We start from the raw sequence: 55,918 nt of genomic DNA, 5'->3' as shown, positions 1-55,918 counted from the left end.
GGCCCGTGACCGTCCGCCTGCGGCCCCACCATCTTCTCTGTATGCTCACCTATGTGGGCAAGGGATATACGTCCGGCTTCATCGAGAATTACGACCGTGTCGCCGCCCGCCTGAACGCCGGTGAGGAAGATATCGAGCTGGTGGATGGTCCGGACGATATTTGCGAGGGCCTGCTGTGTGAAAGCCATGCCCACTGTTTCAACGAAGGCGTGGTGCAGCGGGACGAGACAGCCCGCCTTTCGGTGTCAGCGCTTTTGGGCGAGACATTGACCGCTGGCAAGCGGTTGCAGGCGACGCCCGACTTTCTGGCGAAGATGCGCCAGGCTTTCGCCGCAGGCGAGATCAGGCCTGCCTGTCGAGGCTGTCAGTGGACAAGACTGTGCGACCGTATCGCGGCATCAGGTTTCGCAGGCGTGAAAATCGGCGAACGTCCGGAGCTTCCGGCCGGCCGGACGCCGAGGCCTACTCCGACACATCCGTCTCGGTTCTCTCGGCGGCCTTGACTGTCGCCTTGATCTCCTTCGGCTCGCGGCCGGATTTCTTGTCGTAGCTCACCTTCACCGAATATTCGCCGGGATGCAGGGTTTCCTGATGCTGCGTGCCGTAACGGCCGGAAATCTCTTTCTGCGTGCCCTGAAGATCCTTGGTGGTTTCAACGATGTCGATCCGTTCCGCACCGGGCGCCTTGATGGCGAGAACGCCCGCATCGAGATCGAGGGTGATTTCGGTTCGTTTTCCGGCAGTCACGGTGAATGGCTGTTCCACCGTCACCTTGCCCAGACGCGCGCGCATGACGAAATCGCCGGCGGGCATTTCCATGATCTTGCCGGTGCCGTAAATGCCGTTGATGGTCTCACGCGTGCCATCCAGCGTTTCCTTGGCCGACATCGCTTCGAAGCGGATATCGTCCGTTTCCACCGCCCTGCCGCCCTCCGCATAAACGGCCTTGGCGATCACCACGCCGCTTGGAATGACCAGCTCGTGGCTGATCTTCTCGCCCGCCTTGATGGCAAGCGTCTCCTCAGCCCGCGCCGGGCCGATGCTGCCGGTGAGGACGACGTCTCCGGCCGGCACGAAGACGGTATTCTGGCCATAGACGCTGTCCTTGAAATCGTCCTTGGTGATTTCCGTCTTTGCCTGCGTTTCCACATCGCCGCCGGCGCTGCGTTTCGGCACGACGGTCAATTCCGCAGCGTCGAAGTTCACCTTCGGCCTCGCGACGCTTCCGTCCTTCACCTCGAACGACACTTCGCGGGTCACATTGCCCAGTGCCGCCACCCCGACATATTTGCCCGCCGGCAGTTTCGCCTCGAAGGTGGCGTCATAGGAGCCGCCGGCATTGTCGTCCGTACGCCCGCCGGAACGGTCTGTCTTGTAGAAATCCCACCGCACCCTGTCGCTGTTGCCGAGCGAGGGGCCGCCATCGAACAGGACCGCATCGGTGACGACGTTATACTGCGGAGCCGGTTGCTGCGCCTGCGATGGCGCCGGCAGCGCCGTTGCGAAAAGCGCGGCGCAGACGACATTCATGGAAAAAGAAGCCATTTTCATCACGGACCCCATTGCGGATTACCCCCTGCCATCATGGCTCTTCCCGCCGCGCCGATATGCGAGGACAGGAGAACCCTTTGTGCACAACGTTTTCGCCCGACTTCGGGTTCCCCCGCCGGCCGCCGCAAATCGCGCCTGCGGGCCGCGGCAGCCATTTATTTCGCATTTTCCGTGACTTGTTCAGGCTTTGATAACCATCTTCGGTAACCATAAGCATCAGTAGAGAGTAAGCGTATGGAGCGAGTACCAATGGCAGCAGTTTTTCCGCTGGCCGATTTTCGGCGTGCCGGTTTTGATCGTGCGGGCGAGAGCGACGCCTGGAAAGACAGCATCATCAAAGGTGATTGTGTCGCTGCCTTGGATGCCCTCCCGAGCCAGTCGGTGGATGCGATTTTCGCCGATCCGCCCTATAACCTTCAGCTTGGAGGAACCTTGCACCGTCCCGATCAGTCGCTGGTCGATGCCGTCGATGACGAATGGGACCAGTTCGCCTCCTTCGAGGCCTATGACGCCTTCACCCGCGCCTGGCTGCTTGCCTGCCGCCGCGTGCTGAAGCCGAACGGCACCATCTGGGTCATCGGCTCCTACCACAATATCTTCCGCGTCGGCTCCATGCTCCAGAACCTCGATTTCTGGATCCTGAACGACATCGTCTGGCGCAAGACCAACCCCATGCCAAACTTCAAGGGCCGCCGGTTCCAGAACGCGCATGAGACGATGATCTGGGCCAGCCGCGATCCGAAAGCCAAGAACTACACCTTCAACTACGATGCGCTGAAGGCCTCCAACGACGATGTGCAGATGCGCTCCGACTGGCTGTTCCCGATCTGCAGTGGCAACGAGCGGCTGAAGGGTGACGACGGCAAGAAGGTGCATCCCACCCAGAAGCCGGAAGCGCTGCTGGCGCGCATCATCATGGCCTCCACCAAGCCGGGCGATATCGTGCTCGACCCGTTCTTCGGCTCCGGCACCACGGGTGCCGTTGCAAAACGTCTCGGCCGCCACTTCGTCGGCATCGAGCGCGAACAGGATTATATCGATGCGGCATCCGCCCGCATCGCCGCCGTCGAGCCGCTCGGCAAGGCGGAACTGACCGTGATGACCGGCAAGAAGGCCGAACCGCGCGTTGCCTTCAACACGCTGGTGGAAAGCGGCCTCGTCCGCCCGGGCCAGGTGCTGACGGATGCACGACGCCGTTATAGCGCCATTATTCGTGCCGATGGTACGATTGCATCCGGCGGGACCGCCGGCTCCATTCACCGCCTCGGCGCGAAGGTGCAGGGTCTCGACGCATGCAACGGATGGACGTTCTGGCATTTCGAAGACGGCGACACGCTGAAGCCGATCGACGATCTGAGAGCGATCATCCGCAGTGAACTGGCAAAGGCCGAATAGTCAAAGCCCAAAAGGCTTGGACGCAACGATCCACCGCCCGCCCTTGTCAGCCTATGTCTCCGTCCGGTTTAGTACCTTCAGTCCCGGATGGAGAACGACCAACGCCCGGCACTTCGGTGTCGGGCGTTGGTGTTTCCGAGTATCCTATTTTAGCAAGACAAGTTTCGCGCAAGAGATCGGCAATACTGTCTCAAATCAGAGCAGTGGTTGTGAAAATCCGGTTCGGAAAAATCACAAAAACATTGCGTCCGATGCCGCTTGCGGCAGGACTGGCGCAGGCCGGAGACCGCCATTTCCGCCTGCGCCAATTTCTTTTCCCGATCTGTTTTGACAAACTTTGCCAAATTCTGCACTCTTCCATCAAAGGAGATGAATATGGCGACCATGAACATATCGCTGCCTGCACCCATGAAAGAATGGGTCGAGGCCCAATCCAGGACAGGTCGTTACTCCAATGCGAGTGACTACGTGCGAGACCTGATCCGCAAGGATCAGGAACGAGGCGAAAAAATCGCGGCGATGCAGCGTTTTGTGGATGAGGGATTGCAGAGTGGCGTCGGGCATCGTTCGCAGGAGGCGCTGTTCGCCGAGGCTGAAGCCCGCGCCATGAAACGCAAAATCGGTTGATCATGGGCTTTCGCCTGTCTCTGCTCGCGGAAGAGGACGTCATTCGCATAGTCGAAGAAGGCATAGTCTTATTCGGGCTGGCGCAGGCGCAAAAATATCACCGGGAACTATATGAGATATTTGAGCTGATATCTCTCAACCCACGAATGGCACGAGAACGGCATGAGTTGTTACCCCCGTTGCGTATCCATCGGTTCAGGGTGCATCTGGTTGTTTATGCCGTGGGGACGGACGATGACGTCCTGATCGTCCGCGTCCGCCACGCACATGAAGACTGGGCCAACGAGTCGTAGCCGGGCGTCCACGTCACCGTTTTGCCCGGCAGCCAGCTTACGCTTCCACCCCATAAGCCCGCAAATCCTGCCGCAGCTTTTCCGCGCCGGTGAAGTGCACGGCCTGCCAGCCTGCTTTCTTCGCGCCTTCGACATTGGCGAGCGTATCGTCGATGAAGAGGCTGGTGGCTGGATTGAGGTCGAATTCCTTCGCGTGCAGATCATAGATCGCCACGTCAGGCTTCAACAGCTTCACATCGCCGGAAACGGTGACGCCGCGCGGCAAAGTGAGGAAGGGGAACATTTTCTGGGCCTCGCGGAAGGTGTCGGAGGCGAAGTTGGTCAGCATGGTCACGTCGTAGCCGCTGTCGATCAGCGCAACCATGATGGCGACGCTGTCGTCGTAGGAATGTGAGACCATCTCGTGCCAGAACTTGCGGAAGGAACGGATGTGCTCTTCCCGATCCGGGAACTGCTCCACCAGCATCGCCTCGGCGTCCTCCCAGCGGCGTCCGCGATCCTGTTCCAGGTTCCAGTCATGGGTGCAGACATTCTCGAAGAACCATTTGCGCTCGTCGGCATCGGGGATGAGGCGGCTATAGGGAATATGCGGATCGTAATGGATCAGCACCTTGCCGATGTCGAATACGATATGCTCAATCTTGGTCATCGAAATTTCCTGCTTTCATCGAATGCGGATGGAATAGCCTGCGCGATGACTTTTTTCATCACCGTTGGCAGCGCCTGCGCGTCAAGATTTGTAACCGGCTCCCACCATCCGTCATCCGGACCGGCTTGAAGTCCGTCCGGCACCTGCACGCGATAGACGGTGAGCCGCAATTCGAAATGGGTGAAGACGTGCACGATGACGCCCGCCGCCTGCCAGCCGGCGGCAAAGGGCGCATGGCTCGCCTCCGTGCCGCCGTCCATGCGGGCGGTCCATGCCGTTGTCGGCACCTCGGTCATGCCGCCGAGAAGCCCACTTTCGATGCGCCGGCGAAGCAGGATTTCGCCGCTCGCATTCACCGCCACGAAGGCAGCCCCGAGCCGCACCGGCTTTGCCTTCTTCGCCGCCTTGACCGGAAAACGCTCCGGCTCGTCATGGGCAAGCGCAAGACAGTGGCCGTTGAACGGACAGAGCGCGCAGGCCGGCCGTTTCGGCGTACAGATCGTCGCGCCGAGATCCATCATCGCCTGGGCGAAATCGCCGGGGCGGTCGGAAGGGGTAAGCGCGGCCACCTTCGCTTTCATGGCGGGCTTTGAGCCGGGCAGGGGAGCGTCTATGGAAAAGAGGCGGGAGATGACGCGCTCCACATTGCCGTCCATCACCGCCGCCTGCCGGTTGAATGCGATGGCCGCCACGGCGGCGGCGGTATAATCGCCGATGCCGGGCAGTTGCTTCAGGCCCTCTTCGCTGTCCGGAAAGATGCCGCCATGGTCGCGCGCCACGGCTTCGGCGCATTTTTTAAGGTTGCGGGCGCGGGCGTAATAACCGAGCCCTGCCCAGGCCGCCATGACATCTTCGACCGGCGCCCCGGCCAGATCGCTGACGCTTGGCCAGGCGGCGAGAAACTTCAGGAAATAGGGCTTGACCGCCTGCACCGTCGTCTGCTGCAGCATGACCTCCGACAGCCAGACATGATAGGGATCGGCGCGTTTTCCCCGTGCCGCCATGGCGGGAGACGTGCGCCATGGCAGTTCGCGATGGTGCCGGTCGTACCATGCGAGCAGCATCTGCGCATAAGACGACGAGGCGGTTTTTTGAAGCATGGTTTGCCGTTTCTGTTCGATTTGGCCTATAGTTGGGACATCCGTAGCGGGCGATCAAGAAAATGTGGATCGCCCTCTCCAAAATCGCGAGTGAAACATGCGTTATCCCCAGAGTGATGCCGGCAAGAAGAAGGGCGTCGTGCAGATCGCCGAAGTCGCCAATGGCATCATGGACCCCGTGCTGTCCAAACGGGCGGGCATCAACACGGCGCTGCTCGGCTCCTGGGACGAGATCGCCGGCGAGGACTTCGCCGATTGCACCCGGCCGGAAAAGATCACCTGGCCGCGCCGCGACGAGGGGCCGGATCGCGGCGGTTATCAGCCGGGCGTGCTGACGATTGCCTGCGAAGGCGCGCGCGCCCTGTTTCTCACCCATGCGCAGGGCGAACTGATTGCCCGCATCAACGGCTTTTTCGGCTTTCCGGCGGTGCGTCAGATCAGGATCGTGCAGAAACCGGTGTCCCAAACCGTCAACCGCCGGCGCAAACCGCAGCCCTTACGCGGCGATGCGGCAAAACGTCTCGATGACATGATGGACGGCATCGAGAGCGAGGCGCTGCGCAAGGCGGTGGAGAGGCTGGGCACGGCGGTTTTGCAGAAGAAGCCGCGCGGCAGGACGATTTGATGTGCACAGGCTGTCCTTGACTGGTCACAATTCTTTGACAAGAAGAGTTCAAAACCCCGCTTGTGATGAACAGGCCGTCGCTATATCGGAATCAACGGACAATAGAGTCTATTACCAACAGGTGCTTTCATGCATTTTCCCGAACTGACCATTTCCCGTCGCAGCCTCCTCGGCGGCGTTGCTCTTGCTGCCGTTGCCACGGCCCTGCCGTTCGCCTTCACGCCCGGTGTCGCCGAGGCGCAGGAACTGCCTGAATCCACCGGCGATGTGGACATGGCTGCGGTGATGAAGCCCGGCCCGCTGCCGGAAGCAGCGCTCGGCGATGCCAACGCACCCGTCAAGATCGTCGAATACATGTCGATGACCTGCCCGCACTGCGCCAACTTCCACAACAAGACCTTCGAAGAGATCAAGAAGAAGTACATCGATACCGGCAAGGTCTATTTCGTGCTGCGCGAATTCCCGTTCGATCCGCGCGCCGCTGCCGCCTTCATGCTGGCGCGCTGCGCACCGGAAGGTCAGTATTTCCCCTTCGTTTCCATGCTGTTCAAGCAGCAGCAGAGCTGGGCCGTCGCGCAGGATGCGCGCGCCGCCCTGCTGCAAATGTCGAAAATGGCCGGTTTCTCACAGGAGTCTTTCGAGGCCTGCTTGACGAACCAGAAACTTCTGGATGATGTGAACGCAACGATGCAACGCGGTGCGACGGAATTCGGCATCAACTCCACGCCGACTTTCATCATCAACGGCAAGAAATACGCAGGAGACATGTCGGTTGAAACCATGTCGGCTGTCATCGACAAGCTGCTCTGATCGCCGGACCCTGAAAGAAACGGGCGGCGGATATTTCCGCACGCCCGTTTTTTATTGCCCGTCTTCTTGCCGGGGCGTGACGGCATGAAGTTCAACAAGCTCCGCCTCGTCGGTTTCAAGTCTTTCGTCGAGCCTTCCGAATTCATCATCGAGCCGGGGTTGACCGGTGTGGTCGGGCCGAATGGCTGCGGCAAGTCCAATCTGGTCGAAGCGCTGCGCTGGGTGATGGGCGAGAATTCCTACAAGAACATGCGCGCCTCCGGCATGGATGACGTCATCTTCTCCGGTTCCGGCAATCGCCCGGCCCGCAACACCGCCGAAGTCGGCCTTTATCTCGACAATTCCGACCGCACCGCGCCCGCCGCCTTCAACGATGCCGATGAAATTCAGGTGACGCGCCGCATCGAACGTGAAAACGGCTCCGTCTACCGCATCAACGGCAAGGAAGCGCGCGCCAAGGATGTGCAGCTTCTCTTCGCGGATGCCTCCACCGGCGCGCGCTCTCCCTCCATGGTGGGGCAGGGCCGCATCGGCGAACTCATCAACGCCAAGCCGCAGGCACGCCGCCAGCTGCTGGAAGAGGCGGCCGGCATTTCCGGTCTGCATTCCCGCCGCCACGAAGCCGAGCTTCGCCTGCGCGCCGCCGAAACCAATCTGGAGCGGCTGGAAGATGTGACCGCCCAGCTGGAAAGCCAGATCGAAAGCCTGAAGCGTCAGGCCCGGCAGGCCAACCGCTTCAAGATGCTCTCGGCCGATATCCGCGCCCGCGAGGCGACGCTGTTGCACATTCGCTGGGTGGAGGCGAAGGAAGCCGAAGGCGAGGCGGAAAGCGCGCTCAATCAGGCGACGAATATCGTCGCCGAAAAAGCGCAGGCGCAGATGGAGGCGGCCAAGCAGCAAGGCATTGCCAGCCTGAAGCTGCCGGAGCTGCGCGAGGACGAGGCGCGTGTCGCCGCCGCCCTGCAACGCCTGCAAATTGCCCGCACCCAGCTGGATGACGAGGCCAACCGCTTGCTGCGCCGCCGCGATGAGCTGGCGCGCCGCCTGTCGCAGCTTGGCGAGGATATCATCCGCGAGGAACGGCTTGTCTCCGATAATGCCCAGATACTCGCGCGGCTCGATGAGGAAGAGGCCGAACTTCTGGAAATCCTCTCCGATTCCGGCCGCCATGCGGAAGAGATGCGCGAAGCCTTCGAAGCCGCCGCTGTCAAGCTGGCGGAAAGCGAAGCCATCTTCACCGCGATCACCGCCGAACGGGCCGAAGCCGCAGCCGCGCGCCAGCAACTGGAGCGGGCGATCCGCGATCTTTCCGACCGCAAGCTGAGGCTGGAACGGCAATCGCAGGAGGCATCCGCCGAGATCGATGCCATCGACGAAAAGCTCTCCGGTCTTCCCGATCCTTCCGAGCGGCGAGAAGCGGTCGAGGCGGCGGAGATCGCGGTCGAGGATGCCCTGATCGTGGTGGAGGAAGCCGAAGCCGCCGTCGCGGAGGCGCGTTCCGCCGAAGCGCTGGCGCGCGCGCCGCTGGAAACGGCGCGGAACCGGCTGAACGCGCTGGACACGGAAGCGCGCACCATCACCAAAATCCTTGCCTCCAGCGCTGCCGCCAATGGCAGCTTTACGCCGGTGGCGGAAGAAATGACGGTGGAGCGCGGTTTCGAGGCGGCATTGGGTGCAGCCCTCGGCGATGATCTCGAAAGCCCGCTCGATCCCGCAGCACCCGCCTATTGGGCCGGAAATGGCGACGGGGTGGGCGATCCCGCCTTGCCGCAGGGTGCGAAACCGCTTCTGGATTATGCGCAGGCGCCGGAAGCCCTGCGCCGCGCTTTGGCGCAGATCGGCGTCGTCGCCAACACTGCGGAAGCCCTGCGCCTGCTGCCGCACTTGAAGGCCGGCCAGCGGCTGGTGACGCGCGAAGGCGCGCTGTTGCGCTGGGACGGTCACATTGCCAGTGCCGATGCGCCGGGTGCCGCAGCGCTTCGCCTGTCGCAGAAGAACCGCCTTGCTGAAATCGAGACAGAACTGGATGAGGCCCGCTCCATTCTGGACGAGGCCGAAGACCAGCTTGCCGCGAAAACTGAAGATATCCGCAGCAGCGAATTGCGGCTCTCGGAAGTGCGCGACAGAAGCCGTCTTGCGACCCGCCATCTTGCCGAGGCGCGCGAGGCGCTGACTGCGGCCGAACGGGCCTCGGGCGATCTGCTGCGCCGCCGCGATATCGTGTCCGAAGCACTGAACCAGATCGGCGCGCAGATCGACGAGATCGCTGTTCAGGAGGAAAACGCCCGCATCGAAATGGAAGACGCGCCCGATCTTTCCGTGCTGGATCTGCGGCTGCGCGAAAGCCAGCTTGAAGTCGCGACCGACCGCGGCCTTCTGGCGGAGGCCCGCGCCCGCCATGAGGGTGTGAGCCGCGAGGCGGAAAGTCGCCAGCGCAGAATTCAGGCGATAGGGCAGGAGCGCTCCACCTGGCAATCGCGCGCAGCAAGTGCGGCCGATCACATCGCGACATTGCGTGAACGCGAGGAAGAGGCGCGCGAGGAAATCGCCGAGCTGGACATAGCGCCGGAGGAGTTCGACGAGAAGCGCCGCAACCTCCTCAATGAATTGCAGAAGACCGAAGACGCCCGCCGTGAGGCCGCCGACCGGCTGGCCGAGGCGGAAAACCTGCAGCGCGCCGCCGACCGGGTGGCGGCAACGGCGCTTTCGGAACTGGCCGAAGCCCGCGAAAAACGCGGCCGCGCCGAAGAACGGCTGGTCTCCGCCCGCGAAAAGCGGCAGGAAACCGAACACCGCATCCGCGAAACGCTGAATACCGAGCCGCATATGGCGTTCCGCCTGACAGGACTTGGACCGGACCAGCCTAAGCCCGATATTCGCGATGTCGAGCGTGATCTCGACCGGCTGAAGATCGAGCGCGAAAGGCTTGGCGCGGTCAATCTGCGCGCCGAGGAAGAGCAGGCCGAGCTTTCCGCCAAACTCGAAGCGCTCATCAAGGAGCGCGACGACATCATCGATGCCGTGCGCAAGCTGCGCGCCGGCATCCAGAACCTCAACCGCGAAGGCCGCGAACGGCTGATCGCAGCTTTCGATGTGGTCAATTCGCAGTTCCAGCGGCTGTTCACCCATCTCTTCGGCGGCGGCACGGCGGAATTGCAGCTGATTGAATCCGACGATCCGCTGGAAGCGGGCCTGGAAATCCTCGCTCGCCCGCCCGGCAAGAAACCGCAAACCATGACTCTGCTTTCCGGCGGCGAACAGGCGCTGACGGCCATGGCGCTGATCTTCGCGGTCTTCCTCACCAATCCCGCGCCCATCTGCGTGCTGGACGAGGTGGACGCGCCGCTCGACGACCACAATGTCGAGCGTTACTGCAACCTGATGGATGAGATGGTGGCCTCCACCGAAACGCGTTTCGTCATCATCACCCACAATCCCATCACCATGGCACGCATGAACCGCCTGTTCGGCGTTACGATGGCGGAACAGGGCGTGTCGCAGCTCGTCTCCGTGGATTTGCAGACCGCCGAGCAGCTGCGCGAAGCCGTCTGAGGCTTCTTTTCCCCTTCGCCTCCATTGCGAATTTATCTGGCGGTATCACCCATTCGGGTGAGCGACAATGCGCGGTGTTTTGCTATGTTTTCCGCAAGGGCCAAAGGGCTCGTCACAGACCCCACCATCCGGTTTCCTGTACCGGATGGAATGCCTTGCGAGGCCGCTGCCGTGGCCTCGCAAGGCTTTCTTTTTTCGGGTTCATAGGGTGATGTGGGTGTATGGCTGGTAATCGTTTCCGGGGCGCAAACCTCCTCCGTCATGCCGGCCTTGAGCCGGTATCCAGCCAGCCCAAGTCCTTGGGCTGAAAGGACTCTTCCCGTCGCGCGAGAGCCGCGTCGACTGGATTCCGGCTCAAGGCCGGAATGACGGAAGGAGAGGACACTACAAGTCCCGGTAAACGCCGCGCCTGCCATAACTCTCAATCGTGCAGTGCGGAGCGCTACCGCCTGCTCACCCCGGCACCAGCCGCAGCCGCGTGCCCCAGGGGTCGATTGCCTCCACCACATTGTTTTCCATCTCCACCAGCACGCAACCGGCGGCCCTCAGCCGCGTCTTCTGCGCCTCCAGATCGGCGGGGTTGCGAATGGTGAGGGAAAACCAGTCGAGACCGGTTTCCATGGCGTTGCGTTCCTTCGCGCCACGGCTGTTCCATGTATTCACCGCCAGATGATGATGATACCCGCCGGAAGAGAGAAATGAGGCATCGGAGCGCGCATCCTGCGTCGGTTGCAGGCCGATGGCCGTTTCATAAAAGGCGCGGGCGACGGCGATTTCGCCGACCCGCAGGTGAACATGCCCGATGCGCATTCCCGGCGGGGCAGCCTCATAATCGCTTCTTTTGGTATCGGTCAGCTTCACCAGATCGTCGACATCGAGCGGTTCGGTGCCCATTTTCACCACGCGGCCGCTCCACACCCATGTATCCTTCGGCCGGTCGCTGTAAACCTCGATGCCGTTGCCTTCGGGATCGTTGAGATAGATCGCCTCGCTGACATTGTGGTCGGCAAAACCGGAAAGCGGCACCTGCTTTAGCGCCGCATGCACCAGCCAGCGCGCCAGATCCTTGCGTGAGGGCATCAGGTAGGCGATGTGGAACAGGCCGGCGGAGGTGGGACTTTCGAAATCCGCGGCCGGCTTGTGCACAAGATCGAGCAGCGGCACGGTGCCAACGCCGAGCGTTACGCCTCTGGCCGTGCGCTCCACCTCGTTCATGCCCAGCACTGAACGGTAATACTCGATCATCTGGTCGAGATCGCGCACGCGCAGCGCGGCCTGGCCGATATGCATCGGCGTCGTCAGCGCGAAAGGAAGGGTGGAGGCGGCGCCTGCGACGGGCACTGCGCCTTCGGCTCTGAGCGCCCCGGCAAGCGCGCTGGCGGCACAGGAAATTCCGGCAAATTTAATCGTATGGCGGCGGGTAAATTGCATGAATAATCTCTTTGTCGGCGATTTGAATGGCTTAGGCAACACTCCAGTTCAGCGCATTACACGAATGCGTCAATCATGCCGTTATTCGGTCTTTGCGGCAATTCTTGCGCGCAATTTGCCGCAATTATGCTGCACTGCGATGTAAACTGCACGTTGCGGCGTTTCCAACGTGCCGCCAATGCTGTAGATGATAGAAAAATGACAACGCTTCTGGGTGGAGAGCGTGGAATGAAAAAGTGGGTTTATACCTTCGGCAACGGTGCTGCCGAAGGCAGGGCAGGTGACGTTGCGATATTGGGCGGCAAGGGCGCGAACCTTGCCGAAATGGCAAGTCTCGGCCTTCCCGTTCCCCCCGGCCTCACCATCATAACCGATGCCTGCGCGCTTTATCACAAGAACGGCCGCGATCTTCCCGAAGAGCTGAAGCTGCAGGTCATGGCTGGCCTGCACGGCATGGAAACCGTGACCGGCAAGACCTTCGGCGGCAGCCACTCGCCGCTGCTCATCTCCGTCCGTTCCGGCGCGCGCGCCTCCATGCCCGGCATGATGGATACCGTGCTGAACTTGGGTCTCAACGACCGCACCGTCGAGGCGCTGGGCCACGATGCGGGCGACGCCCGTTTTGCCTGGGACAGCTACCGCCGCTTCATCCAGATGTATGCCGATGTGGTCATGGGCCTCGACCACGAATTGTTCGAGGAAATTCTCGAGGACGAGAAAGGCCGCCTCGGCCACGAATACGATACCGACATGTCGGCGGTCGAATGGCAGCATGTCGTTTCGCTTTATAAAAAGCTGATCGAGGATGAGCTGGACGAAGCCTTCCCGCAGGACTGTCATGTTCAGCTCTGGGGCGCTATCGGAGCCGTCTTCGCCAGCTGGACCAACCACCGCGCCGTGACCTACCGCCATTTGCACAATATTCCAGGGGACTGGGGCACGGCCGTCAACGTTCAGGCCATGGTCTTCGGCAATCTCGGATCGTCCTCGGCAACCGGCGTCGCCTTCACCCGCAATCCTTCGACGGGAGAGGCGGAGCTTTACGGCGAATTCCTCGTCAACGCTCAAGGGGAAGATGTAGTGGCGGGCATCCGCACGCCGCAATCCATCACCGAGGCCGCGCGTCTTGCCTCCGGCTCCGACAAGCCCTCGATGGAAAAGCTGATGCCGGAGGCGTTCAACGAATTTCTGGCGATCTGCAAGCGGCTGGAAAATCATTATCGCGATATGCAGGATCTGGAGTTCACCATCGAGCGCGGCAAGCTCTGGATGCTGCAGACCCGCTCCGGCAAGCGCACCACCCGCGCGGCCATGAAGATCGCCGTCGATATGGTGGAAGAAGGGCTGATCTCGCAGGAGGAGGCCGTCTGCCGCATCGAGCCGTCATCGCTCGACCAGCTGCTGCACCCTACCATCGATCCCGGCACATCGCGACCCATCATCGGCTCAGGCCTGCCGGCTTCGCCGGGAGCGGCGACGGGCGAAATCGTCTTTACCGCCGAAGAGGCGGTTGCGGCGGAAGCCGAAGGCCGCCGTGTCATTCTGGTGCGCATCGAAACCAGCCCGGAAGATATTCATGGCATGCACGCCGCCGAAGGCATTCTGACGACGCGCGGCGGCATGACCAGCCACGCCGCCGTGGTGGCGCGCGGCATGGGCATTCCCTGTGTCACCGGCGCCGGTTCCATGCGCGTCGACATGCGCAACAAGGTGCTGATCGGCGTCGGCTGTATGCTCAAGCGCGGCGATGTCATTACCATCGACGGTTCTTCCGGCCGGGTGCTGAAGGGCGAGGTGCCGATGACGCAGCCGGAACTCTCGGGCGATTTCGGCAAGCTGATGGAGTGGGCCGACAGCCTGCGCCGCATGACTGTGCGCACCAATGCCGACACACCCGCTGACGCCCGCGCCGCCCGCGCCTTCGGCGCGGAAGGCATCGGTCTCTGCCGTACTGAACATATGTTCTTCGAGGGCGACCGCATCCATGTGATGCGTGAGATGATCCTCGCCGAAAGCGAAAAGGGCAGGCGGGCGGCGCTGGATCAGCTTCTGCCGATGCAGCGCTCGGATTTCACCGAGCTTTTCCAGATCATGCACGGCCTGCCGGTGACGATCCGCCTGCTCGATCCGCCACTGCACGAATTCCTGCCGAAGACCGATGGCGAAATCGTCGAGGTGGCGGCCGCCATGGGCATGCCGCAGACCGTATTCCGTCAGCGGCTGGATGCTCTGCACGAATTCAACCCCATGCTCGGCCATCGCGGCTGCCGTCTGGCCATTTCCTATCCCGAAATCGCCGAAATGCAGGCTCGCGCCATTTTTGAAGCGGCTGTGGCTGCGGCGCGCATCACCGGTGCGCCTGTCGTGCCTGAGATCATGGTGCCGCTAGTCGGCCTCCGCTCCGAACTGGATTACGTCAAGGCCGTCATCGACACGGTGGCGGCCGAGGTGGCGGAAGAGACCGGCATGAGCATCGAATATCTGACCGGCACCATGATCGAGCTGCCGCGTGCGGCGCTGCGCGCCCATGTCATTGCGGAAGCGGCGGAATTCTTCTCTTTCGGCACCAACGACCTGACACAGACGACCTTCGGCATTTCGCGTGACGATGCGGCGCGTTTCATCAACACCTATCAGCGCAAGGGCATCATCGAACGCGACCCGTTCATCTCGCTCGATTTCGATGGTGTGGGCGAGTTGATCCGCATCGCCGCCGAACGCGGCCGCCAGACGCGGCCGGAGCTGAAGCTCGGCATCTGTGGCGAACATGGCGGCGACCCGGCCTCGATCCATTTCTGTGAGGATGCCGATCTCGACTACGTGTCCTGCTCGCCCTTCCGTGTGCCCATCGCCCGGCTTGCCGCCGCGCAGGCAACGCTGGCGGCGAAGAGGGATGAGGGCAGGGTGGCGAGCAATGTCGCCTTCATTCCCGTCAGGGGTTCTGTTGGACGATGATCCGCCGCTCCACCACCACGGGGCGGTAGAACATGTCGCGGTTCATCTGCGCCTGCCAGGCACGGTTGTCGGCGCGGCGGTCCATTTCCAGGTCGAGAAGGCAACCGGCCATCGGGTCCGTGCCGGGGCGGAAACCATAACCCCGGCAAGTCGCCTCATCCCGCGCCCGACGCTCTTCCGGCGTCAGCGTCTGGCAGGCGGTGAGCGCCAGCATGGCGGCAAGCGCACCGAAGACGATGGAAACACGCATTTTGTTTCTCCCTTAACATGACAGCCGTACGGCACTTTTATTGCCGCGATTGATACGCCTGTTTTGAGACGGGGAAAAGCCGCGTAGGGGCGGAAAGTTGCGTTTGGTAAGCGAACCTCTTCGCCGTCATGCGAGCCTTGAACCGGCATCCACTTGCCTGAGCCTCGGCATCAGGACTGTCTGGAACGCGCCATTTCAGCGCGCATCCAGCTTGAGTCTCCCCATGTCGAGAGCCAGATCATCAGATCGGTGAGAAAGCCGATAATCGGCAGCAGAAGCATATGGCCCAAACCGCGCGTCGTCTGGTTTTTCTCGGCCTCGTGTAGATGAGCCAATTCCTGTTCCTGAATCGAAGCGATAAGCCTATGCAGCTCGGGATCTCTTGTTTGCAGGAAGGCCAATTGATCTTCCAGATGGCGGTGAACGGTGCTTTCAACGGCCTCGGTGCAAATCCAGACCATGTTGCGTCCGCCGAGCGCCGTCATAAAACCGAGCAGGAGACCTCCAAGGCTCCAAAACGCCATGACGCGACAAGGCCTTGCGTTTCTGGATGGCATGGCGTCCCGAAACCGGCGGCAATGATCGATCTCGTCTTCCCGCATTTCCTGAAGAGCGGGTACGATGTCCGGAAACAGCCGGCGAGCCATCCATATCTGCGCGCCGTAGATCCGGATAGCGCCAAACTCACCGGCGTGATTGACCTTGAGGATACGCCGAACGGTAAGCGCCGGGTCGTATTTGCCGGGACTGCCGGACGTTCGAAACATTACCAAGGCGCGTTCCATTCCAGCAAAATGCAGCAGATGTTACCCGCACTATGACACGCGGCTGTGACCACGATTGATAAGCCTGTTTCGATGCTAGGAGAACCCCATTTGGTGCGGAAAGTTACAGCCGCCGGAGCGGAGATGCAGATATCGCAGCCTCCGTCGGTTTCGAAACCAGGCATCCTGATTCCGCTCAGGGATCAAGCAGGAAAGACGGCGGGAACAAACCCTGTTGAATGAGCCAGTCGCCGAGCAGAACCGTGAGGATGGCGATGAGGACGATGCCGCCGATAAAGGCGAAGAGGCCGAGCGTGGCGCGGGGCCACCGGCGGGTTTGATAAAGGTAGATCGCAAGCCCGATGGGTGCGAGCAGAACGGTGGTGATTTTGGCTGCGGAGCTGCGCCGGAGGTCCCGCTTTTCGGCATCCTCTATCTGCCACCAGGCAAATAGCGTGATGATGCCGATCATCTGCACCAGATCGTTTGCGGTAAAGGATGCTGGAGGCCCGGCGGGCCAGACGGCTGCATCGATCAGAAGCCCGAGGGAGATGAAAGCGAGCAGGCCGACATAAATCCAGTTGCGTTTCGCCATGCACAGTTTCCGCTCTAAATTGCGCTTTTGCCCGTGCCGTTATCGCTATCGATCAAATTGGCACCGTCAACCCCAAACTATCAGGGAAGAAAGGGAGTGGTCCGCATGGGGCGTCTCCCTGTTCCGGAAACGCCCCATGATTGTCGCCGTCAGGCCGGCGCTGCTTCCCGGTCGTCGAGTGCGTCGATATCCTTGGCGTTGTTATAGACGGCCTCATCGAGAATGCCCTCGCGCTTAGCGACGATGGTGGGCACTAGCGCCTGCCCAGCGACGTTGACCGCCGTGCGGCCCATGTCGAGGATCGGGTCGATGGCGAGCAGCAGGCCCACACCTTCCAGCGGCAGGCCGAGCGTGGAGAGCGTCAGCGTCAGCATCACCACGGCACCCGTGAGACCGGCGGTTGCGGCGGAACCGAGCACCGAGACGAAGACGATCAGCACATATTCCTGGATGCCGAGCGGCACCTGGAAGAACTGCGCGATGAAGATCGCCGAAATCGCCGGATAGATCGCAGCGCAGCCGTCCATCTTGGTGGTGGCGCCGAGCGGTACGGAGAAGGCGGCATATTCGCGCGGCACGCCGAGGCTCTTTTCCGTCACGGTTTCGGTGACGGGCAGCGTGCCGATGGAGGAACGCGACACGAAGGCGAGCTGGATGGCCGGCCATGCGCCCGCAAAGAAGCGCGACGGCTTCAGGCCATGGGCGATCAGCAGCGCCGGATAGACCACGAAGAGCACCAGTGCGAGACCAATATAAACGGCCGCCGCGTACCAGCCGAGCTGCGACAGCGTCGTCCAGCCATATTGATCGACCGCGCGACCGAGCAGGCCGATGGTGCCGATGGGGGTGAGGCGGATGACCCACCACAGGATTTTCCGCACGATGGCGAGCAGCGACTGGTTGAAGGCGAGGAACGGTTCCGCCGCCTTGCCTGCTTTCAGCGCCGCGACGCCAAAGGCAATCGACACCACGAGCAGCTGCAGCACGTTGAAGTTCAACGAGGTGCTGGCCGCGCCATTATTGAGCTTGGTAGACGCTTCGAGGCCGAAGACATTGGCCGGGATCAGCCCCTTCAGGAAATCCAGCCAGGAGCCGGTGGAAGAGGGTGCCGCCGCTGCCGTATTGGCAATCGCCGTGTTGACGCCGGGCTGAATGACAAGGCCGAGCACGATGCCGATGACGACGGCGATCAGCGCGGTGATGGCGAACCAGAGAAGTGTCTGCCACACAAGCTTCGCCGCATTGGAGAGGTTCTTGAGATTGGCGATGGAGGCGACGATGGCCGTGAAGATCAGCGGCGGAACCAGCGCGCGCAAAAGCTGCACGAAAATGCTGCCGATGGTTTGCAGCGTCACCGAAAGCCAGTTGGGGCTGCCGGCGGCATCGGGACCGATGTTGCGCGCAACGAGGCCGAGCAGCAGGCCGATGACCATGGCGATCAGAACCTGAAAGCCGAAATTGCGATAAAAGGGTTTAGGCCCGGAGGGGCCGGCGGACGTCGTTGCCTGTGACATGACATGTCTCTTTATTGTGCAAGAAAACGAGAATGTTGCACTTTTTACACGCATTCTCGAGGGAGGTCGCCGAGAATACGCCGATTTCCTCAGCAATTAAGGGATGAACGTGCGTATTTGTTGCGTTGTCGGGGAATAATTCTCTTAAGTAGAGACAATGCGGAAAAATATTCCCGCTTCTTGTTGCCTTCGACGTCAGAGTCCTAAAACCTATAGTTTGGCAGTGTCATAGCCTGATATTCCGTCACCCCGGACCTGATCCGGGGTCCAGCGCGATCAAGTCCTTGATCGTAAAAGACTCATTCCTCACGGCGCAGCATGGCTGGATGCCGGATCCATCCTCGGGCTTGTTCCGGGGACCGGCATGACAGAGAAGTTCGCGCGCTTTAGCGTAGGGATCGCCTCCTCCTTTGTTTTCCTCGCCGCAAATCCGGTCTATGACATCATATGCAGGTGATTCCCTGCCAGAATTCGGGTGCAACGCTTTTTAGCCAATGCGATCTAACGGATATCCGCTTTCATGACTGTGCGTTTCGTCCGGCCTTTTTCGGTTGCAGCCTATCTTTCCCGCTATCTCGGTCTTGCGGCGCTTGTGCTGTTTCTCATCGCCGCCGGCATTCATCGTTTCGGGCCGCTGACGACGCCAGATCTTGTCGGTCTCCTCATTATCGCCGCTGGCATCGCACTCGCGGCTGTGCTTCTGGCGTTGATCGGGCTTGAGCGGCTGTGGACAAAGGGCGCACGCGGCGGCCTTTCGGCGCTGGCGGCGTTGCTTCTCTCGGCCCTGCCGCTCGGCGTGGTCGGTTACGGCGCTTTTCTTTATTGGCAGCAGCCGAAGATTTACGACATCTCCACCGATCTCACCGACGTGCCCGAATGGCTGGTGACGCCCGCCGCCAACCAGCAATGGCTGGTGCGGCCCGCGACTATCACCAAGGAAGACCGCGACGCGCAAACCGAAGCCTATGCCAGCCTCGCCGGCCGCCGTTATGAAGGCGCAATCGACCGCATCTATGCCGCCGCCAAAAAAATGGCCGCCGCCCAGAATATCCGCATCGCCCACACGAAGGGCGTGATCGGGGCGGAAGATGCGCCCTCCGTCGGCGTTCCGGAGCAGGACAGGACGCAGCCTGCGGAAGAAGGGCCGGTCGAGGATCTGCCCTCCATCGTGCCGGTGCCCATGGCCCGCCCGACGGACGCGCCTTTGCCCACTTTCTTTAACGGTAGCGGCGTGGTGCTGATGCAGGGCGAAACCCGCACGCGCATCTGGGGCCTGCGTTTCGATATCCTCATCCGCCTCAAGGAAGAGGCCGAAACCACCATCGTCGATGTCCGCGTCGCCTCCCGCTACGGCCCGCACGATCTCGGCATGGGCGCTGCGATTGCCGAAGCCTATCTCGATGCGCTGGATGCGGAAATGCAGGGGTTGAACGACAATTGATGTGTAGCTGACGCTTCGTCGTCTTGATGGGGACGAGCGGGCGCCGCCTGTTTCTTCTCCCCGATGGGGAGAAGGTGGCCCGAAGGGTCGGATGAGGGGGCACCCTCTCCGAACACATCTACCCTTGCCCCCCTCATTCCGCTGCCGCGGACTTCTCCCCCTCGGGGAGAAGAAACGGGTGGCATCCGCTCGATCCAATCAAGGCTTGGAGTGAGAGGCGAGGTCGCAACGTGCCCTGAAATCTCGCGTGCCAGAAATATCCGCTATGCCGGAAAATACTCACCCAGCAGCGAAGGCGCACCATCCGTCTGTACCTCGCCCTTTTCGATCAGGTCTTCGATATGCGCCAGCACGGAAAGTGCGGCCGCGCCATGCAGGCGCTTGTCAGTGCTGGCATAGATCACCTTCACCATGTCGGCGATCAGCCGGTCGCCTTCGCGGATACGCTTCAGAACCGCCTTTTCGCGCATGCGGCGGTGGGCGCGCAACCCCCGCATGAAGGCGGCGGGATCGGTGACCGGGCCGCCATGGCCGGGCAGGAACAGCCGGTCGTCGCGGGTGAGCAGCCGTTCCAGCGAGGCCATGTAATCGCTCATCGCCCCATCCGGCGGCGCAACGATGGTGGTGGCCCAGGCCATCACATGATCGGCGGAAAAGACGATGCCGCTGCCATCGAGCGCGAAGGCGGCGTGGTTGGCCGTGTGTCCCGGCGTATGCAGCGCGGTAAGCCGCCACCCGTCGCCGGAAAGGCTTTGGCCGTCGCCAAGCGCGATATCGGGCACAAAAGCCGTATCGGAACTTTCGGCAAAGGGGTTTGTCTCGCCCACGTGCAGCGGGCGCGCGGCACGGTGTGGACCTTCGGCCACCGTTATCGCCCCGGTCGCCCCCTTCAGCCGGCGGGCAAGCGGCGAGTGATCGCGGTGCGTATGGCTGACGAAGATATGGGTGACCTCGCGGCCCTTCAGCGCCGCCATCAGCGCCTGAAAATGCGCCTCATCCTCCGGACCGGGATCGATGACGGCGACGGAACGGTCGCCGACAATATAGGAGTTAGTGCCATGGAAGGTGAAGGCGGAGGGATTGTTAACGGTGATGCGCTGGATCAGCGGAGCGACGGGAACCGCCTCGCCATAGGCCGGCTGGAAATCGAGATCGAATGCCGGGTCCGCCATCGAGACCTCCTGAAAAATGCCATGCCAGCTTGAGCCGCAGCCTCAACCGCGCCATCGCCAAGCCCTAACATGCGAACTTCGCCACGGCACCCAAAAAGCTTGAATTTTGTGAAAAAATAAGTCGCCGGGTCATTGCCGGGCCGGGCAGGCTTTGCTAATCAGGCGCGGTTCAGGCAGCGGCGTTTCGCCTTCGCTGCCCTGTTGGGGCGTCGCCAAGCGGTAAGGCACCGGTTTTTGGTACCGGCATTCCCAGGTTCGAATCCTGGCGCCCCAGCCAAAATTCTCATTTCACAGGCAACCCGGCTTTGCCTCGGAAATTATCGACGCCGAGCGTGGAAAATTAGCTCAAGCGCAGCTTCGACGTCGTCAGGACCACGCACCTTGAAACGTGTATTTCCTCGATCGTCTTTGATCTCCAACTTCGATACACGAGAAAAGTGGTCAACTGTGCCGCGAACGGTAATAGACAGTTCCTCCACACGGGGCTGCACAATAACGTACCAGAAGTTATCCGGGGTTTCGCTGAAGTTGCGGGATAGACCACGCTTCAGTTCTCCTGGATAGCGTTTCCGAACGCCTTCGAGCAATTGCGCGGCAGCTCTCTGCATTGGATCGGGCAACTCGCTGTGGACCAACTGCAGAAACTCACGATCACCTGTAGGCATTGATACCGAGTATCCATCCATAGGCTTTTCGATTTCGCGGCGTACTAAAGAAACCTCGGCAGTCGACAGCAGAACGATAGTTTCCTGCTGCGTCCCTACATTCAATGCAGAGGCGTCGCCGATATCGAACTCTAACGTGCCTGTTGCGGATTCGTACTTTCCCTCGCGAAGTAACAAAATGCTGCGTTCGCCAATAGCGCTAGGGGGACTGCCCAGCAACCTCACCTGATGAGGCGGCATATCTAACCGCCATATGCCCTCTGCTAGCTTTTGCACGCCGGTCGCTGTCATTCTTAGTGACATAATGTTTCCTCCAGATATATTTCTATCTGTACAGATAAATCTGCAGATGGTCAATTCAGATAAGCTGAAGGCATGGTTCGCGTGCGGTTGCCTGATGACAAGCACTTATAAACAGGTTCAGAATTTTGGACGGTGATAGAAGACAACGTTGCGAGTAGAGAAGCCACCTCCAACAAAAACGCCGCGCATCCAGAGACACGCGGCGTTCAATCCTAAATCGCAGCCAAGCCTTAAAGCGCGATATCCGGCACCTTCTTCACCGGCGCACCCGCAGGGGCCGCACCGGCGCCCTTCAGTGCCTCAAGGTCGATCTGCGGCGGGGTGGGCAGCTGCAGGTGTTCGGCCGTATAGGCCCATTCCTGCTGCACCTTTTCCGGGTCGTCATTGAGCTTCGTACCGTAGCTCGGCACGATCTGGCGAATCTTGGCCTGCCATTCCGGTGTCGCCACCTTGTCCTTGAAGACCTTTTCCAGAACGCTGAGCATGATCGGGGCGGCGGTGGAAGCGCCCGGCGAAGCGCCGAGCAGGCCGGCGATGCTGCCGTCCCTGGCGGCGACGACTTCGGTGCCGAGCCGCAGCACGCCGCCCTTTTCTTCGTCGCGCTTGATGATCTGCACGCGCTGGCCAGCCTGCCACAGACGCCATTCGCCCTGCTTGGCATTCGGGAAATATTCCTTCAGCGCAGCAAAACGGTCGTCATCCGACATCATCAGCTGGCCGGCGAGATATTCCACCAACGGATATTCGTCGATGCCCACCCGCACCATCGGCCAGGCATTGCTGGTCGTCACGGAGGAGACGAGATCGAAATAGGAGCCTTCCTTCAGGAACTTGGTGGAGAAGGTGGCGAAAGGTCCGAACAGGATGACACGCTTGCCGCCCAGCACGCGGGTATCGAGATGCGGCACCGACATGGGCGGCGAGCCGACCGAGGCCTTGCCGTAAGCCTTGGCAAGATGCTGCATCGTCACATCGGGGTTCTCGTTGATGAGGAACGAGCCGCCGACAGGGAAACCCGCATAATCATCCGCTTCGGGAATGCCGGACATCTGCAACAGATGCAGCGCGCCGCCGCCAGCGCCGATGAACACAAATTTCGCATCCACCACCTGTTCGGCATCGGTCTTGGTGTTGGTATAGGTCACGCGCCAGCTGCCATCGGCATTGCGCTGGATGTTGGAAACCTCGCTATTGACCTGCAGGTCGAAATTCTGGTCGCCCTGCAGATGCGAGACGAACTGGCGGGTGATTTCGCCAAATTCCATGTCGGTGCCGAGCGGCGACCAGGTCGCGCCGATCTTCTGGGAAGGATCGCGGCCTTCCATCATCAGCGGCACCCACTTCTTGATCTGCTCGGGATCGGTGGAGAACTCCATGCCGGCGAAAAGCGGGCTCGCCTTCAGCGCCTGATAGCGCTTTTCCAGATAGGCGACGTTCTCGTCACCCCAGACGAAGCTCATATGCGGCGTGTGGTTGATGAAGGAGCGCGGGTTCTTCAGAACGCCGTTGCGCACCTGCCATGCCCAGAACTGCCGGGAAATCTGGAAGGATTCGTTGATGTTGATCGCCTGGCTGATCTTGATGTTGCCCTTGTCGTCTTCGGGCGTGTAGTTCAGCTCGGCAAGCGCGGAATGGCCGGTGCCGGCATTGTTCCAGCCGTTGGAGCTTTCAAGCGCCACGCCATCCAGCCGCTCCAGCATCTGCATCGACCAGGTGGGCTCGAGTTCACGCAGCCACACACCGAGCGTCGCGCTCATGATGCCGCCGCCGATCAAAAGCACATCGACCTTCTTGGCAGCCGTATTGGCGAGAAGCGGTGCAGAGGGCAGCGCCGCTGCGGCAATGCCGGCAAGCGCGCCGCCCAGAACCTGTCGGCGGTTCATGGGAAATGCGTTGGAAAGGGTGGTTTCCTGGGAAAGATCAGTGAGCTGGGATTTGTCTTGATCGATGGGAGTCACGGCCATACCTGATTCTTGTTTTGTGTTAAAAACATTCCTCCCGTTCGCCCCGTTACAGCAAAGCGCAAACCGGCACAACCCGGACTCTTTCACTCCAGTTCAAGCAGTTTTGCAGGGATTTTGCAGGGACATATGGTCGCAAGGACCATTTTTGCGGTTTTGCCGATCGTCATTTTTATGATGGCGAAGATTAGCCGACGCTTTCAAACGGTTGAAAGGGTTCTGTGAGCGGGATATCGCGCAAAGGCGGATATGACGCTGTTTTCGGCGCGTTCCGGGTCGCAGGGTGCGGCTATAGGCAAAAATTTTTTCAGAAAAATGACAATAATCCCGAAAAAAGTGAAAAGGCCCGCCGGTTCGGGCGGGCCTTGCTGCGTCTGGCCTTTGGCCGAAGATCAGTCTGCGGCGAGGAATTCCGCGCAATAGCTCGGGCCGTTGATGCCGGGGCGGTCGGAAACCGTGCGCACGGCGGTAATCTTGTAATCGCTGGAAACGACGAGCTGCACCGTGCAGGAGAGCGAAGCGGTGCGGGCGGGCGAGATCTGGCGACCCTTCTTGCCATCCTTGCCTTCTTCGAACCTGGCCGGAATGGTGGCCTTTCTGTAGCCGCCGCGCCAATTATAGACGGTGGAGCTGCCGGTTTCCGTATCGCTGAGCGGCGGGCCGAATTTTGCGAAGAAAATGCCTGCGGACTGGCCGACCCAGCGGGTCTCAACGGGGCTCTTCTGGGTAAAAGAGGGAGTGGAGCCGCCCGTGGAAGTGGTGCAGGCCGAGAGCGCAATGGCAAACGCTGCAAGCGTTACGCTGCGAGATAGCATGGTGAAATGTCCTTTGTGCCGTGTCCGGCTTCCCGCCGGTCATTCCGTTCCCCTAGCAGATTTGGAGACGGCGGGCAGGGGAGGTGTGCGGCTCGATGAAAATTTCCTGCCACAATTGCTTTTTTGTAACGTTTTGAGGCCTTCCAGCCGGTTCCACAGACCTCTGCCAGGGTTGTTTCAACAGATGGGAAAAACTTGTCACAAAAAATGCAATAAGCCGCTTGTCGAATGCCGGAGGCTGGTCTATAGAAGCGCCGCTGGTCACGGAGTGTAGCGCAGTCTGGTAGCGCACCACGTTCGGGACGTGGGGGTCGGAGGTTCGAATCCTCTCACTCCGACCAGCTTGAAGCCCAATAGTTACAGCGGCTTGCAACTCATCCCGAAAATTCCAGGATCGAAATCTCGCACGGAAACCGGACCTGTGAAAACCTGTGCCGGCGAACTGCATTCGCCGCTCGCGTCTGAAATCAGGGCGCTGGTGCGAATAACTGCGTTCAAATCGCTGTTCTTCAACCGGTATCCGCTCTGGGAGCGAGTGTTTCTTTCCGCGTCCGCTCACGGATGCGAATCGTCGCCGTCAAACAGCAGATGGATCGCTTCGGCGGGTTTGTTGTCGCCACCCGGCACCCCAACAAAAGAGGCCCGTCGCTCCGCCAAGCGCCAGGCCTCAATGTCGCGGCCTGTTTCAGGGGACGCGCGACAGGAATCGTCTTAGAAGCCTCAATTCCTCTTCACAATCCAAGAAGTTATCCATCACCGTCATGGGCCCTGAATTTCAGGGGCATCGTCGCGATCAACTTATCGCGATCAAAAAGAGGCCCGCTGCTTTTTCAAACAACGAGCCTCTGTTGGGCCGCTTGGCGGAGCGACCGCATGCAAATTCGTCTTTCGCGCATGAACGTCGAATGAACAAACAGCTTTTTATGCCGCCGAGAAACAACCCGTAAAAATCAGGAGAGCGGCATGGATCGGAAAGCCGCCTCAGCCGTTATCTAACCATACAACAATGGAGGATAGCATGCTGAAGGGTATCGCATTGTGGGCTATGGGCGTTCCGATCTTCGTGATCATTCTGCTTTATATGTTCGTGTTTTAAGCCATCCGCAATCTCTGACACGGCATTGGCCCTGCAACGAAAAAGGCGACCGCTTTGACGGTCGCCTTTTGTTTGTTTGAGGGGGCGTGTCAGCCCAGATCGCCGATCAGCCGCGCGGCGGTTGCGCCGTCCGTGCGGCGGATGTCGATCTCGTCGCGGTGCTTGGCGAGGAGTTCGCTGGCAAGCAGCTTTTCGGCAAGATCGGCAGGCAGCGAGAGAATGACCCGGTCGCCCTTTTCTTCCGTCGCACCGACGCTGCGCTTGCCGGCGATCATGCCGCCCGCAACCGTGTTGTTGGTGTCGGGATCGATCAGAATGAAGGAACCGGTCGAGCGGTTTTGTTCATAGGGATCGAAGATCGCCGTCTCGTCGAAGGAAAGCCGCACCTTGCCGATGGCGTTCATCGGCAGCGAGGTTTCATGCGCCTGCCATTCGCCTTCCTTCAGGTTCAGCTGGCTGACGGGCTGCACGCTGACGCGCTGGCGGCGGCTGCCGCTTTTCAGCCAGTAGCGCTTGCCTGCCTCGATACCGCCCGGCTGCAACGCCACGATCTGGGCGTCGAAGGCAAGGCCGGTCTGCGGCTGCGCCTCGATGGAGACGATCATGTCGCCGCGCGAGACATCCACCTGACGGTCGAGGACGAGCGTGACCGCATCGCCCGCGACGGCGGCGTTGCGCACCAGATCGAAGGTGACGATCTGCTTGACATTCGCGACCATGCCGGAAGGCAGGACAACGACGCTGTCGCCCGGCTTCACCGAACCGCCGGCAACCGTGCCCTGATAACCGCGAAAGCTTTCACCCGGCCGCGAGACGCGCTGCACCGGCAGTCGGAAGCCGCCGGACTGAGCGGAGCGAACGGTCGCCAACTCCAGCGTTTCCACCAGCGTCGGGCCTTCATACCACGGCATGGAGGCCTTGCCGGAGAGAACGACGTTTTCGCCCTTCAGCGCCGACATCGGAATGGCGGTGATCTGCTTGATGCCGAGATTGGACGCGAAATCGCGGAATTCATGGGCGATCAGCTCGAAACCGGCCTTGTCGTAATGCGTCAGGTCGATCTTGTTGACGGCCAGCACGAATTGCCGGATGCCCATCAGCGCCGCAATGGTGGCGTGACGGCGTGTCTGTTCGAGAATGCCGGTGCGCGCATCGACGAGCAGCACGGCGAGATCGGCGGTGGAAGCGCCGGTCGCCATGTTGCGGGTATATTGCTCATGGCCGGGCGTGTCGGCGACGATGAAGGCGCGCCGATCGGTGGCGAAATAACGATAGGCGACATCGATGGTGATGCCTTGTTCGCGCTCCGCCTGCAGACCGTCGAGCAGCAGCGCGAAATCGGGCAGGCCGAGATCGTTCTGCTTGCCGCTGTCGCGGTGGAGCGTCGCGGCCTGGTCTTCCTTGACGGCCTTGGTGTCCCAGAGAAGACGGCCGATCAGGGTCGACTTGCCGTCATCGACGCTGCCGCAGGTGATGAGGCGAAGCGGACGCGTGTCGCGGGCCGCCTTCGAATGCTCGGCAAAGGGCAGAATGGTGGCGGAAGAGGAGGGGGTGTTGGCGGCGGCAGTGCTCATCAGAAATACCCCTCGCGCTTCTTCTTCTCCATCGAGCCGGACTGGTCGCGGTCAATCGCGCGGCCCTGCCGTTCGGAAACGGTAGCGATTTCGAGTTCCGCGATCACTTCCTGAAGCGTCGCCGCCTCGGAACGGATCGCGCCGGTCAGCGGGAAGCAGCCGAGCGTGCGGAAGCGGATCGAGCCATGCTTGATCTCTTCGCCGGGCAGCAGTTCCAGCCGCTCGTCTTCGGCAAGGATCATCATGCCGTCGCGCTCCACATAGGGACGCTCGGCGGCGTAATAGAGCGGCACCAGCGGAATGTTTTCCGCTTCGATGTAGCGCCAGATGTCGACTTCGGTCCAGTTGGAGAGCGGGAAGGCGCGCACGCTTTCGCCCTTGCGGACCATGCCGTTATAGATGTTCCACAGTTCCGGGCGCTGGTTGCGCGGGTCCCATTTATGGTCCGGCGTGCGGAAGGAATAGATGCGTTCCTTGGCGCGGCTCGCCTCCTCATCGCGGCGCGCGCCGCCGAAGGCCGCGTCGAACTGGCCGGCATCGAGCGCCTGGCGCAGCGCTTCGGTCTTCATGATGTCGGTGTAAAGCGCAGACCCGTGGGTGAAGGGCGTTACGTTTTCGCTCGCACCGCGCGGGTTGGTGTAGGAAATCAGGTCGAGATCGTATTCCTTGACGATATTGTCGCGGAATTCGATCATTTCCTTGAACTTCCAGCCGGTATTGACGTGCAGCAGCGGGAAGGGAATGCGGCCGGGGAAAAACGCCTTGCGCGCGAGATGCAGCAGCACGGATGAATCCTTGCCGATGGAATAGAGCATCACGGGCTTGTCGAATTCGGCGGCGACTTCGCGGAAGATGTGAATGGCTTCGTTTTCAAGCGCCTTCAGATGGGGATCGAGCGGCGGCTTGGATGCGACAGTATTCTTGCTGTCCGTCTCGTGGACTGCGTTGGACATTGTGAACTCCGGGAATGTACTGAATGATTATCGTTGCGGGATGGCGGAAACGGCGGATGTCTGCTCCGCACCGGCGACGTGAAGACCGCATTCGCGCTTCTCGTCGTTTTCCCACCACCATCGTCCGGCGCGCTCAGGCTCGCCGGGCTTGATGGCGCGCGTACACGGCTCGCAGCCAATGGAGGGGTAACCGCGCTGATGCAACGGATTGACGGGAATGTTCTCCTGGGCGACATGCGCCTTGATGAGATCGATATCCCAGTCAGCCAAAGGATTGATCTTGATAAGATTGCGCTCCGCATCGAACTCGGCGAAAGGCGTCGTGGCGCGATTGCCCGACTGGCCGCGTCTGAGGCCGGTGATCCAGAAGGCGGCGCCTTCCAGCGCCTTGCCGAGCGGGATCAGCTTTCTGACATGACAGCAGGCGTGACGAGCTTCGACGCTTTCGTAAAAACCGTTCAGGCCGTATTTTTCGGCGTAAGCGTCGATATCGTCCTGCTCCGGGCGGAAGCGGCGGATTTCGATACCGAAACGCTCTTCGGTCTCATCGATGAGATCGACGGTTTCCTTGAACAGCCGGCCGGTTTCGAGCGTCACGACATCGATCGGCAGGCGATGCGTGCCGATGGCGGCCGCAATGACCTGATCCTCGATGCCGAGGCTGGTGGTGAAGACCGCCCGCCCGCCGAGGCCGGCGATAAACGAAAGCCGACCCGCCAGATCGAGCCCGGCAAGCGTTGCGTCGAGGGAAGCGGCATCGGCAGAGGCATTTGCTGAATTGATCGTCATTGTCACGTCCGGGATTTCCATGGCCGATTATTGTTGAAATCCGGCCTTTGGAACAGAAATGACAGTCTTTGTGCGCTGCACTTGAGAGCAAAAATGCCTCACGCGCGCTTGGTATGAGCAAAAGATGCCCGTTCACCTTCTTCGCAGCTTGGATTTGAATTGTGACAACTTCTGCGCTAAGCCGGAATTGCCGGGTTTCCGGGCTTGTGGTCTACTGGTTTTACGATGATTTCGCAGAAGGCAAAATACGCGCTGAGGGCGCTCCTTTCGCTGGCCAAGGCCGACGGGGCCTGTCCTGTGCAGATTTCCGACATCGCCCGCGAACAGGCCATTCCGAAAAAGTTTCTGGAGCAGATCCTTCTCGAAATGAAGAAGGAACGCCTCGTCGAAAGCCGGCGCGGCAAGCAGGGCGGTTATCTCTTGGCGCGCCCGGCTGCGGATATCACCTTCGGCGAGGTGCTGCGCCTCATCGACGGGCCGCTTGCCCCCTTGCCCTGCCTGTCGCAGACCGCCTATCGCCGCTGCGAGGATTGCGACGGCGAGAAGCAGTGCGAGATCCGCCACGTCTTTGCCCGCGTGGCCGATGCCACCCGCAACATCCTTTTCAACACCACCATCGCCGATGCGGTGGCGGGTGTCGAAGTGCCCGAGCTTTTGACGGCCTGACGAAAAAATCGTCTAAAACCCCATAATATTTTTCGCCGTCAGCGCAAAAAATCGGCAAAAATGTGAAACGGTTTTGCATTCAGAAAAGTTTTACACGACGCTTGTTGCGCCTTTCGCTTATGCTGCGCTGTATTTGTTGCCCGGGAAAACGCTCTTGGGAAACACTTTTTCGATCGTATTCGGCCTCATTGACCAACTCTACTCAACCGGTAGAGTTAAGCCATCGCAATCAGGAGGGAATACCGATGTCCAAGCTTCTGTCCGGTTTGAGCGTTGTTGCGCTTAGCCTCTCACTGGCACTTGGCGCAGCTGGCTCGGCCGCCGCGCAGACCAAGCTGCTGAACGTGTCCTACGATCCGACCCGTGAACTCTACAAGGACTTCAACGAAGCCTTCGCCAAGAAGTGGAAGGCCGACACCGGCGAGGACGTCACGATCCAGCAGTCGCATGGCGGCTCCGGCAAGCAGGCGCGTTCGGTCATCGACGGTCTGGAAGCGGACGTGGTGACGCTGGCGCTGCAGAGCGACATCGACGCCATCGTTCAGAACTCCGGCAAGATCAACAAGGACTGGCGCACCCGCCTGCCGCATAATTCCTCGCCTTATACCTCGACTATCGTGTTCCTGGTGCGCAAGGGAAACCCGAAAGGCATTCATAACTGGGGCGATCTGGTAAAGGGCGACGTGCAGATCGTGACGCCGAACCCCAAGACGTCTGGCGGCGCGCGCTGGAACTATCTGGCGGCCTGGGCCTGGGCCAACGAAGAGTTCAAGGGCGACAAGGACAAGATCAAGGCCTATGTCGGCGAACTCTACAAGCGCGCCCCGGTTCTCGACACCGGCGCCCGTGGCTCCACGGTCACCTTCGCCCAGCGCCAGATCGGCGATGTGTTGCTCGCCTGGGAAAACGAGGCCTATCTCGCCGGTCAGGAATTCGGCGCTGACGCCTTCGATATCGTCGTGCCGCCGATCTCGATCCTTGCCGAACCGCCGGTCGCCGTGGTTGACGCCAATGTCGACGCCAAGGGCACGCGCAAGGCGGCGGAAGCCTATCTGCAATATCTCTATTCCGACGAGGGCCAGAATATTGCGGCGAAGCACTTCTACCGCCCGTCCAACCCGGCTGTCGTCTCCAAGGATCTGCTCAAGCAGCTGCCCGACATCAAGCTCGTCACCATCGACGACCCGCAGTTTGGCGGTTGGGCAAAGGCGCAGCCCGAACATTTTGGTGACGGCGGCATCTTCGACCAGATTTACAAGCCCGCAAAGTAAGCGGATGATAGGCTGAAAAGCGATCGTCCGTCCGCTGGGACAAGCGAAACGAAAAACCGATCGACCGGACACAGTGCCGGTCGATACTTTATAATAAGCGCCGGGGAACACCGGCTCCCAGAGAGCATTTCCAGGAAAAGCGGACCCCGGTTTCCTGTCCGGAAATGCGCCAAACTAAAGATTATCCGGAGCCTTGATGAGCAATAATACATCCGGAAACAGGTGGAAATGGCGGCAGTCGAGCGTCATACCCGGCTTCGGCCTGACGTTTGGTTACACAGTGACCTATCTGTTTCTCATCATTCTTATTCCGCTGGGCGGCCTTGTCTGGTCCACGGCGAAACTGGGTTTTTCAGATTTCATTGCGATTGCCACGGATAGCCGCACGCTGAATGCGCTGCGTGTCAGTTTCGGCACGGCATTTCTTGCCGCGCTGGTCAACTCGGTCTTCGGCGTCATCGTTGCCTGGGTGCTGACGCGTTACCGTTTTCCCGGTCGCCGCTTCGTCGATGCCATCGTCGATCTGCCTTTCGCCCTGCCGACGGCGGTCGCCGGTATCGCGCTGACCACGCTTTACGCCAATCGCGGCTGGGTCGGTTCGCTGTTCGAACCCTTCGGCATCAAGATCGCCTTTACGCCAACCGGCATCGTCATCGCGCTGATCTTCATCGGCCTGCCATTCGTGGTGCGCACCGTGCAGCCGGTCATGGAAGAAATCGACCGGCAGGTGGAGGAGGTGGCGGCGACGCTCGGCGCCAACCGTTTCCAGACCATCACCCGCGTTCTGCTGCCGAGCCTGACACCCGCCATCCTTACGGGTTTTGCGCTCGCCTTCGCACGCGGTGTCGGGGAATATGGCTCGGTCATCTTCATCGCCGGCAATATTCCGTATGTCTCGGAAATCGCGCCGCTTCTCATCGTCATCCGGCTGGAAGAATTCAATTATGCGGCCGCGTCCGGCATCGCCACCATCATGCTGATCATCTCGTTTGCCATGCTGTTCCTCATCAATCTCATTCAGGCCTGGAGCCGCAAGAGGTACGGTTATGTCTGAGACCGCTTCCCGCACGTCCCCCCGGCCGTTCCGCGACCCCGCCAGCGAGAGCTTTCCCGCCCGGCTGGCATTGATCGCGATTGCCTTCGTGTTCCTCGCCGCCTTTCTGGTTCTGCCGTTGGTCTCGGTCTTCTTCGAAGCCTTCCGCAAGGGCACGGAAAGCTTCTGGGAGGCGATTGTCGAGCCGGATGCACTCTCTGCTATCCGCCTGACGCTGCTCGTCGCCGCCATTTCCGTGCCGCTGAACCTGATCTTCGGGGTGATGGCCGCCTGGGCGATTGCGAAATTCGAGTTCAAGGGCAAGGCATTCCTGATCACGCTGATCGACCTGCCGTTCTCGATCTCGCCGGTCATCTCAGGCCTCGTCTATGTCATCCTGTTCTCATCCCACAGCGTGCTCGGGCCATGGCTGAAGAGCTACGGCATCGAGATACTCTTCGCCGTGCCGGGCATCGTGCTCGCCACCATCTTCGTCACCTTTCCCTTCGTCGCGCGCGAACTGATCCCGCTGATGCAGGATCAGGGCAATGGCGACGAGGAGGCGGCGATTTCGCTCGGTGCCTCCGGCTGGCAGACCTTCTGGTATGTCACGCTGCCCAACATCAAATGGGGCCTGCTTTACGGGGTACTGCTCTGCAACGCCCGCGCCATGGGTGAATTCGGCGCCGTCTCGGTGGTCTCGGGCCATATTCGCGGCGAGACCAACACCATGCCGCTGCATGTCGAGATACTCTATAATGAGTACAATATGGGCGCGGCCTTTGCGGTGGCGACGCTGCTCGCGGGCCTGGCGCTGGTGACGCTCATTCTCAAAACCATTCTCGAAATACGCTTTGGCGCGGGCAACGCAGCCGGCAAGCATTGAAAGGCATCTTCATGGAAGTGAAAGTTTCCGGCATCACCAAGCAGTTCGATCGGTTTCCGGCGCTGAACGACGTGTCGCTCGACATTCGTTCCGGTGAGTTGATCGCGCTGCTCGGTCCTTCCGGCTCCGGCAAGACGACGCTGTTGCGTCTGATCGCCGGCCTCGAACAGCCGACGCAGGGGCAAATCTTCTTCGGCGATGAGGATGCGTCCCACCGCACGGTGCAGGAGCGCAATGTCGGTTTCGTGTTCCAGCACTACGCCCTGTTCCGCCATATGACGGTGGCCGACAATATCGCTTTCGGCCTCAAGGTGCGCCCCTCCGCCAACCGCCCGCCGAAAGCCGAGATCCGCAAACGCGTGTCCGAGCTGCTCGACATGGTGCATCTCTCCGGTCTTGAAAAGCGCTATCCAACCCAGCTTTCCGGCGGTCAACGCCAGCGCGTGGCGCTGGCCCGCGCCGTCGCCATCGAGCCGAAGGTCCTGCTTCTCGATGAACCCTTCGGCGCGCTCGACGCGAAGGTGCGCAAGGAGCTGCGCCGCTGGCTGCGCGAATTCCACGACCGCACCGGCCACACCACCGTCTTCGTCACCCACGATCAGGAAGAAGCGCTGGAACTGGCCGACCGCGTCGTCGTCATGAGCCAGGGCAAGATCGAGCAGGTCGGCACGGCAGACGATGTCTACGATACGCCGAACTCCCCCTTCGTCTTCTCCTTCATCGGCGAATCCTCCAGCCTGCCGGTCACGATCCGTGATGGCCATGTGCTGTTCCAGGGCGAGAGCATCGGCGTAAACGAAAGCGGCGCAGGCGAGGGCGAATTGTTCTTCCGGCCGGAAGACGTGGTGCTGACGGACGAAAAGGACGCGCTTTACGGCAAGGTCACCACCTGTCGCCGCCTGGCCGGCACCCGCATCGCCGAAATCGACATCGCCAATAACGGCCATGAGCCCTATCACCTCGAAATCGAGGTGCCGCTCAACGCCGCCGTGGCGGTGGGCGCGGAACTGCGCTTCCGGCCGACGCGGTGGAAGGTGTTCGGGAAGAGGTAGGGAGAGGTGACCGCAGTTGGCGGTCGTTGATTTTGTCGCTGCCCCCACTTCTCCGTCATACCGGCCTTGAGCCGGTGCCCAGCCAGCCCAAGTCCTTGGGTTGAAAGAACTCCTCTCGTCGCGCAGCCGCGCGCCGGCTGGGTGCCGGGTCAAGCCCGGTATGACGGAAGAGACATTTCAGGAGTAGCATCGAGCATAGAGCTTGCCGCACCGGCACTCGAGGCGCAGATCTCCCCAATAGTCAAAGCAATACGCAGAAACGGAAAAGGGCCGCCAAAGCGACCCTTCCATGAGTTTGGTCCTGTTTACAGACCCGGGACTGTTTCTCAACGTTCCGAAGGCTAGAGGTTTTACAACGAGGGCTGCCCCGTCGAAAACACACCCTTTCCATTGCCTGCACCAGAGACCGAAATCTCACTAGACATTGGATCACCTCCTTCCGATACGTTGAACATAACTAGAAGGTAGTACGATTCGTCAGTAATGCAAGAGGGATTACTTCTTGGGGGACGCCCGGCACCTATGCCGCGTCTGCGGCCTTCACGTCGAATTCGAAGTGGATGCTGTCATAGGGAAACTCGATGCCAGCCTCGTTCCGGTCGATAACGCCCGCATGGAGGAGCGACGTCACATCGCGATGAACGGCCTGTACGTCCCGTCCGACTCGACGGGCAACCTCCCGGATAGAAAGCGGCCCCTGGCCCGCCAGAGCCTTGACGATGGCAAGGCGAAGCGGCGCGAGAATGCGGTGCAGGTCCTCATAGCTGGAAAATTCGACGGACGGTTTCGCCTCCACCGGCTTTTCAGACATGGCCAGATTACCGGCGGCAACAAAGCGGCTCTTGATATCCTTGATCGTGCTGAGACGGACGGTGAGTGCGGTCATGACAAAATCCTTTCCATATCCGCCTGAAAAGCATCGAACAGGGCTTCGAGCGTGGTGAAGGCGATGGTGTATTCACGCCCGTCCATATGACGATGATCGCCTTTGCCGCGTTCATTGTCATAACGCAGAACACATTCCCCTTTGATCACCAGCGCCAGCCGATATTTGAACGGTTGAAGACTTCCGGGAACAGGCTCAGGCAGATGCCACAGGACAACCTCAAAGAAGGCCGTCTCGTCGATCACTTTGCGCGTCTTTTCGAGCAGAATGGCCTTCATGTTGTTATTCTTGACAACACTTTGCTGTGTTGTCAATGAAAACAACGATCTTGCTCAAAACGTCACGACACCCGCATCACGATCTTGCCGATATGGCTGCTGCTTTCCATCAGCCGGTGCGCTTCCGCGACCTCATCCAGCGTGAAGACCCGGTTGATGACAGGTGCCAGCTGACCGCTTTCGATGAGCGGCCAGACCTCGGCGACGAGGTCGTCGCGGATGGCGCGTTTCTCGTCGGCCGTGCGGGGGCGCATGGTGGAGCCGGTGACGGTGAGGCGTTTGACCATGATGGGGGTGAGGTTGACCTTGTCGGCCACGGCGCCGCCCAGAAAGGCGATGATGGACAGGCAGCCGTCCTTTGCGAGTGCCGAAAGGTTCTTTTCGAAATAGGCCGCACCAATCATGTCGAGAACGACATCGACGCCCTTGCCGCCGGTTTCGGCTTTAACGACTTCGGCGAAATCCTCCTCACGATAGTTGATCGCCCGTCTGGCGCCGAGCTTCACGCAGGCTTCGCATTTTTCCGCCGAGCCCGCCGTAGCATAGACTTCCGCGCCAAAGGCTTTGGCAAGCTGGATGGCCGTCGTGCCGATGCCGCTGGTGCCGCCATGGATGAGGACGCTTTCCCCTTCGGTGAGGCCCGCCATCTGGAAGAGGTTGGCCCAGACGGTGAAGAAGGTTTCCGGCAAAGCCGCCGCTTTGACGGCGTCGTAACCCTTCGGGAAGGGCAGGGCCTGCCCGGCCGGCACGGTGCAATATTGCGCGTAACCGCCGCCATTGGCGAGCGCGCAGACCTTGTCGCCCAGCTTGAATTCGGTAACGCCTTCACCCAGCGCAACCACCTCGCCGGCGATTTCAAGGCCGAGGATCGGGCTTGCATCCTTCGGCGGCGGATAGGTGCCCTGCCGCTGCGCCACATCCGGCCGGTTGACGCCCGCCGCCTCGACCTTCACCAGAACCTCGCCTTTTGCGGGCTTCGGCAAAGGCGCTTGCGAAAGCCGCATCACCTCCGGGCCGCCATGGGAAGGGAGGTCGATGAAGCGCATTGTTTCGGGCAGGGTCTTGGTGTCGGGCATGGCCAGGGGCAACTCCTCACGTGTCGGCGTCGTCTGAAGATGTAGGTCAGATGCGCCGCTTAGGGAAGGAGGCCGTTTGTCACGAGTGTCAATTTGTCTCGCCGAAGACCCGGACGACGAGACCGCCTTCGTTTTCCTTCGCAGCCGCCTTCACGCCAGCGATCTCGCTGCCGATCCGCTCGGGATTGGCGATGATCAACCCTTTCGGCAAAGTCAGAACGCCAATGGAGCAGCGCAGCAGCGCGAAGTCCCGCTCATTGCCGTGGCGGTCCTGGCCTTTCATGCAGCCGGCGGCGCGGTCCTCGTCCGAATAGAGTTCGGCGACGTCGTCGTGAAAATCGCTGAGCAGCCGCTCGAGGATTTCCGTCAGTTCTCCCACCGCCCAGTCGCGCACGCCGATGAAGAAATCGTCGCCGCCGATATGGCCGAGGAAACAATCGCCGGCAAAAAAGTAACGGCGCATCAGTGCCGAAAACAGGGTGATGGCGTGGTCGCCGGCGTTGAAGCCGTATTTGTCGTTGAAGGGTTTGAAATTATCGAAGTCGCAATAGCAGAAGAAGCGCGCCTCGTCGCCATCGCTGCATCGGTCGGCAATGAAACCGCCAATCGCGCGGTTGCCCGGCAGCGCCGTCAGCGGGTTCTGGTCCTGCGCCATCTTCAGCTGTTTTTCGTTGATGACCTTGATGAGCGAAGCGGCGGAAACGATGCCGGCGTAACGCATGTTTTCGGTGAGGATGATGCAGGCGCTGCCGCCCATGCTGGCGAACATGTTCATCAATTGGTCGGCATCGGCATCGAGGCCGACAATCGGCGCGGGATCGACGAAATGGGAAATGGTACGCTCATAGATCTTGTTCTTGAGCAGGTCGCGGCCGAAAGGCCGGTAGATATATTCCTTGAGGTGATATTCGTTGATGACGCCGCGCGGTTCGCCATTGGCGTTGAGAACCGGAAAAAACGCCTGCTGCGGATTTCTGCGGAACAGTTCGAAGACGCTGTCGACGCTGTCATGCTCAAAGACGGTCGGAAGACGCTCGATTTCGCGGCGAATGAGAATCTCATCCAGCGTCTGGCTGCTGCGCCGCGCCACGCCCATGCGGTTGATGTGGGGAAAGCTCTCCGGCAGCTCGCTGGTGAAGACCGTGGGCCTCGCGATCAGCCAGCCCTGCACCAGATCGACGCCGAATTCGCGGCAGGTCAGAAACTCCGCTTCGGTTTCTATGCCTTCTGCAATGACCCTGACGCCAAGAACATGGGCGATGTTGACGATGTTGCGCACAAGGTGCTGCTTGCGCGGCAATTGGTCGACTCCGGTGATGAAATGCCGGTCGATCTTCAGGTAATCCAGCGGGAAGTCGCACAGCAGCTTCATCTCGCCATGACCGGCGCCGAAATCGTCGATCGCCAGCTTGAAGCCTTCCTTGCGCATTCGGGCAATCAGCGCCGTAAATTCGGGTACGCTGGTATTGTCGAAACGTTCGGAAAGCTCAAAGCAGATGGAGGAGGCGGGAATGCCCGCCCGCGCCAGATGGCCGACGAGCTTGTCGAGAATGGCGTCGCCGTGCGGGATCAGCCGCACATCGAGATTGAGGAACAGGGTGGCGGAGGAGAAATCGGGCAGGGTGGAAAATTTCGCCAGCGCCCGGCTCGCCAGCATCTGCTCGAAGGCCTTCAACTCGCCATCCGCGGCAGCCTGGTCGAGCAGCGCCAGCGGATTGGAAAAACCGAGCCGGTCATGGCCGCGCATCAGCGATTCATAACCGAAGATCGTGCCTGTCGTCGCCTCGACAATCGGCTGAAATGCCGTTTCGAGCACCAGTTTCGCCATGGGAAACATGTGCCCGGAGGCAAAACGCCTTATGACATCGTTCTCCAGCGTGACGGCCTGCATATGTCTCTCCGCTCATGTTCTTACGCCCGGTTTTAAATCCTTGGGCGCCCATTATTTTTGGGCAAACAATTGCAGATCACAGGTCAACAAAAGCTTTCACCACTGTGAAGCTTTCGTGAACCTTTTATAACAACCCCTTGGATATTAAAGGTTGTTGAGCGGCGGGTCAGGCCCTTCGGGCATGTCCGGTGTGTGCGGCGTAAAGGTCCGCGACGTTGAGCCGCTCCCGGTCCGCATCCGCCGCTGGTCTTGAAGCCGCTCCGGTGCCCTGCGCGGTGGAGGCCGCCCACAGGCGCAGGGCCTCCCGAACGACCTCACTGCCGGAAGCATAGGCTCCGCAATTCACGGCCTCACGCATCCTTGCTGCCTGTTCCGGGGAAATCGATACTGTTACCATTGGCATGATATCACTCCCTTCTTTAAACGCTGCGATCGGTCCTTCGATGTCCGGTTTGCGGATCGGGCGCCGTCGTGGTCTAGGCGGGCGTTTTTATCGTCTTTCGTCTGGCGCCGCTTCCAGCGAAATTTGTATCATCAGCGATATTAGCACGAAACGCATTCCATTCCCAATTCGCAGTATATCACGGTTTAGTTTTTCCCCCGTGAACCGGCCGGCAGCATGGGGCTCGCCGCGCTGGCCGATGCCTGCGAAACTATCACTGTCCGGCGGCGGAAAATATGATCCATCGCAAATCAGCGACATAAAATGGCGCGTTTTTTATTGATTGATCGATCAATCAAGAATATTTTGCCGCCATCAAGGAGACCCTTATGCCCAAGATCGGAATGGAGCCTCTGCGCCGCAAGGCGCTGGTGGATGCGGCGCTTCGCACCATAGGCCACCATGGTTCGCTGAATGTGACGATGTCGGATATCGCCCGGGAAGCGGGTGTATCGGCGGCGCTCGCGCATCATTATTTCGGCAGCAAGCAGCAGCTTCTGTTGGAAACCATTCGCAGCCTGCTGCGCGATCTCAGGCGTGATGCGGTCGCGGCTTTGACCCGCGCTTCCGGCCCGCGTGAAAGGCTGAGCGCCATCGTGCATGTCTCCTTCCAGAGCGACCAGTTCACGCCCGAAACAGTGGCGGCATGGCTTGCCTTTTATGTCGAGGCGCAGCGCTCGGAAGAAACCCGCCGCCTGCTCGTGCTCTATTCGCGCCGTCTGCGCTCCAACCTCATGGCGAGCCTCAACCGGCTCTGCCCGCCGGACGATGCCGCACGCATCGCAGAAGGCGCGGCGGCCCTGATCGACGGGCTTTATATTCGCCACAGCCTGCGCTCGGCCCCGCTCGGCCTTGCCTCCGCACCGGCGCTTGTCGAGGATTATTTCGACATGCTGCTCAAATCATTTCCCGATGGACAGCGCCCAAAGCCGTCCATCCGCGTTCTTTAAGGAGACTTCGACATGACCATCGCGACGCCGCTGAAGGCGCAGCCGAAAGCCTCGCATTTCATCGACGGGGTGTATGTCGAAGACACGGCCGGCACACCGTTCGAGAGCATCTTCCCGGCCACCGGCGAGGTGATTGCAAGGCTGCATGCGGCAACGCCTGCCATCGTCGAGCGCGCCATCGCCTCGGCCAAACGGGCGCAGAAGGAATGGGCGGCGATGAGCCCGATGGCGCGCGGCCGCATCCTCAAACGCGCCGCCGATATCATGCGTGAGCGCAACGATGCGTTGTCCACGCTGGAGACGCTGGATACCGGCAAGCCCATTCAGGAAACCATCGTCGCCGACCCGACCTCCGGCGCGGATGCCTTCGAATTTTTCGGCGGCATCGCCCCTTCCGCGCTGAACGGCGATTACATCCCCCTCGGCGGCGATTTCGCCTATACCAAGCGCGTGCCGCTCGGCGTCTGCGTCGGCATCGGCGCGTGGAACTATCCGCAGCAGATCGCCTGCTGGAAGGCGGCGCCTGCGCTGGTCGCCGGCAATGCCATGGTCTTCAAGCCTTCGGAAAACACCCCGCTCGGCGCCTTGAAGATCGCCGAAATCCTCATCGAAGCCGGTCTGCCAAAGGGCCTGTTCAACGTCATTCAGGGCGATCGCGATACCGGCCCGCTGCTCGTCAATCACCCGGATGTGGCCAAGGTCTCGCTTACCGGCTCAGTCCCGACCGGCCGCAAGGTAGCCGCCGCCGCTGCCGGGCATCTGAAGCACGTGACCATGGAACTCGGCGGCAAGTCGCCGCTGATCGTCTTCGACGACGCCGATATCGAAAGCGCTGTGGGCGGGGCCATGCTCGGCAACTTCTATTCCTCCGGCCAGGTCTGCTCCAACGGCACCCGCGTCTTCGTGCAGAAAAAGGCGAAGGAGCGTTTCCTCGACAATCTGAAGCGCCGCACAGAGGCGATGATCCTCGGCGATCCGCTGGACTACGCCACCCATCTCGGCCCGCTGGTCTCCAAGGCCCAGCAGGAGAAGGTCCTTTCCTATATCGAAAAGGGCAGGGCAGAGGGCGCGACGCTCATCACCGGCGGCGGCATTCCCAACAATGTTTCGGGCGAGGGCGCTTATGTGCAGCCGACCGTCTTCGCCGATGTGACTGACGACATGACCATCGCCCGCGAGGAAATCTTCGGCCCCGTCATGTGCGTGCTGGATTTCGACGATGAAGACGAGGTTCTTACCCGTGCCAATGCCACCGAATTCGGCCTCGCCGGCGGCGTCTTCACCGCCGATCTCGCTCGCGCCCATCGCGTGGTCGACCGGCTGGAGGCGGGCACGCTGTGGATCAATACCTATAATCTCTGCCCGGTCGAAATCCCCTTCGGCGGTTCCAAGCAATCCGGCTTCGGGCGAGAGAATTCGGCCGCCGCGCTGGAGCATTATAGCGAGTTGAAGACGGTTTATGTGAGCACGGGGAAGGTGGACGCGCCTTATTGATGGTTCGGTGGGTGGGGTTCACCCCCCTCTGCCCTGCCGGGCATCTCCCCCTCAAGGGGGGAGATCGATATGCGGCGAGGTCGCGCCCATCTCAACGTCAGCGAATGAAGCGGCGGTAGCGCCGCTTGCCGATCTCCCCCCTTGAGGGGGAGATGCCCGGCAGGGCAGAGGGGGGTGAAACCCCAGCCGCATACGGTCATCGGAACCAACGCTCATCGGAGAGAGCAGATCATGCAAGCAGACTACGTCATCGTCGGTTCGGGTTCCGCAGGCTCCGCCATCGCCTATCGCCTGTCAGAAGACGGTCGTTATTCGGTGATCGTCATCGAGGCTGGCGGGTCGGATTTCGGCCCCTTCATCCAGATGCCGGCCGCACTCGCATGGCCGATGAGCATGAAGCGCTATAATTGGGGCTATCTCTCCGAGCCCGAGCCGAACCTCGACAACCGCAGGATTACGGCGCCGCGCGGAAAAGTCATCGGCGGTTCGTCCTCCATCAACGGCCTCGTTTACGTGCGTGGCCATGCCGAGGATTTCAACCGCTGGGAAGAGCTTGGCGCGCATGGCTGGGCCTATGCGGATGTGCTGCCATACTTCAAGCGCATGGAACACAGCCATGGCGGCGAAGAGGGCTGGCGCGGCACGGATGGGCCGCTGCATGTGCAGCGCGGCCCGGTCAACAATCCGCTGTTCCACGCCTTCATTCAGGCGGGCGCTGAGGCCGGTTTCGAACTGACCGACGATTACAACGGCTCCAAGCAGGAGGGTTTCGGCCTGATGGAGCAGACCATCCACAATGGTCGCCGCTGGTCCGCCGCGAATGCCTATCTCAAACCGGCGCTGAAGCGCGGCAATGTCACGCTGGTCAACGGCTTCGCCCGCAAGGTCGTCATCGAGAACGGCCGCGCGGTTGGCGTCGAGATCGAGCGCAAGGGCGTGGTGGAAACCATCACGGCCAATCGCGAGGTCATCGTTTCCGCCTCCTCCTTCAATTCGCCGAAACTGCTGATGCTCTCAGGCATCGGTCCCGCCGCGCACCTGAAAGACATGGGCATCGAGGTTAAGGCGGATCGCCCGGGCGTGGGCGCAAATCTTCAGGACCATATGGAGTTTTATTTCCAGCAGGTCTCCACCAAGCCGGTCTCGCTCTATTCCTGGCTGCCATGGTTCTGGCAGGGCGTGGCCGGTGCGCAATGGCTGCTGTCGAAAGGCGGGCTTGGCGCTTCCAACCAGTTCGAGGCCTGCGCTTTCCTGCGCTCCGCACCCGGTCTGAAACAGCCGGATATCCAGTATCATTTCCTGCCGGTCGCCATTTCCTATGATGGCAAGGCGGCGGCGAAAAGCCATGGTTTCCAGGTGCATGTGGGCTACAACCTGTCGAAATCGCGCGGCAATGTCACGCTCCGCTCGGCCGATCCGCATGACGATCCGGTCATCCGCTTCAACTATATGAGCCACCCGGAAGACTGGGAAAAATTCCGCCATTGCGTGCGCCTGACGCGCGACATCTTCAGCCAGAAAGCCTTTGACGATTTTCGCGGACCGGAAATCCAGCCCGGCGAAAATGTGGAGACGGATGAGGAGATCGACGCCTTTTTGCGGGAACATCTCGAAAGTGCCTATCACCCCTGCGGCACCTGCCGCATGGGCGACAGGGACGACCCGATGGCCGTCGTCGATCCCGAATGCCGGGTCATCGGCGTGGAAGGTTTGCGGGTGGCGGACAGCTCGATCTTCCCGCATGTGACCTATGGCAACCTCAACGGCCCGTCGATCATGACCGGCGAAAAAGCGGCGGATCATATTCTCGGCAAGACCCCGCTGCCGCGTTCCAATCAGGAACCGTGGGTAAACCCGCGTGCGGCCGTCAGCGACCGGTAAGGATCAATGGTAATCGTCCTCGCGCTGGTGGCGAACGGCGGCAATGGTGACGGTTTTCGGGCCATCGATGCGGAACAGCACGATATAGCCTGATGAGCCGAACGGTATGAGGAGTTCGCGTATCAGGCCGTTTTCCGGGGATGCCTTGCGGCAACTGAAGGGAAAATCGCCGAGAATCTCCAGTCCTGCTCTTATGGCGCGGATTGCTTTCTCAGCCACATCGATGTCGTAGGCGATCAGAAAATCATAGATGCGATCAAAATCGGCCAAGGCTTCTTCGGTATAGCGAAGCTCATACGTCATTTCCGCTTCGCGGCTTTCGCAGCATCAAGTTTCTTTTGCATCATCGAAAGAACATCGTCGGTGCTATAATAAACGCCGGTGCGCTCCGCTTCTTCGAGTGACGCCAGCCCGCGCGCGATGAATTCCGCCTGGGATTTACGGATTTGCACCTGTCTGCGCACGGACTCTTCAACGAAGGAAGAAAGCGTCTCGCCTTCCTTCAGCACGCTTTCAGCAGCCTCGCGAAAATCCGCCGTCACCCGCAGTGAAGGGATCGTTGCCGTTTTCATGTCTACGTCTCCGTGCGTTGCAATTGCGACGCAAAGAATGCGCCGATAGGGGCGACCTGTCAAATGCAAAACCTTGCAATCGCGCCCGGGGAGGCAGATAAACGGGCATCCCGCCCGAGAAACAATACCGAAATCACCGATCTGGACCGCCATGCCCGTCGACTACAAAAAGCTGAAGATGCTCCGCCGTTCCCGTGTCGTGTGGGGTTCGTGGCGGGTGTGGAGGCCGAGGGCGGTTTTCTGGATTGGCGCGATTGCTGTCGGCCTTATCAGCGTCGGGTTTGCGTGGGCGGCGGATCGGGCCCAGCACCTTTTCTTTGCGGCGACATCATCGGGCGAATGGGCGTTTCTGCTGCCGCTCATCATCACGCCGCTCGGGTTTACGCTCTGCGCATGGCTCGCGATCACGGTTTTCCCCAATGCCGGCGGCAGCGGCATCCCGCAGGCCATCGCCGCGCGGCACCTGCGGGAAGATGCGGACCGTTCGCGGCTTCTGTCGCTGAAACTCGCTTTCGGCAAGGTGGTGTTGACGGTGGCCGGGCTTTTGTCCGGTGCCTCCATCGGCCGCGAGGGACCAACCGTTCAGGTTGGCGCCTCGATCATGCTGCAGGCCGCCCGCTGGGGCGGCATGGCGCAGGCGAAGGGCCTCATTCTCGCTGGCTCGGCGGCGGGCATTGCGGCGGCCTTCAACACGCCGCTCGCCGGCATCGTCTTCGCCATCGAGGAGATGAGCAAGACCTATGAATCCCGCGCCAATGGCCTCGTTCTCACTGCCGTCATCCTGTCGGGCCTCGCTTCGCTGGCGCTGGTCGGCAGCTATACCTATTTCGGCACCAGTTCGGTGATGGCGAAAACGACCATGGACTGGCTGCTGGTTCTGGTCTGCGGCATTGGCGGCGGCGCGTTCGGCGCGCTGTTCAGCGCCGGTGCCCTGAGGCTCTCGGCACGTATCCGCCGTTTTGCCCAGACCATGCCGCTGAAGCGGATGCTGGCGGTCGCCGCCGCCTGCGGCCTTGCTTCCGCCGTCCTCGGCATCGCAACGGGCGGCGCGACCTTCGGCACCGGTTACGAACAGGCACGCGCGGCAATCGAGGGCGAGGCAGCGCCGACATTCTTTTTCATCGAAAAACTGGCGGCGACGTTCCTCGCCATGATGTCGGGCATTCCGGGCGGCATTTTCGCGCCGTCCTTGTCAGTGGGCGCGGGTTTCGGCAGCACCATGGCAAGCCTGCTCGGCACCAGCATCGGCCTTGGCGCCATCGTCGGCATGGCGGGTTATTTTGCGGGCGTGGTGCAGGCGCCGATGACGGCCTTTGTCATTATCCTTGAAATGACTGGCAATCATGAAGGCGTCATGCCCATCATGGCCGCATCGATGCTCGGGTATCTGACGTCGCGGCTTTTCTCCCGCGAGCCGCTTTATCATGGCCTGTCGCGGGTCTTCATCGCCCAGAGCATCCGCGCCCGGCGCGCCGCTCAGGCCAGCGAAACGTAACCGTTTATGCGCGGATGCCCGCCACGCCGAAATAACCGAGCCCCGGTATCTTCACGCCGGGCCGGCTGAAATCGATGCCGGCGACAAGACCGAGAAAATTGATCTCGAAACCGCTGCGCGCACCCGCCGAAATGCCGAACAGGCCACCGAGCGAAACGCTCGCATCCTTCCAGTCATCGGCGATGTGGTAAAAAGCGCCATCCGGCAGATAATCGCGGCCGACCGCATCCGGCGGCAGCACGACGCCGAGTTCCGGCACGCTGCGCAGCACATGGGCGACGAAGGTGTTGGAGTTGGGACCGGGATAGATGCGATAGCCGCCCGGCTTGCCATAGGGGTAATCGGCAATCGCCTTTTCGATCTTAGGGATCAGCTTTTCCGCCTCTGCGCCGTGAATGGCCACCACCTGGCGCGGCATGTTGGAATACCAATAGGCATCGGCCGCATAACCGTTGTGGCGGATCGGCGTGCCCCAGCCCACCTTGTCATAACGGTCATAGCTCGTAGCGTCAGGCTTTTTCAGAACGACCCAGGCGTGGCTGGCAACGGAACCCTTGAAGCCTCCGGTCATGGCGGAGAAGATGTAGACGGCGGCTTGCCCGTCGCTCGAAGCGGGCGGCAGCATGCCTGACGATGACCATCTGGCGGCGCTCCACCCGCGCGGATGGTCCTTCATGGCCCAAAGCCCGGCCGATGCCAGTGCCGGCAGCAGATAGATGACGGCAATCGCCAGCAGCAGACGTTTAGCAAATTTCACCGGCAGCCCCGTGCATCGAAAAATCAATTGCGGTATCAACCACATGAAATCAGAATTTTTTGAGGCTGCGAAAATGAACAATTCCGTTACCGTCGAAGTTACCCGCGGCAACCTCGTGGAAAGCCGCCATCATGGCCTTGCCGTGGTGGTGGATGGCGATGGCGGCGTGCTGTTTTCGGCTGGCGATATCGAGCGCGGCATCTTCCCGCGTTCCGCCTGCAAGGCCATGCAGGCGCTGCCGCTGGTGGAAAGCGGTGCTGCGGATGCCTACGGCTTCGGCAACCGCGAACTGGCGCTTGCCTGCTCCTCCCATTCCGGCGAGGACGCGCATGTGGAGCTCGCTGCTTCAATGCTGGCGAAGGCGGGCAGGGATGTGGATACGCTGGAATGCGGCGCACATTGGTCTTCCGACCAGAAAACCATCATCCATCAGGCCCGCACGCTGGAAAAGCCGACGGCGCTTCACAATAATTGCTCCGGCAAACATTCCGGTTTCATCTGCGCCTGCTGCCACACCGGCACTGACCCAGAGGGCTATGTCGGTTACGATCACCCGCTGCAGCGGGAAATCCGCGCCACGATGGCAAGCCTGACGGGTGCTGCTCTCGGTCAGGACAATTGCGGCGTGGATGGCTGCTCCATCCCGACCTATGCGGTTCCGCTCAAAGGGCTGGCGCACGGTTTCGCAAAGATGGCGACGGGCAGGGGGTTGGAAGCGGGCCGTGCGAAAGCCTCGCGCCGTCTCGTCGAGGCCTGCATGGCGGAGCCCTTTTACGTTGCGGGCACCGGCCGCGCCTGCACGAAGCTGATGCAGATCGCGCCGGGAAAAATCTTCGCAAAGACCGGGGCGGAGGGCGTCTTCATCGCCGCCCTGCCGGAAAAGGGCATTGCCATGGCGGTGAAATGCGAAGACGGCACGACGCGTGCGGCGGAAGCCATGGTCTCGGCACTGCTTGCGCGCTATTTCGATGAAGGCAGCGCCGAGCAGCAGGCTTTGAGCGGCATGGCGAACCGGCAGATGCGCAACTGGAACGGCATCCATGTCGGCGATATCCGCGTCGTCGGGCTATAAATAACCTTTGACGCGGCCGGTTGCGGGCACGATGATGACGTGCCCTGCGTGCGACGGCCATCCCATGGCCGCCGAGGGGCGGCGTCTGCATGAGGAAGAAGCGGGCGCTTCATTGCTTTGGAGGTCGCATATCCATGTTCACACTGTTTTTCTCCCCCGGTTCCTGCTCCCGCGCCAGCCATATCGCGTTGGAGGAATCCGGCCTGCCTTACAAGGCCCGCCGCGTCAATTTCGCGGAAGGCGAGCAACGCTCCGAGGCATTTTTGAAGATCAATCCCAAGGGCCGCGTGCCGGCGCTGGCGACGGCGAGCGGCGTGCTGACGGAGACGCCCGCCATCCTCGCCTTCATTGCCCAGATGGCGCCGGAAAAGAAGCTTGCGCCGCTCGACGATCCGTTCGAATTCGCGCTGATGCAGTCCTTCAACGCCTTCATTTCCTCCACCGTGCATGTTGCCCATGCGCATGGCCGGCGCGGCAGCCGCTGGGCGAATGAGGATAGTTCGCTGGCCGATATGAAGGCGAAAGTGCCGCAGACCATGGGCGAGTGCTTCGAACTGATCGAGCACGGCATGCTGCACGGCCCCTGGGTTCTTGGCACCGCCTATTCGGTTGCCGATCCCTATCTTTTCGTCATGTCCGGCTGGCTGGAAAGCGATGGCGTGGATATTGCCCGTTTCCCGAAAGTGCACGACCACTTCCGCCGCATGAACGACCGCCCTGCGGTGCAGCGGGCGCTGGCGGGCGAGAGGGGCTGAGGGGCCCAGTATTTCCGTCATTCCGGCCCCGAGCCGGAATCCAGCCGACGCGCGTCTGCGCGGCGAGAAGAGTCCTTTCAGCCCAAGGACTTGGGCTGGCTGGATGCCGGATCAGGTCCGGCATGACGGAGGGGTAAAGGGCTCGCCCGCTCAGGCCGCCTCGGCGGCCCGGGTGTCCCACATGGTCTTGAACGCTGTGCGGGCCTGGCAGCGATCCAGCCAGGCTTTCAGCGCCGGATGGGCATCGAACAGCGGCTTGTGGCCCTGCGCGTAACGAACGATTTCCGCCGCGTTGAGATCGGCGACGGTGAAACGGTCGCCCACCAGATAGTCGTGGCTGGAAAGATGCTGCTCCAGCACCCGGAAGGGGCGCTTCAGCAGCCGGGCGGCGACATCGATCACGGCCTTGCCGCTATCGCTTTCCGACAGGCCTTCGGCGATGGCGGAGGAAATCTTCAGCGAATTGGTTTCGACTTCGGTGGCGGCAAAGAAGGACCATTGCAGCATCGCCGCATCTTCCTTCAGGTCGATCGGAGCCAGCGGCCCGCTATATTTGCGGGCAAGGTAGAGATTGATGGCCATGGATTCGTAAAGCACCATGCCGTCATCCTCGATGCAGGGAATGGTGCCCATCGGGTTGACGGCGAGAAATGCGGGAGACAGCGTGTTGAGCGGCGCATCCGCAGCCAGCGGATCGGCAAGGCGGCGGGCCTGTATCACGGGCACATGCTTGAATTCTATGCCCAGTTCACCCGCAAGCCACAGCGTGCGCGTGGCACGGGAACGATAGACACCGTAAATCGTCAACATCGAAATTACCCCTTGACCAGTTCGATGCGCGGCACGTTACGGTTTCACCCTCTTAAAGTGAAGTTGCAGATCGCCGGGGCAGCTATGATTTTTTCTGATCCGTGAAGAAGTCCGTATCCGGCGACAGACGATATTCGAAACGGTCGATGAAGCGTTCGAACAGGCGGGCGAATGTCTCCACATCCTCCGCCGGCCATCCATCCATCACATCCTCGATGACGCTCATCTTGGTCCGGCGCATCTCTTGCAACAGACTGGTGCCGAGCGGCGTGATCTCGACAATGCTGCGGCGGCCGTCTTTCTGGGAAACGCCGCGTTTCAGCAGGCCGCGCCCCACCATATCCGCCACCACCCGGCTGCCGCGGGAGGGATCGATGCGCATGCCCTCGGCAATCGCACCCACGGTCACATCGCCTTCCGCCCGGCGCAGAATATCGAGAACGTCGATATGGGAAAGTTCGAGACCCGGAGCGAGCCTGGCAAGCGCCATGCGGCCGATGATGCGGCGGCCGATCATGATGCGCATGCGCGTCATCGTATTGCCGATCCGCTTGATGTCCTCGGGCAGATCCTCGTTCCAGTTTTCCTCGGTCGCCACGCTTCATCGTCCCTTTCGATGCTGTTTTCCGATCACATTTAGCGGCATTAGCACAGATGTCAAAAACTTGCCATTGACATATATATGCTGATAGCACACAAATTGTCGCAGCAAAACCGCCGGAAGCCAACGAGATTTTTCATGGATATGTCCACCGCCCCCGTGGCGCCGCTTGTGTCGGATCATCGCCGCAGGCTCATCGTCTTTCTGTTTCTGATGCTGGCCATGTTCATGGCGACCCTCGATAACCAGATCGTATCGACAGCATTGCCCACCATCGTCGGTGAGTTCGGCGCGCTGGAGCGCTTCGGCTGGATCGGCTCTGCCTATCTTCTGGCGACAAGCGCCGTCATGCCCGTTTATGGCAAGCTCGGCGATCTGTTCGGCCGCAAATATGTGATGATCGCGGCGGTCGTCATCTTCACGCTCGGCTCGCTCGCCTGCGGTCTGGCATGGTCGATGGATTCGCTGATTGCCGCCCGCGTTCTGCAGGGGCTTGGCGGCGGCGGCATCATGGTGTCGATCTTCTCCGTCAATGCGGACCTGTTTGAACCGCGCGAGCGCGCCCGCTACCAGAGCTATTCCAGCCTCACCATCATGGCATCCGGCAGCGTCGGCCCGATCCTCGGCGGCACGATGAGCGACCTGTTCGGCTGGCGGTCGATCTTCCTCATCAACCTGCCACTCGGTATTATCGTCATTGCAGGGCTGGCGCTGATGCTGCCGTACCGTCGTCCGGCGCGCCAGCCGAAGATCGATTATCTCGGCGCGGTGCTCTTGGCGGCCACCATTGCCAGCGTGGTCTTCTGGGCAGACAGCAGCGAATTGTTCGGCTCGCTGATTGCAGGCCCCAGCCTCGGCATCATTGCTTTCGCCGTCATCGCCGCCTTTCTCTGGGTGCAGGTGGAACGCCGCGCGCCGGAGCCGGTTGTGCCGCTCAGGCTCTTCAAGGACAGCACCTTTCCACTGTTGATGATCGTGTCGCTGACCAGCGGCGGCATCGGTATCGGCATGGTCAATTATTATGCACTGTTCCTGCAGACCACGACCGGGCTTTCGCCCTCCCATGCCGGCCTGTTCTTCATCGCCGTCACCGGCGGCATCGTCATGGGCTCGCTTTCGGCGGGACGGCTGATTTCGATTACCGGCGTCTACAAGCCCTTCTCGGTGGCGGGTCTCTCCATCAACGTCATCGCCATGCTGCTCTTCACGCAGATGCATGCAGGAACGCCGCTTTGGGTGATTGCGGTCCTCATGTTGGCGCAAGGCTTTGCTGTCGGCCTCGGCCAGCAGGCGCCCATCATCGGCGTGCAGAATTCCGCGCCCAAGGCGGATATCGGTGCGGCGAGCGGCGCGGTGACCCTGACCCGCATGGGTGGCGCTGCCATTGCCATTTCGGTCTATGGCGCCATCGTGTCATCGAGCCTCAAGGGCGTGGTGGTCGATATTCCCGGTGTCGGCAAGATTGAGGAACTGACGCCGAAAATGCTCTCCGAACTCCCGGCCGCCTCGCAGGCCGCCGTCGCCTCGCTCTATTCGGATGCGTTTACGCCGCTCTTCTTCGCCGCAGCCGCAACCGCCGCCATCGGCCTTGCGGCGGCGCTGATGCTGAAACCGGTGCGACTGCCGGCGGCGGTGCAGGCGAAGCCGGCCGAAGGGGCGGCGGAGTAGTGACGCGTAGTCGTAAAGCTGGCGAAAATACCGGCCTTACGCGGCGCTCAATGATTTTTCGACGGCCAGTCTGAAGCCCAGCGCATGCAGGACTTTCTGCACGGTCTCATAGCGAAGCTTGGAACCGGGCTTGAGTGCTTTGTAGAGGCTTTCGCGACCCAGACCCGAAGCATCCGCAACATGTGACATTCCGCGCGCCCTGGCGACTGCGCCAAGGGCGGCAATGAACACGTCAGGGTTTTCGTCTTCCATCGCGATCGCCAGATATTCGATCATGGCTTCATCGCTATCCAGATAGTCCGACACATCGAATAGGCTAAATTTCGTCACGGCCATCCCTTCCTATTGTCTGTGCCATCCCGATTGCGCGTTTTATGTCACGCTTTTGCGAAGACTTGTCCCCGCCGATCAGAAGGAAATAAATCCTCTTGCCAACGCGGGTGAAATAGACCCGATAACCCGGGCCGAAGTGGATACGCATTTCAGAAACGCCTCCATCTACCGGCTCACAATCGCCGAAATTCCCATGCTCGGCCGCGGTGAGACGATGAAGAATCCGCACCTTTCCGGCGCGATCTTTCAAAGCCTTCAGCCATTCGTCGAACTCTGCCGACTTCTCGAAGCTGTTCATGACAGCATGTATCCGATTGGATACATTTCCGCAAGTTTAAATCCCATGGCTACCCTGTAAGCCGGTCGTGCGTTGGCGTTGCGCCCGCGAACTTCGGACCAAAACTCCATATAGCCGCGGCTCAACGCCGAAATGACGGGTGGCAAAACAAAAACACCGCCGCTGGAAATTTAACGCCCGTTCCGCGTTATGCTCGCAGCACTTTACATTCACGAGGGCGGCCCTATCTCAATGAATATGAAGCCGGAACAGCTCCTGAATTCCACGCCCAAGGGCTTTTATTGCCCGGCGGGCGATTTTTATATCGATCCCGTGCGCCCGGTGGCGCGGGCGCTCATCACGCATGGCCATTCCGATCACGCCCGCGCCGGCCATGGCGCGGTACTGGCCACGGGCCAGACGCTGGATATCATGCGTATCCGTTACGGTGAGGATTTCTGCGGCAGCGAGCAGGCGGTGGCATTCGGCGAGACGGTGGAGGTGAACGGCGTCACCGCCGGTTTCCATCCCGCCGGCCATGTGCTGGGTTCGGCGCAAATCTCGGTGGAAATGAACGGCCTGCGCATCGTCGCATCGGGCGATTACAAGCGCGGCGTCGACCCCACCTGCGCACCCTTCGAGATCGTTCCCTGCGATGTCTTCATCACCGAGGCCACCTTCGGCCTGCCGGTGTTTCACCATCCGCTGCCGCGCGTGGAAATCGGCAAGCTGCTCACCTCGATCCGGCAATTTCCCGAACGGACCCATCTCATCGGGGCCTATTCGCTCGGCAAGGCGCAGCGCGTCATCAGGCTTTTGCGGGACAACGGTTATTCCGATCCCATTTATATTCACGGCGCGTTGGCGCGGCTTTGCGATTATTACGTCTCGCAGGGCATCGATCTCGGTGATCTGCGCCCGGCAACGCTCGAAAAAAGCGATCCTTCCGCCTTCAAGGGCGCGATTGTCGTCGGCCCGCCCTCGGCTTTTCAGGAACGCTGGGCGCGACGCTTCAACGAACCGCTCATCGCTTTCGCTTCCGGCTGGATGATGGTCCGGCAGCGCGCCAAACAGGGCGGTGTGGAGCTGCCGCTGGTGATATCAGACCATTGCGACTGGCCGGAACTTCTGGAGACGATCAAGGAAATCGGCCCCCAGGCCGTCTGGGTCACCCATGGCCGTGAGGAGGCGTTGGTGCGCTGGTGCGAGTTGCAGGGCATTGCCGCCAAGCCGCTGCATCTTGTCGGTTACGAGGATGAGGGGGATTGAGATGAAAGCCTTCGCCACGCTGCTCGACCGCCTCGTTCTTACTCCCTCGCGTAACGGCAAACTGAAGCTGCTGACCGATTATTTCCGCGATACGCCCGATCCCGACCGGGGTTACGGGCTGGCGGCGATTGCCGGCACGCTGGACTTGAAAAGCGTCAAACCCGCGCTGCTGCGCGAACTCGTGCTGGAGCGGATGGATGAGGTTCTGTTCCGCTATTCCTATGATTATGTCGGTGATCTGGCCGAAACCATTTCGCTGGTCTGGGGCAATATCGGCGGAGCGGATGATTCCGAGGCGCAGGATCCGCGCCTCGGCGACGTCGTGACACTGATGAATTCACTCGGCCGCACGGAGGTTCGCAGCGCAGTGCGCGATCTTCTCGACCGGCTCGATACATCCTCGCGTTTCGCTTTCCTCAAACTCGCCACCGGCAGCCTGCGCATCGGCGTTTCGGCGCGGCTGGCACGGCAGGCGCTGGCCGATTTCGCCGGGAAAGACATCACCGAAATCGAGACCCTCTGGCACGGGCTGACGCCGCCCTATACGCCGCTTTTCGCATGGCTCGAGGGCAGGGCGGAGCGGCCGGTGCTGGCGACGCCCGCCATCTTCCATTCGGTGATGCTGGCGACACCGGTTTCCGATGGCGACCTCGATGCGCTGGACCCGGCCGATTACGCCGCCGAATGGAAATGGGACGGTATTCGCGTGCAGTTGTCCCGCGCAGGCGCCACGCGAAAACTCTACTCCCGCTCCGGCGACGATATTTCCGGCGCCTTTCCCGATGTTCTGGAGGCGATCGATTTCGAAGGTGTGATGGATGGCGAGTTGCTGATCGGCGGCACAGCGCGCTCCAACAATCTCACCCGCACCTTTTCCGACCTGCAGCAGCGGCTTAACCGCAAGTCGGTCACAGCGAAGATGCTGGATGACTATCCCGCCTTTATCCGCGCCTATGACCTGCTGTTCGATGGAGAGAGCGATATTCGCGCCGAAAGCTACATGGAGCGCCGCGGCCGCCTGGCGGATATTATCGAGCACGCGCCGCATGATCGTTTCGACCTCTCGCCGCTGATCGGCTTTTCCAGCTGGCAGGAACTCGACACGCTGCGCGCCGCCCCTCCCGATCCGGTGATCGAGGGCGTGATGATCAAGCGCCGCGACAGCGCCTATCAGGCCGGCCGCGCCAAGGGGCCGTGGTTCAAGTGGAAACGCGATCCCTATAATATCGACGCCGTGATGATGTATGCGCAGCGCGGCCACGGCAAGCGCTCTAGCTACTATTCCGATTTCACCTTCGGCGTCTGGGCGGAAGGCGAGGATGGCGAGCAGCTGGTGCCTGTTGGAAAGGCCTATTTCGGCTTCACCGATGCGGAGCTGGAGGTGCTGGACAAATTCGTGCGCGACAACACGGTCGAGCGTTTCGGCCCGGTGCGGGCGGTGCGCGCCACGCCCGATTTCGGTTTCGTGCTGGAGGTGGCCTTCGAGGGCATCAACCGTTCCACCCGCCACAAATCCGGCGTCGCCATGCGCTTCCCGCGCATTGCGCGGCTGCGCGCCGACAAGCTGCCGGCGGAGGCGGACAGGCTCTCGACACTGGTGGCGATGATCGATGCTGTAGAGGTGTAGGGTGCCCTGGCCGCCCCTTATCCTCCGTGGCAGGCGCGGAAACGGGGAAGACGCGGTCCAGAAATTGCCATGATGGCTGCGAATACATTGTTGTCATTCGCGAATCCGTGATTGGACAGCCTCCCGCCGCAGTGTTGAACTGCTGTTACAACCATCCCTTCAGGTGACCATATGGCAGACAAACGCTTTCTTTCCTCAGCCTTCGGACAGGAAGAGAGCGGCACCATCTTGCCGAGCCTCACCCGGCGAAGCCTTCTGGCCGGCGCCATGGGGCTGTCGGCGGCCGCATTTTTACCACCCCGTGCGAAAGCGGGCATTGCCGCGCCCGAGGTGTTGCCGCTGGAGCGGCAGGATTATGCGGAGGCACGCAAACGGTTCCACACCCATCTCTTGCGAAAAATGGCTGCACCGGAAAAATCCTCGGCGCTCGGCACGCCGCCCGGGGCGGAACGTGTCACCTATCCCGGCGGGCCGGATGGTTCCATCGAACTTGTCGCCTGGCTCTCCCATTACCAGCCGTCAAAAACGCTGAAGCCCGCCGTACTTTTTCTTCATGGCGGCAACGCCACCGGAGACGGCCATTGGGCGCTGATGAAGCCCTATTGGGAAGCGGGCTATGTCGTGCTTCTGCCGTCGTTCCGTGGTGAAAACGGCCAGAGCGGCAATTATTCCGGTTTCTACGACGAAACGGCGGATGCGCTGGCGGCGGCCACCTATCTGGAAAACCTTCCCGGCATCGACAGAAACCGCTTCTTCATCGCCGGCCATTCCAATGGCGGCACGCTGACGCTTCTGGCCGCCATGAGCCGCAGGTTCCGCGCCGCAGCCCCCATCTCCGCCGGCGTCAATTCCTGGCGTTATTTCAACCGCTATAGCGACGAGATCTGTTTCGACGAGACCGACGAGCGCGAATTCATCATGCGTTCCTCCGTCTGTTTCGGCCCCAGCCTCAAATGTCCGGCGCTGCTTCTGCGCGGCACGGAGGAACGGCCTTTCGATGCCGATCACCAGCTTTTCGTGGATCGCGCCCTGACATCCGGCTTCAAGGTCGACAAGAAGCTGTTGCCCGGCACCCATAACGGCGTGGTGCCGCATGCGGTCGAGGAAAGCATCCGCCTTTTCAACGCCTTCGTTTGAAATGCGAACTGTGCCGCTGTTTAGGAACGTCTGAGGTTCAGGAGCACGTCCGCCCAAACCGCTTCGCACGTTTGCCGCAGATGCCCTAGTTCTTGACGATGGACGTCTTGGCCTGCTCCGCCCACCATGCGCCGTCTTTTTTGTCGGCATATTGGGCGCGCTTGTTGGTGAATTGCCCCTGGGTGCACATCTCGCGGTAACTGCGAACCGGAAGCCCCAGTTCCTTGACGACGGCATGCACCACTGTCGGGCCGGTCATGTCATAGACGCTGACGAGCGTTCCGTCTTCGATATTCTGGGAAATACGGTCGGCCATCAGCCTGAGCGCCGGGTGGCCGGGCCTGGAGGCCATGAAGTAATTCGTGATCTCGCCGCTTTTCATGGCGATGAAAACGGCCTCTTCCTGCGGGTCGATCACATCCTCGGGGCGGGCCGCAAAATTGGAATCGATATCGAGATAGATGCCGCCTTCCTGCAGAAGCACCAGAATACGCCAGAAATCCGCCTTGGCGGCGCCCACCTGCAGGCGACGGAAGGCGTCGGCGTAACGTCCGGGAAAATGCCGGTCGATATAGGTCTGGCACGCCTCGTCATCATGGTAGCGATATTCGAATTCCGGCGTCAGCCAACGGTTGAACAGGAAATTCGCATAGATCGGCGTCGTTACCCGGTTGGAGTAATTCGTCTGCCAGATGATGCGGGGAATGGCCTTTTCCGATTTCGGGCTGCGTCTGGCTGGCTGATATTGCGGAAGCGTTTTTCTTCTGCCGGGCCGGATGAACAGATCGATGGAAAAGATGACCTTGGCGATGTTTCCACCGATCTTGATCGCGCGGTACGCGATGCGGTTATAGCCATG

The 55,918-nt window shown here is 60.8% G+C and carries 52 protein-coding genes and 2 tRNA genes (1 of these 54 only partly in view); 26 read left to right on the top strand and 28 right to left on the bottom strand.

Annotated features, from left to right (window positions below):
- Nucleotides 1–41 precede the first annotated feature (41 nt).
- Nucleotides 42–503 carry a DUF1284 domain-containing protein gene (locus F3H58_RS11745; RefSeq protein WP_149742364.1) on the top strand — a complete coding sequence of 154 codons (462 nt, stop codon included), beginning with the start codon at nt 42–44 and terminating at the stop codon, nt 501–503.
- Here F3H58_RS11745 and F3H58_RS11740 read toward each other — a convergent pair.
- Entirely contained in the window at nt 463–1,563 is a 1,101-nt protein-coding gene (locus F3H58_RS11740; protein WP_149742302.1) for a hypothetical protein, read from the bottom strand. The two genes, F3H58_RS11745 and F3H58_RS11740, sit on opposite strands and share 41 nt — an antisense overlap.
- Nucleotides 1,564–1,800: 237 nt before the next feature.
- Between F3H58_RS11740 and F3H58_RS11730 the strand changes: the two genes are divergently transcribed.
- From F3H58_RS11730 to F3H58_RS11715, 3 genes are all read left to right on the top strand, one after another.
- Nucleotides 1,801–2,946: a site-specific DNA-methyltransferase gene (locus F3H58_RS11730; RefSeq protein ID WP_003520492.1), complete on the top strand. Its 1,146-nt coding sequence runs from the start codon at nt 1,801–1,803 to the stop codon at nt 2,944–2,946.
- A 375-nt stretch (nt 2,947–3,321) separates the two neighbouring features.
- Entirely contained in the window at nt 3,322–3,573 is a 252-nt protein-coding gene (locus F3H58_RS11720; protein ID WP_149742301.1) for a type II toxin-antitoxin system ParD family antitoxin, read from the top strand.
- 2 nt (nt 3,574–3,575) lie between these two features.
- Nucleotides 3,576–3,866, top strand: coding sequence for a type II toxin-antitoxin system RelE/ParE family toxin (locus F3H58_RS11715; RefSeq protein ID WP_188128894.1), 291 nt, complete (start codon nt 3,576–3,578; stop codon nt 3,864–3,866).
- A 37-nt stretch (nt 3,867–3,903) separates the two neighbouring features.
- Here F3H58_RS11715 and F3H58_RS11710 read toward each other — a convergent pair whose 3' ends face one another.
- A complete protein-coding gene (locus F3H58_RS11710) occupies nt 3,904–4,515 on the bottom strand; it encodes an HAD family hydrolase (RefSeq protein WP_149742299.1) in 612 nt (203 codons plus the stop codon).
- On the bottom strand, nt 4,512–5,615 hold the full coding sequence (mutY, locus tag F3H58_RS11705) for an A/G-specific adenine glycosylase (protein WP_149742298.1): 1,104 nt from the start codon (nt 5,613–5,615) through the stop codon (nt 4,512–4,514). The genes F3H58_RS11710 and mutY overlap by 4 nt, the downstream gene beginning before the upstream one ends.
- 97 nt (nt 5,616–5,712) lie before the next feature.
- On the opposite strand from mutY, the gene F3H58_RS11700 reads away from it, so the two are divergent.
- The 3 genes from F3H58_RS11700 (at nt 5,713) to F3H58_RS11690 (ending at nt 10,602) form a co-directional block, all read left to right on the top strand.
- On the top strand, nt 5,713–6,240 hold the full coding sequence (locus F3H58_RS11700) for a DUF721 domain-containing protein (RefSeq protein ID WP_149742297.1): 528 nt from the start codon (nt 5,713–5,715) through the stop codon (nt 6,238–6,240).
- A gap of 129 nt (nt 6,241–6,369) precedes the next feature.
- Nucleotides 6,370–7,050, top strand: coding sequence for a DsbA family protein (locus F3H58_RS11695; protein ID WP_149742296.1), 681 nt, complete (start codon nt 6,370–6,372; stop codon nt 7,048–7,050).
- Nucleotides 7,051–7,134: 84 nt separating this feature from the next.
- Nucleotides 7,135–10,602, top strand: coding sequence for a chromosome segregation SMC family protein (locus tag F3H58_RS11690; RefSeq protein ID WP_149742295.1), 3,468 nt, complete (start codon nt 7,135–7,137; stop codon nt 10,600–10,602).
- Nucleotides 10,603–11,055: 453 nt separating this feature from the next.
- On the opposite strand, the gene F3H58_RS11685 is transcribed toward F3H58_RS11690, so the two are convergent.
- A complete protein-coding gene (locus F3H58_RS11685) occupies nt 11,056–12,033 on the bottom strand; it encodes a VOC family protein (protein ID WP_149742294.1) in 978 nt (325 codons plus the stop codon).
- Nucleotides 12,034–12,261: 228 nt separating this feature from the next.
- Here F3H58_RS11685 and ppdK point away from each other — a divergent pair, with 228 nt between their 5' ends.
- Complete coding sequence (gene ppdK, locus F3H58_RS11680; protein WP_149742293.1) at nt 12,262–14,988, top strand: pyruvate, phosphate dikinase; 2,727 nt, start codon at nt 12,262–12,264, stop codon at nt 14,986–14,988.
- On the opposite strand, the gene F3H58_RS11675 is transcribed toward ppdK, so the two are convergent.
- The 4 genes from F3H58_RS11675 to F3H58_RS11660 all read right to left on the bottom strand — a co-directional run bounded on the left by F3H58_RS11675 (nt 14,966) and on the right by F3H58_RS11660 (nt 18,111).
- Nucleotides 14,966–15,238, bottom strand: coding sequence for a hypothetical protein (locus F3H58_RS11675; protein ID WP_035260597.1), 273 nt, complete (start codon nt 15,236–15,238; stop codon nt 14,966–14,968). The genes ppdK and F3H58_RS11675 overlap by 23 nt on opposite strands.
- 170 nt (nt 15,239–15,408) lie before the next feature.
- Nucleotides 15,409–16,005: a demethoxyubiquinone hydroxylase family protein gene (locus F3H58_RS11670; RefSeq protein WP_149742363.1), complete on the bottom strand. Its 597-nt coding sequence runs from the start codon at nt 16,003–16,005 to the stop codon at nt 15,409–15,411.
- A 193-nt stretch (nt 16,006–16,198) separates the two neighbouring features.
- Nucleotides 16,199–16,597, bottom strand: a complete 399-nt coding sequence (locus F3H58_RS11665) for a hypothetical protein (RefSeq protein WP_149742292.1) — start codon at nt 16,595–16,597, stop codon at nt 16,199–16,201.
- 149 nt (nt 16,598–16,746) lie between these two features.
- Nucleotides 16,747–18,111, bottom strand: a complete 1,365-nt coding sequence (locus F3H58_RS11660) for a dicarboxylate/amino acid:cation symporter (protein WP_149742291.1) — start codon at nt 18,109–18,111, stop codon at nt 16,747–16,749.
- Between the two features lie 520 nt (nt 18,112–18,631).
- On the opposite strand from F3H58_RS11660, the gene F3H58_RS11655 reads away from it, so the two are divergent.
- Nucleotides 18,632–19,552, top strand: a complete 921-nt coding sequence (locus F3H58_RS11655; RefSeq protein WP_149742290.1) for a DUF1499 domain-containing protein — start codon at nt 18,632–18,634, stop codon at nt 19,550–19,552.
- Between the two features lie 263 nt (nt 19,553–19,815).
- Here the strand turns inward: F3H58_RS11655 and F3H58_RS11650 are convergent, their stop codons facing one another.
- Nucleotides 19,816–20,724 (bottom strand): MBL fold metallo-hydrolase, encoded by a 909-nt coding sequence (locus F3H58_RS11650; protein WP_149742289.1) that lies wholly within the window; start codon nt 20,722–20,724, stop codon nt 19,816–19,818.
- A gap of 202 nt (nt 20,725–20,926) precedes the next feature.
- On the opposite strand from F3H58_RS11650, the gene F3H58_RS11645 reads away from it, so the two are divergent.
- A tRNA-Gln gene (locus F3H58_RS11645) sits at nt 20,927–21,001 on the top strand.
- 40 nt (nt 21,002–21,041) lie between these two features.
- On the opposite strand, the gene F3H58_RS11640 is transcribed toward F3H58_RS11645, so the two are convergent.
- The 3 genes from F3H58_RS11640 to F3H58_RS11630 all read right to left on the bottom strand — a co-directional run bounded on the left by F3H58_RS11640 (nt 21,042) and on the right by F3H58_RS11630 (nt 24,468).
- On the bottom strand, nt 21,042–21,680 hold the full coding sequence (locus tag F3H58_RS11640) for a hypothetical protein (RefSeq protein ID WP_149742288.1): 639 nt from the start codon (nt 21,678–21,680) through the stop codon (nt 21,042–21,044).
- Nucleotides 21,681–21,922: 242 nt separating this feature from the next.
- Nucleotides 21,923–23,656, bottom strand: coding sequence for a malate dehydrogenase (quinone) (gene mqo / locus F3H58_RS11635; RefSeq protein ID WP_188128884.1), 1,734 nt, complete (start codon nt 23,654–23,656; stop codon nt 21,923–21,925).
- 389 nt (nt 23,657–24,045) lie between these two features.
- Nucleotides 24,046–24,468 carry a hypothetical protein gene (locus tag F3H58_RS11630; protein WP_003520473.1) on the bottom strand — a complete coding sequence of 141 codons (423 nt, stop codon included), beginning with the start codon at nt 24,466–24,468 and terminating at the stop codon, nt 24,046–24,048.
- Nucleotides 24,469–24,732: 264 nt separating this feature from the next.
- On the opposite strand from F3H58_RS11630, the gene F3H58_RS11625 reads away from it, so the two are divergent.
- Nucleotides 24,733–24,809 (top strand) — tRNA-Pro (locus F3H58_RS11625).
- 844 nt (nt 24,810–25,653) lie between these two features.
- On the opposite strand, the gene cysN is transcribed toward F3H58_RS11625, so the two are convergent.
- From cysN to F3H58_RS11605, 3 genes are read right to left on the bottom strand one after another with little or no spacing between them, the layout of a single operon-like run.
- On the bottom strand, nt 25,654–27,138 hold the full coding sequence (gene cysN, locus F3H58_RS11615) for a sulfate adenylyltransferase subunit CysN (RefSeq protein ID WP_080856054.1): 1,485 nt from the start codon (nt 27,136–27,138) through the stop codon (nt 25,654–25,656).
- The gene (cysD, locus tag F3H58_RS11610) at nt 27,138–28,091 is read right to left on the bottom strand and encodes a sulfate adenylyltransferase subunit CysD (protein ID WP_003520470.1); all 954 of its coding nucleotides are present in this window, start codon (nt 28,089–28,091) and stop codon (nt 27,138–27,140) included. The genes cysN and cysD overlap by 1 nt, the downstream gene beginning before the upstream one ends.
- 27 nt (nt 28,092–28,118) lie before the next feature.
- Entirely contained in the window at nt 28,119–28,901 is a 783-nt protein-coding gene (locus F3H58_RS11605) for a phosphoadenylyl-sulfate reductase (protein ID WP_188128883.1), read from the bottom strand.
- A 204-nt stretch (nt 28,902–29,105) separates the two neighbouring features.
- On the opposite strand from F3H58_RS11605, the gene F3H58_RS11600 reads away from it, so the two are divergent.
- The 5 genes from F3H58_RS11600 (at nt 29,106) to F3H58_RS11580 (ending at nt 33,788) form a co-directional block, all read left to right on the top strand.
- Nucleotides 29,106–29,546, top strand: coding sequence for an RrF2 family transcriptional regulator (locus F3H58_RS11600; RefSeq protein WP_003520468.1), 441 nt, complete (start codon nt 29,106–29,108; stop codon nt 29,544–29,546).
- 245 nt (nt 29,547–29,791) lie between these two features.
- A complete protein-coding gene (locus tag F3H58_RS11595; RefSeq protein WP_065654285.1) occupies nt 29,792–30,817 on the top strand; it encodes a sulfate ABC transporter substrate-binding protein in 1,026 nt (341 codons plus the stop codon).
- A 196-nt stretch (nt 30,818–31,013) separates the two neighbouring features.
- A complete protein-coding gene (cysT, locus tag F3H58_RS11590) occupies nt 31,014–31,871 on the top strand; it encodes a sulfate ABC transporter permease subunit CysT (protein ID WP_149742286.1) in 858 nt (285 codons plus the stop codon).
- Complete coding sequence (gene cysW / locus F3H58_RS11585) at nt 31,864–32,736, top strand: sulfate ABC transporter permease subunit CysW (protein WP_080856056.1); 873 nt, start codon at nt 31,864–31,866, stop codon at nt 32,734–32,736. Before cysT ends, cysW begins: the two co-directional genes overlap by 8 nt.
- Before the next feature lie 11 nt (nt 32,737–32,747).
- On the top strand, nt 32,748–33,788 hold the full coding sequence (locus tag F3H58_RS11580; protein ID WP_149742285.1) for a sulfate/molybdate ABC transporter ATP-binding protein: 1,041 nt from the start codon (nt 32,748–32,750) through the stop codon (nt 33,786–33,788).
- Between the two features lie 520 nt (nt 33,789–34,308).
- On the opposite strand, the gene F3H58_RS11575 is transcribed toward F3H58_RS11580, so the two are convergent.
- The 5 genes from F3H58_RS11575 to F3H58_RS11555 form a co-directional block, all read right to left on the bottom strand.
- Complete coding sequence (locus F3H58_RS11575) at nt 34,309–34,674, bottom strand: HVO_A0114 family putative DNA-binding protein (RefSeq protein WP_149742284.1); 366 nt, start codon at nt 34,672–34,674, stop codon at nt 34,309–34,311.
- Nucleotides 34,671–34,952, bottom strand: a complete 282-nt coding sequence (locus tag F3H58_RS11570) for a toxin-antitoxin system TumE family protein (RefSeq protein ID WP_149742283.1) — start codon at nt 34,950–34,952, stop codon at nt 34,671–34,673. The genes F3H58_RS11575 and F3H58_RS11570 overlap by 4 nt, the downstream gene beginning before the upstream one ends.
- A gap of 62 nt (nt 34,953–35,014) precedes the next feature.
- Nucleotides 35,015–36,028 (bottom strand): NAD(P)H-quinone oxidoreductase, encoded by a 1,014-nt coding sequence (locus F3H58_RS11565; protein ID WP_188128882.1) that lies wholly within the window; start codon nt 36,026–36,028, stop codon nt 35,015–35,017.
- An 88-nt stretch (nt 36,029–36,116) separates the two neighbouring features.
- Nucleotides 36,117–37,919: a GGDEF domain-containing protein gene (locus tag F3H58_RS11560; protein ID WP_149742282.1), complete on the bottom strand. Its 1,803-nt coding sequence runs from the start codon at nt 37,917–37,919 to the stop codon at nt 36,117–36,119.
- Between the two features lie 166 nt (nt 37,920–38,085).
- Nucleotides 38,086–38,322 carry a ribbon-helix-helix domain-containing protein gene (locus tag F3H58_RS11555; RefSeq protein WP_149742281.1) on the bottom strand — a complete coding sequence of 79 codons (237 nt, stop codon included), beginning with the start codon at nt 38,320–38,322 and terminating at the stop codon, nt 38,086–38,088.
- Between the two features lie 368 nt (nt 38,323–38,690).
- Here F3H58_RS11555 and betI point away from each other — a divergent pair, with 368 nt between their 5' ends.
- The 3 genes from betI (at nt 38,691) to betA (ending at nt 42,686) form a co-directional block, all read left to right on the top strand.
- Nucleotides 38,691–39,311 carry a choline-binding transcriptional repressor BetI gene (gene betI / locus F3H58_RS11550; protein WP_149742280.1) on the top strand — a complete coding sequence of 207 codons (621 nt, stop codon included), beginning with the start codon at nt 38,691–38,693 and terminating at the stop codon, nt 39,309–39,311.
- Nucleotides 39,312–39,341: 30 nt separating this feature from the next.
- A complete protein-coding gene (gene betB / locus F3H58_RS11545) occupies nt 39,342–40,805 on the top strand; it encodes a betaine-aldehyde dehydrogenase (protein ID WP_188128893.1) in 1,464 nt (487 codons plus the stop codon).
- Between the two features lie 231 nt (nt 40,806–41,036).
- Nucleotides 41,037–42,686 (top strand): choline dehydrogenase, encoded by a 1,650-nt coding sequence (gene betA / locus F3H58_RS11535; protein WP_149742278.1) that lies wholly within the window; start codon nt 41,037–41,039, stop codon nt 42,684–42,686.
- A 3-nt stretch (nt 42,687–42,689) separates the two neighbouring features.
- On the opposite strand, the gene F3H58_RS11530 is transcribed toward betA, so the two are convergent.
- Both F3H58_RS11530 and F3H58_RS11525 read right to left on the bottom strand, forming a co-directional pair.
- Nucleotides 42,690–42,989 carry a type II toxin-antitoxin system RelE/ParE family toxin gene (locus tag F3H58_RS11530; protein WP_137409916.1) on the bottom strand — a complete coding sequence of 100 codons (300 nt, stop codon included), beginning with the start codon at nt 42,987–42,989 and terminating at the stop codon, nt 42,690–42,692.
- Nucleotides 42,986–43,258 (bottom strand): YlcI/YnfO family protein, encoded by a 273-nt coding sequence (locus F3H58_RS11525; protein WP_003522215.1) that lies wholly within the window; start codon nt 43,256–43,258, stop codon nt 42,986–42,988. The genes F3H58_RS11530 and F3H58_RS11525 overlap by 4 nt, the downstream gene beginning before the upstream one ends.
- Before the next feature lie 151 nt (nt 43,259–43,409).
- Between F3H58_RS11525 and F3H58_RS11520 the strand changes: the two genes are divergently transcribed.
- Complete coding sequence (locus F3H58_RS11520; protein ID WP_188128881.1) at nt 43,410–44,753, top strand: chloride channel protein; 1,344 nt, start codon at nt 43,410–43,412, stop codon at nt 44,751–44,753.
- A 4-nt stretch (nt 44,754–44,757) separates the two neighbouring features.
- Here F3H58_RS11520 and F3H58_RS11515 read toward each other — a convergent pair whose 3' ends face one another.
- Nucleotides 44,758–45,510, bottom strand: coding sequence for a DUF3750 domain-containing protein (locus tag F3H58_RS11515; RefSeq protein WP_188128880.1), 753 nt, complete (start codon nt 45,508–45,510; stop codon nt 44,758–44,760).
- 73 nt (nt 45,511–45,583) lie between these two features.
- Here F3H58_RS11515 and F3H58_RS11510 point away from each other — a divergent pair, with 73 nt between their 5' ends.
- Both F3H58_RS11510 and F3H58_RS11505 read left to right on the top strand, forming a co-directional pair.
- The gene (locus F3H58_RS11510; RefSeq protein WP_149742276.1) at nt 45,584–46,582 is read left to right on the top strand and encodes an asparaginase; all 999 of its coding nucleotides are present in this window, start codon (nt 45,584–45,586) and stop codon (nt 46,580–46,582) included.
- Nucleotides 46,583–46,716: 134 nt separating this feature from the next.
- Nucleotides 46,717–47,337 (top strand): glutathione S-transferase family protein, encoded by a 621-nt coding sequence (locus F3H58_RS11505; RefSeq protein WP_149742275.1) that lies wholly within the window; start codon nt 46,717–46,719, stop codon nt 47,335–47,337.
- A gap of 150 nt (nt 47,338–47,487) precedes the next feature.
- Here F3H58_RS11505 and F3H58_RS11500 read toward each other — a convergent pair whose 3' ends face one another.
- Both F3H58_RS11500 and F3H58_RS11495 read right to left on the bottom strand, forming a co-directional pair.
- Complete coding sequence (locus tag F3H58_RS11500; protein ID WP_149742274.1) at nt 47,488–48,147, bottom strand: glutathione S-transferase family protein; 660 nt, start codon at nt 48,145–48,147, stop codon at nt 47,488–47,490.
- A gap of 82 nt (nt 48,148–48,229) precedes the next feature.
- Nucleotides 48,230–48,745: a MarR family winged helix-turn-helix transcriptional regulator gene (locus tag F3H58_RS11495; protein ID WP_149742273.1), complete on the bottom strand. Its 516-nt coding sequence runs from the start codon at nt 48,743–48,745 to the stop codon at nt 48,230–48,232.
- 141 nt (nt 48,746–48,886) lie between these two features.
- Between F3H58_RS11495 and F3H58_RS11490 the strand changes: the two genes are divergently transcribed.
- Complete coding sequence (locus F3H58_RS11490) at nt 48,887–50,416, top strand: MDR family MFS transporter (protein ID WP_188128879.1); 1,530 nt, start codon at nt 48,887–48,889, stop codon at nt 50,414–50,416.
- 36 nt (nt 50,417–50,452) lie between these two features.
- Here the strand turns inward: F3H58_RS11490 and F3H58_RS11485 are convergent, their stop codons facing one another.
- Both F3H58_RS11485 and F3H58_RS11480 read right to left on the bottom strand, forming a co-directional pair.
- Nucleotides 50,453–50,752 carry an addiction module antidote protein gene (locus F3H58_RS11485; protein WP_149742272.1) on the bottom strand — a complete coding sequence of 100 codons (300 nt, stop codon included), beginning with the start codon at nt 50,750–50,752 and terminating at the stop codon, nt 50,453–50,455.
- Nucleotides 50,733–51,047, bottom strand: a complete 315-nt coding sequence (locus F3H58_RS11480) for a type II toxin-antitoxin system RelE/ParE family toxin (protein ID WP_149742271.1) — start codon at nt 51,045–51,047, stop codon at nt 50,733–50,735. Before F3H58_RS11480 ends, F3H58_RS11485 begins: the two co-directional genes overlap by 20 nt.
- Nucleotides 51,048–51,278: 231 nt before the next feature.
- Between F3H58_RS11480 and F3H58_RS11475 the strand changes: the two genes are divergently transcribed.
- The 3 genes from F3H58_RS11475 to F3H58_RS11465 all read left to right on the top strand — a co-directional run bounded on the left by F3H58_RS11475 (nt 51,279) and on the right by F3H58_RS11465 (nt 55,059).
- Complete coding sequence (locus F3H58_RS11475) at nt 51,279–52,295, top strand: ligase-associated DNA damage response exonuclease (protein ID WP_188128878.1); 1,017 nt, start codon at nt 51,279–51,281, stop codon at nt 52,293–52,295.
- Between the two features lies 1 nt (nt 52,296).
- Nucleotides 52,297–53,922: a cisplatin damage response ATP-dependent DNA ligase gene (locus tag F3H58_RS11470; protein ID WP_149742270.1), complete on the top strand. Its 1,626-nt coding sequence runs from the start codon at nt 52,297–52,299 to the stop codon at nt 53,920–53,922.
- A gap of 171 nt (nt 53,923–54,093) precedes the next feature.
- Nucleotides 54,094–55,059 (top strand): alpha/beta hydrolase family protein, encoded by a 966-nt coding sequence (locus tag F3H58_RS11465; RefSeq protein WP_149742269.1) that lies wholly within the window; start codon nt 54,094–54,096, stop codon nt 55,057–55,059.
- Nucleotides 55,060–55,144: 85 nt separating this feature from the next.
- Here F3H58_RS11465 and F3H58_RS11460 read toward each other — a convergent pair whose 3' ends face one another.
- Nucleotides 55,145–55,918 carry the 3' portion of a glycosyltransferase family 32 protein gene (locus tag F3H58_RS11460; protein ID WP_188128877.1) on the bottom strand. It continues 9 nt past the right edge of the window, so 774 of the gene's 783 nt are visible here — the last part of the coding sequence; its start codon lies beyond the right edge, outside the window; its stop codon occupies nt 55,145–55,147.

This window comes from Rhizobium sp. NFACC06-2, from assembly GCF_900101425.1.
Taxonomy (GTDB): domain Bacteria; phylum Pseudomonadota; class Alphaproteobacteria; order Rhizobiales; family Rhizobiaceae; genus Agrobacterium; species Agrobacterium leguminum.
The sequence above is the reverse complement of the archived record's forward strand: the minus strand, read 5'-3'. Positions and strand labels throughout refer to the sequence as shown.

Coding starts and splice junctions, on each gene's coding strand:
- F3H58_RS11575 (WP_149742284.1), bottom strand. CDS start 34,674: ATGACCGCACTCACCGTCCGTCTCAGCACGATCAAGGATATCAAGAGC.
- F3H58_RS11640 (WP_149742288.1), bottom strand. CDS start 21,680: ATGACAGCGACCGGCGTGCAAAAGCTAGCAGAGGGCATATGGCGGTTA.
- F3H58_RS11565 (WP_188128882.1), bottom strand. CDS start 36,028: ATGCCCGACACCAAGACCCTGCCCGAAACAATGCGCTTCATCGACCTC.
- F3H58_RS11510 (WP_149742276.1), top strand. CDS start 45,584: ATGAACAATTCCGTTACCGTCGAAGTTACCCGCGGCAACCTCGTGGAA.
- F3H58_RS11580 (WP_149742285.1), top strand. CDS start 32,748: ATGGAAGTGAAAGTTTCCGGCATCACCAAGCAGTTCGATCGGTTTCCG.
- F3H58_RS11505 (WP_149742275.1), top strand. CDS start 46,717: ATGTTCACACTGTTTTTCTCCCCCGGTTCCTGCTCCCGCGCCAGCCAT.
- F3H58_RS11475 (WP_188128878.1), top strand. CDS start 51,279: ATGAATATGAAGCCGGAACAGCTCCTGAATTCCACGCCCAAGGGCTTT.
- F3H58_RS11720 (WP_149742301.1), top strand. CDS start 3,322: ATGGCGACCATGAACATATCGCTGCCTGCACCCATGAAAGAATGGGTC.
- cysD (WP_003520470.1), bottom strand. CDS start 28,091: ATGTCCAACGCAGTCCACGAGACGGACAGCAAGAATACTGTCGCATCC.
- F3H58_RS11740 (WP_149742302.1), bottom strand. CDS start 1,563: ATGGGGTCCGTGATGAAAATGGCTTCTTTTTCCATGAATGTCGTCTGC.
- F3H58_RS11485 (WP_149742272.1), bottom strand. CDS start 50,752: ATGGCCGTGACGAAATTTAGCCTATTCGATGTGTCGGACTATCTGGAT.
- cysT (WP_149742286.1), top strand. CDS start 31,014: ATGAGCAATAATACATCCGGAAACAGGTGGAAATGGCGGCAGTCGAGC.
- cysW (WP_080856056.1), top strand. CDS start 31,864: ATGTCTGAGACCGCTTCCCGCACGTCCCCCCGGCCGTTCCGCGACCCC.
- F3H58_RS11730 (WP_003520492.1), top strand. CDS start 1,801: ATGGCAGCAGTTTTTCCGCTGGCCGATTTTCGGCGTGCCGGTTTTGAT.
- mutY (WP_149742298.1), bottom strand. CDS start 5,615: ATGCTTCAAAAAACCGCCTCGTCGTCTTATGCGCAGATGCTGCTCGCA.
- F3H58_RS11555 (WP_149742281.1), bottom strand. CDS start 38,322: ATGCCAATGGTAACAGTATCGATTTCCCCGGAACAGGCAGCAAGGATG.
- F3H58_RS11560 (WP_149742282.1), bottom strand. CDS start 37,919: ATGCAGGCCGTCACGCTGGAGAACGATGTCATAAGGCGTTTTGCCTCC.
- ppdK (WP_149742293.1), top strand. CDS start 12,262: ATGAAAAAGTGGGTTTATACCTTCGGCAACGGTGCTGCCGAAGGCAGG.
- F3H58_RS11675 (WP_035260597.1), bottom strand. CDS start 15,238: ATGCGTGTTTCCATCGTCTTCGGTGCGCTTGCCGCCATGCTGGCGCTC.
- F3H58_RS11715 (WP_188128894.1), top strand. CDS start 3,576: ATGGGCTTTCGCCTGTCTCTGCTCGCGGAAGAGGACGTCATTCGCATA.
- F3H58_RS11665 (WP_149742292.1), bottom strand. CDS start 16,597: ATGGCGAAACGCAACTGGATTTATGTCGGCCTGCTCGCTTTCATCTCC.
- F3H58_RS11470 (WP_149742270.1), top strand. CDS start 52,297: ATGAAAGCCTTCGCCACGCTGCTCGACCGCCTCGTTCTTACTCCCTCG.
- F3H58_RS11500 (WP_149742274.1), bottom strand. CDS start 48,147: ATGTTGACGATTTACGGTGTCTATCGTTCCCGTGCCACGCGCACGCTG.
- F3H58_RS11570 (WP_149742283.1), bottom strand. CDS start 34,952: ATGAAGGCCATTCTGCTCGAAAAGACGCGCAAAGTGATCGACGAGACG.
- F3H58_RS11745 (WP_149742364.1), top strand. CDS start 42: ATGCTCACCTATGTGGGCAAGGGATATACGTCCGGCTTCATCGAGAAT.
- mqo (WP_188128884.1), bottom strand. CDS start 23,656: ATGGCCGTGACTCCCATCGATCAAGACAAATCCCAGCTCACTGATCTT.
- F3H58_RS11490 (WP_188128879.1), top strand. CDS start 48,887: ATGGATATGTCCACCGCCCCCGTGGCGCCGCTTGTGTCGGATCATCGC.
- F3H58_RS11595 (WP_065654285.1), top strand. CDS start 29,792: ATGTCCAAGCTTCTGTCCGGTTTGAGCGTTGTTGCGCTTAGCCTCTCA.
- F3H58_RS11670 (WP_149742363.1), bottom strand. CDS start 16,005: ATGTTTCGAACGTCCGGCAGTCCCGGCAAATACGACCCGGCGCTTACC.
- F3H58_RS11700 (WP_149742297.1), top strand. CDS start 5,713: ATGCGTTATCCCCAGAGTGATGCCGGCAAGAAGAAGGGCGTCGTGCAG.
- F3H58_RS11660 (WP_149742291.1), bottom strand. CDS start 18,111: ATGTCACAGGCAACGACGTCCGCCGGCCCCTCCGGGCCTAAACCCTTT.
- F3H58_RS11480 (WP_149742271.1), bottom strand. CDS start 51,047: ATGAACAGCTTCGAGAAGTCGGCAGAGTTCGACGAATGGCTGAAGGCT.
- F3H58_RS11600 (WP_003520468.1), top strand. CDS start 29,106: ATGATTTCGCAGAAGGCAAAATACGCGCTGAGGGCGCTCCTTTCGCTG.
- F3H58_RS11710 (WP_149742299.1), bottom strand. CDS start 4,515: ATGACCAAGATTGAGCATATCGTATTCGACATCGGCAAGGTGCTGATC.
- betI (WP_149742280.1), top strand. CDS start 38,691: ATGCCCAAGATCGGAATGGAGCCTCTGCGCCGCAAGGCGCTGGTGGAT.
- F3H58_RS11690 (WP_149742295.1), top strand. CDS start 7,135: ATGAAGTTCAACAAGCTCCGCCTCGTCGGTTTCAAGTCTTTCGTCGAG.
- F3H58_RS11465 (WP_149742269.1), top strand. CDS start 54,094: ATGGCAGACAAACGCTTTCTTTCCTCAGCCTTCGGACAGGAAGAGAGC.
- F3H58_RS11650 (WP_149742289.1), bottom strand. CDS start 20,724: ATGGCGGACCCGGCATTCGATCTCGATTTCCAGCCGGCCTATGGCGAG.
- F3H58_RS11525 (WP_003522215.1), bottom strand. CDS start 43,258: ATGAAAACGGCAACGATCCCTTCACTGCGGGTGACGGCGGATTTTCGC.
- F3H58_RS11685 (WP_149742294.1), bottom strand. CDS start 12,033: ATGCAATTTACCCGCCGCCATACGATTAAATTTGCCGGAATTTCCTGT.
- cysN (WP_080856054.1), bottom strand. CDS start 27,138: ATGAGCACTGCCGCCGCCAACACCCCCTCCTCTTCCGCCACCATTCTG.
- F3H58_RS11695 (WP_149742296.1), top strand. CDS start 6,370: ATGCATTTTCCCGAACTGACCATTTCCCGTCGCAGCCTCCTCGGCGGC.
- F3H58_RS11630 (WP_003520473.1), bottom strand. CDS start 24,468: ATGCTATCTCGCAGCGTAACGCTTGCAGCGTTTGCCATTGCGCTCTCG.
- betA (WP_149742278.1), top strand. CDS start 41,037: ATGCAAGCAGACTACGTCATCGTCGGTTCGGGTTCCGCAGGCTCCGCC.
- F3H58_RS11605 (WP_188128883.1), bottom strand. CDS start 28,901: ATGGAAATCCCGGACGTGACAATGACGATCAATTCAGCAAATGCCTCT.
- F3H58_RS11520 (WP_188128881.1), top strand. CDS start 43,410: ATGCCCGTCGACTACAAAAAGCTGAAGATGCTCCGCCGTTCCCGTGTC.
- F3H58_RS11530 (WP_137409916.1), bottom strand. CDS start 42,989: ATGACGTATGAGCTTCGCTATACCGAAGAAGCCTTGGCCGATTTTGAT.
- F3H58_RS11655 (WP_149742290.1), top strand. CDS start 18,632: ATGACTGTGCGTTTCGTCCGGCCTTTTTCGGTTGCAGCCTATCTTTCC.